At 64.6% G+C, this 55,062-nt stretch carries 56 protein-coding genes and 1 pseudogene; 36 read left to right on the top strand and 21 right to left on the bottom strand.

Features of this window, described 5'->3' with window-relative positions; all coding sequences use genetic code 11:
- Positions 1-378 precede the first annotated feature (378 nt).
- A complete protein-coding gene (flgK, locus tag AWB68_RS20635; RefSeq protein WP_087646208.1) occupies positions 379-2,316 on the top strand; it encodes a flagellar hook-associated protein FlgK in 1,938 nt (645 codons plus the stop codon).
- A gap of 11 nt (positions 2,317-2,327) precedes the next feature.
- Positions 2,328-3,560, top strand: a complete 1,233-nt coding sequence (gene flgL / locus AWB68_RS20630; protein ID WP_087646207.1) for a flagellar hook-associated protein FlgL — start codon at positions 2,328-2,330, stop codon at positions 3,558-3,560.
- Positions 3,561-4,349: 789 nt separating this feature from the next.
- On the opposite strand, the gene AWB68_RS20615 is transcribed toward flgL, so the two are convergent.
- Both AWB68_RS20615 and AWB68_RS20610 read right to left on the bottom strand, forming a co-directional pair.
- Entirely contained in the window at positions 4,350-5,387 is a 1,038-nt protein-coding gene (locus AWB68_RS20615) for an ABC transporter substrate-binding protein (protein ID WP_087646204.1), read from the bottom strand.
- A gap of 83 nt (positions 5,388-5,470) precedes the next feature.
- Positions 5,471-6,562, bottom strand: coding sequence for an ABC transporter ATP-binding protein (locus tag AWB68_RS20610; RefSeq protein WP_087646203.1), 1,092 nt, complete (start codon positions 6,560-6,562; stop codon positions 5,471-5,473).
- Positions 6,563-6,743: 181 nt separating this feature from the next.
- On the opposite strand from AWB68_RS20610, the gene pdxR reads away from it, so the two are divergent.
- Both pdxR and AWB68_RS20600 read left to right on the top strand, forming a co-directional pair.
- Entirely contained in the window at positions 6,744-8,255 is a 1,512-nt protein-coding gene (pdxR, locus tag AWB68_RS20605; RefSeq protein ID WP_087646202.1) for a MocR-like pyridoxine biosynthesis transcription factor PdxR, read from the top strand.
- Positions 8,256-8,381: 126 nt separating this feature from the next.
- Positions 8,382-8,804: an RcnB family protein gene (locus tag AWB68_RS20600; protein WP_087646201.1), complete on the top strand. Its 423-nt coding sequence runs from the start codon at positions 8,382-8,384 to the stop codon at positions 8,802-8,804.
- Positions 8,805-8,864: 60 nt separating this feature from the next.
- Here the strand turns inward: AWB68_RS20600 and AWB68_RS20595 are convergent, their stop codons facing one another.
- Positions 8,865-9,437 (bottom strand): TetR/AcrR family transcriptional regulator, encoded by a 573-nt coding sequence (locus AWB68_RS20595; protein ID WP_087646200.1) that lies wholly within the window; start codon positions 9,435-9,437, stop codon positions 8,865-8,867.
- A gap of 109 nt (positions 9,438-9,546) precedes the next feature.
- On the opposite strand from AWB68_RS20595, the gene AWB68_RS20590 reads away from it, so the two are divergent.
- A complete protein-coding gene (locus AWB68_RS20590) occupies positions 9,547-10,014 on the top strand; it encodes a nuclear transport factor 2 family protein (protein ID WP_087646199.1) in 468 nt (155 codons plus the stop codon).
- A gap of 33 nt (positions 10,015-10,047) precedes the next feature.
- Here the strand turns inward: AWB68_RS20590 and AWB68_RS20585 are convergent, their stop codons facing one another.
- Both AWB68_RS20585 and AWB68_RS20580 read right to left on the bottom strand, forming a co-directional pair.
- The gene (locus AWB68_RS20585) at positions 10,048-10,230 is read right to left on the bottom strand and encodes a CsbD family protein (RefSeq protein ID WP_087646198.1); all 183 of its coding nucleotides are present in this window, start codon (positions 10,228-10,230) and stop codon (positions 10,048-10,050) included.
- Between the two features lie 70 nt (positions 10,231-10,300).
- Entirely contained in the window at positions 10,301-11,326 is a 1,026-nt protein-coding gene (locus AWB68_RS20580) for a transporter (protein WP_087646197.1), read from the bottom strand.
- Positions 11,327-11,538: 212 nt separating this feature from the next.
- On the opposite strand from AWB68_RS20580, the gene AWB68_RS20575 reads away from it, so the two are divergent.
- The 3 genes from AWB68_RS20575 (at position 11,539) to AWB68_RS20565 (ending at position 12,967) form a co-directional block, all read left to right on the top strand.
- Positions 11,539-11,883: a hypothetical protein gene (locus AWB68_RS20575; protein WP_087646196.1), complete on the top strand. Its 345-nt coding sequence runs from the start codon at positions 11,539-11,541 to the stop codon at positions 11,881-11,883.
- Positions 11,884-11,964: 81 nt separating this feature from the next.
- Positions 11,965-12,393, top strand: coding sequence for a response regulator (locus tag AWB68_RS20570; RefSeq protein WP_087646195.1), 429 nt, complete (start codon positions 11,965-11,967; stop codon positions 12,391-12,393).
- A gap of 301 nt (positions 12,394-12,694) precedes the next feature.
- Entirely contained in the window at positions 12,695-12,967 is a 273-nt protein-coding gene (locus tag AWB68_RS20565; RefSeq protein ID WP_087646210.1) for a hypothetical protein, read from the top strand.
- A gap of 143 nt (positions 12,968-13,110) precedes the next feature.
- Here the strand turns inward: AWB68_RS20565 and AWB68_RS20560 are convergent, their stop codons facing one another.
- Positions 13,111-14,067: a chemotaxis protein gene (locus tag AWB68_RS20560; protein WP_087646194.1), complete on the bottom strand. Its 957-nt coding sequence runs from the start codon at positions 14,065-14,067 to the stop codon at positions 13,111-13,113.
- 336 nt (positions 14,068-14,403) lie between these two features.
- Between AWB68_RS20560 and AWB68_RS20555 the strand changes: the two genes are divergently transcribed.
- The 4 genes from AWB68_RS20555 (at position 14,404) to AWB68_RS20540 (ending at position 17,847) form a co-directional block, all read left to right on the top strand.
- Entirely contained in the window at positions 14,404-14,844 is a 441-nt protein-coding gene (locus AWB68_RS20555; protein ID WP_087646193.1) for a CBS domain-containing protein, read from the top strand.
- Positions 14,845-15,191: 347 nt separating this feature from the next.
- The gene (locus tag AWB68_RS20550) at positions 15,192-16,202 is read left to right on the top strand and encodes a diacylglycerol/lipid kinase family protein (protein WP_087646192.1); all 1,011 of its coding nucleotides are present in this window, start codon (positions 15,192-15,194) and stop codon (positions 16,200-16,202) included.
- Positions 16,199-17,035 (top strand): metallophosphoesterase family protein, encoded by an 837-nt coding sequence (locus AWB68_RS20545; protein WP_087646191.1) that lies wholly within the window; start codon positions 16,199-16,201, stop codon positions 17,033-17,035. Before AWB68_RS20550 ends, AWB68_RS20545 begins: the two co-directional genes overlap by 4 nt.
- On the top strand, positions 17,032-17,847 hold the full coding sequence (locus tag AWB68_RS20540) for a phosphatase PAP2 family protein (RefSeq protein ID WP_087646190.1): 816 nt from the start codon (positions 17,032-17,034) through the stop codon (positions 17,845-17,847). The genes AWB68_RS20545 and AWB68_RS20540 overlap by 4 nt, the downstream gene beginning before the upstream one ends.
- Before the next feature lie 2 nt (positions 17,848-17,849).
- Here AWB68_RS20540 and AWB68_RS20535 read toward each other — a convergent pair whose 3' ends face one another.
- A complete protein-coding gene (locus AWB68_RS20535; RefSeq protein ID WP_087646189.1) occupies positions 17,850-18,245 on the bottom strand; it encodes a PPC domain-containing DNA-binding protein in 396 nt (131 codons plus the stop codon).
- Between the two features lie 123 nt (positions 18,246-18,368).
- On the opposite strand from AWB68_RS20535, the gene AWB68_RS20530 reads away from it, so the two are divergent.
- The gene (locus AWB68_RS20530) at positions 18,369-18,758 is read left to right on the top strand and encodes an MAPEG family protein (RefSeq protein WP_087646188.1); all 390 of its coding nucleotides are present in this window, start codon (positions 18,369-18,371) and stop codon (positions 18,756-18,758) included.
- A gap of 21 nt (positions 18,759-18,779) precedes the next feature.
- Positions 18,780-19,463: an alpha/beta hydrolase gene (locus AWB68_RS20525; protein WP_087646187.1), complete on the top strand. Its 684-nt coding sequence runs from the start codon at positions 18,780-18,782 to the stop codon at positions 19,461-19,463.
- Between the two features lie 10 nt (positions 19,464-19,473).
- Here the strand turns inward: AWB68_RS20525 and AWB68_RS20520 are convergent, their stop codons facing one another.
- Complete coding sequence (locus tag AWB68_RS20520; RefSeq protein ID WP_087646186.1) at positions 19,474-20,652, bottom strand: fumarylacetoacetate hydrolase family protein; 1,179 nt, start codon at positions 20,650-20,652, stop codon at positions 19,474-19,476.
- A 72-nt stretch (positions 20,653-20,724) separates the two neighbouring features.
- Here AWB68_RS20520 and AWB68_RS49540 point away from each other — a divergent pair, with 72 nt between their 5' ends.
- Together AWB68_RS49540 and AWB68_RS20510 are read left to right on the top strand one after the other, a co-directional pair.
- On the top strand, positions 20,725-20,853 hold the full coding sequence (locus AWB68_RS49540; protein ID WP_374729588.1) for a cupin domain-containing protein: 129 nt from the start codon (positions 20,725-20,727) through the stop codon (positions 20,851-20,853).
- Positions 20,854-20,991: 138 nt separating this feature from the next.
- Positions 20,992-21,585, top strand: a complete 594-nt coding sequence (locus AWB68_RS20510; protein ID WP_087646185.1) for a short chain dehydrogenase — start codon at positions 20,992-20,994, stop codon at positions 21,583-21,585.
- A 3-nt stretch (positions 21,586-21,588) separates the two neighbouring features.
- Here the strand turns inward: AWB68_RS20510 and AWB68_RS20505 are convergent, their stop codons facing one another.
- From AWB68_RS20505 to AWB68_RS20490, 4 genes are all read right to left on the bottom strand, one after another.
- Positions 21,589-23,028, bottom strand: a complete 1,440-nt coding sequence (locus tag AWB68_RS20505; protein ID WP_087646184.1) for a serine/threonine-protein kinase — start codon at positions 23,026-23,028, stop codon at positions 21,589-21,591.
- 84 nt (positions 23,029-23,112) lie between these two features.
- Positions 23,113-23,991, bottom strand: a complete 879-nt coding sequence (locus AWB68_RS20500; RefSeq protein ID WP_087646183.1) for a Tll0287-like and HAMP domain-containing protein — start codon at positions 23,989-23,991, stop codon at positions 23,113-23,115.
- A 58-nt stretch (positions 23,992-24,049) separates the two neighbouring features.
- A complete protein-coding gene (locus tag AWB68_RS20495; RefSeq protein WP_125482982.1) occupies positions 24,050-25,051 on the bottom strand; it encodes a FecR family protein in 1,002 nt (333 codons plus the stop codon).
- Between the two features lie 76 nt (positions 25,052-25,127).
- Positions 25,128-26,666, bottom strand: coding sequence for a DHA2 family efflux MFS transporter permease subunit (locus tag AWB68_RS20490; RefSeq protein ID WP_087646181.1), 1,539 nt, complete (start codon positions 26,664-26,666; stop codon positions 25,128-25,130).
- 86 nt (positions 26,667-26,752) lie between these two features.
- Here AWB68_RS20490 and AWB68_RS20485 point away from each other — a divergent pair, with 86 nt between their 5' ends.
- Positions 26,753-27,196, top strand: a complete 444-nt coding sequence (locus tag AWB68_RS20485; protein WP_087646180.1) for a MarR family winged helix-turn-helix transcriptional regulator — start codon at positions 26,753-26,755, stop codon at positions 27,194-27,196.
- A gap of 752 nt (positions 27,197-27,948) precedes the next feature.
- Here the strand turns inward: AWB68_RS20485 and AWB68_RS20480 are convergent.
- The gene (locus tag AWB68_RS20480; RefSeq protein ID WP_087646179.1) at positions 27,949-28,719 is read right to left on the bottom strand and encodes an IclR family transcriptional regulator domain-containing protein; all 771 of its coding nucleotides are present in this window, start codon (positions 28,717-28,719) and stop codon (positions 27,949-27,951) included.
- Positions 28,720-28,863: 144 nt separating this feature from the next.
- On the opposite strand from AWB68_RS20480, the gene AWB68_RS20475 reads away from it, so the two are divergent.
- A complete protein-coding gene (locus AWB68_RS20475) occupies positions 28,864-29,751 on the top strand; it encodes a shikimate dehydrogenase family protein (protein ID WP_087646178.1) in 888 nt (295 codons plus the stop codon).
- A 268-nt stretch (positions 29,752-30,019) separates the two neighbouring features.
- Entirely contained in the window at positions 30,020-31,429 is a 1,410-nt protein-coding gene (locus AWB68_RS20470; protein WP_087646177.1) for an MFS transporter, read from the top strand.
- A gap of 102 nt (positions 31,430-31,531) precedes the next feature.
- On the opposite strand, the gene AWB68_RS20465 is transcribed toward AWB68_RS20470, so the two are convergent.
- The 3 genes from AWB68_RS20465 to AWB68_RS20455 form a co-directional block, all read right to left on the bottom strand.
- Positions 31,532-31,984, bottom strand: a complete 453-nt coding sequence (locus AWB68_RS20465; protein ID WP_087646176.1) for an ester cyclase — start codon at positions 31,982-31,984, stop codon at positions 31,532-31,534.
- A 122-nt stretch (positions 31,985-32,106) separates the two neighbouring features.
- Positions 32,107-32,340, bottom strand: a complete 234-nt coding sequence (locus tag AWB68_RS20460; RefSeq protein ID WP_087646175.1) for a hypothetical protein — start codon at positions 32,338-32,340, stop codon at positions 32,107-32,109.
- A gap of 236 nt (positions 32,341-32,576) precedes the next feature.
- Entirely contained in the window at positions 32,577-33,407 is an 831-nt protein-coding gene (locus tag AWB68_RS20455) for a shikimate dehydrogenase family protein (protein WP_087646174.1), read from the bottom strand.
- A gap of 313 nt (positions 33,408-33,720) precedes the next feature.
- Between AWB68_RS20455 and AWB68_RS20450 the strand changes: the two genes are divergently transcribed.
- From AWB68_RS20450 to AWB68_RS20430, 5 genes are all read left to right on the top strand, one after another.
- Entirely contained in the window at positions 33,721-35,478 is a 1,758-nt protein-coding gene (locus tag AWB68_RS20450) for an FAD-dependent oxidoreductase (RefSeq protein WP_087646173.1), read from the top strand.
- Between the two features lie 29 nt (positions 35,479-35,507).
- Positions 35,508-37,262: an FAD-dependent oxidoreductase gene (locus tag AWB68_RS20445; RefSeq protein ID WP_087646209.1), complete on the top strand. Its 1,755-nt coding sequence runs from the start codon at positions 35,508-35,510 to the stop codon at positions 37,260-37,262.
- Positions 37,259-37,870 (top strand): NIPSNAP family protein, encoded by a 612-nt coding sequence (locus AWB68_RS20440; RefSeq protein ID WP_087646172.1) that lies wholly within the window; start codon positions 37,259-37,261, stop codon positions 37,868-37,870. Before AWB68_RS20445 ends, AWB68_RS20440 begins: the two co-directional genes overlap by 4 nt.
- 12 nt (positions 37,871-37,882) lie before the next feature.
- Positions 37,883-38,716, top strand: coding sequence for a sugar phosphate isomerase/epimerase family protein (locus AWB68_RS20435; RefSeq protein ID WP_087646171.1), 834 nt, complete (start codon positions 37,883-37,885; stop codon positions 38,714-38,716).
- A 126-nt stretch (positions 38,717-38,842) separates the two neighbouring features.
- Positions 38,843-39,688, top strand: a complete 846-nt coding sequence (locus tag AWB68_RS20430; protein WP_087646170.1) for an IclR family transcriptional regulator — start codon at positions 38,843-38,845, stop codon at positions 39,686-39,688.
- A gap of 15 nt (positions 39,689-39,703) precedes the next feature.
- Here the strand turns inward: AWB68_RS20430 and AWB68_RS20425 are convergent, their stop codons facing one another.
- Complete coding sequence (locus AWB68_RS20425; protein WP_087646169.1) at positions 39,704-40,315, bottom strand: helix-turn-helix domain-containing protein; 612 nt, start codon at positions 40,313-40,315, stop codon at positions 39,704-39,706.
- Positions 40,316-40,546: 231 nt separating this feature from the next.
- Here AWB68_RS20425 and amaB point away from each other — a divergent pair, with 231 nt between their 5' ends.
- Positions 40,547-42,046 carry an L-piperidine-6-carboxylate dehydrogenase gene (amaB, locus tag AWB68_RS20420; protein ID WP_087646168.1) on the top strand — a complete coding sequence of 500 codons (1,500 nt, stop codon included), beginning with the start codon at positions 40,547-40,549 and terminating at the stop codon, positions 42,044-42,046.
- Between the two features lie 59 nt (positions 42,047-42,105).
- Positions 42,106-43,278: an NAD(P)/FAD-dependent oxidoreductase gene (locus tag AWB68_RS20415; protein ID WP_087646167.1), complete on the top strand. Its 1,173-nt coding sequence runs from the start codon at positions 42,106-42,108 to the stop codon at positions 43,276-43,278.
- Between the two features lie 19 nt (positions 43,279-43,297).
- Here AWB68_RS20415 and tssE read toward each other — a convergent pair whose 3' ends face one another.
- From tssE to AWB68_RS20395, 4 genes are all read right to left on the bottom strand, one after another.
- The gene (tssE, locus tag AWB68_RS20410) at positions 43,298-43,723 is read right to left on the bottom strand and encodes a type VI secretion system baseplate subunit TssE (RefSeq protein ID WP_087646166.1); all 426 of its coding nucleotides are present in this window, start codon (positions 43,721-43,723) and stop codon (positions 43,298-43,300) included.
- A complete protein-coding gene (gene tssH / locus AWB68_RS20405; RefSeq protein WP_087646165.1) occupies positions 43,720-46,371 on the bottom strand; it encodes a type VI secretion system ATPase TssH in 2,652 nt (883 codons plus the stop codon). The genes tssE and tssH overlap by 4 nt, the downstream gene beginning before the upstream one ends.
- A gap of 116 nt (positions 46,372-46,487) precedes the next feature.
- Positions 46,488-46,973: an Hcp family type VI secretion system effector gene (locus AWB68_RS20400; protein WP_087646164.1), complete on the bottom strand. Its 486-nt coding sequence runs from the start codon at positions 46,971-46,973 to the stop codon at positions 46,488-46,490.
- A 60-nt stretch (positions 46,974-47,033) separates the two neighbouring features.
- On the bottom strand, positions 47,034-48,638 hold the full coding sequence (locus AWB68_RS20395; RefSeq protein ID WP_235028424.1) for an OmpA family protein: 1,605 nt from the start codon (positions 48,636-48,638) through the stop codon (positions 47,034-47,036).
- Here AWB68_RS20395 and AWB68_RS20390 point away from each other — a divergent pair.
- From AWB68_RS20390 to AWB68_RS49535, 10 genes and pseudogenes are all read left to right on the top strand, one after another.
- A pseudogene (locus tag AWB68_RS20390) lies at positions 48,562-49,473 on the top strand (type VI secretion system baseplate subunit TssF); the annotation flags it as partial. The gene AWB68_RS20395 and the pseudogene AWB68_RS20390 overlap by 77 nt on opposite strands.
- Positions 49,470-50,612 carry a type VI secretion system baseplate subunit TssG gene (tssG, locus tag AWB68_RS20385; protein ID WP_087646162.1) on the top strand — a complete coding sequence of 381 codons (1,143 nt, stop codon included), beginning with the start codon at positions 49,470-49,472 and terminating at the stop codon, positions 50,610-50,612. The pseudogene AWB68_RS20390 and the gene tssG, both read left to right, overlap by 4 nt.
- Before the next feature lie 13 nt (positions 50,613-50,625).
- Positions 50,626-51,159: a type VI secretion system lipoprotein TssJ gene (gene tssJ, locus AWB68_RS20380; RefSeq protein ID WP_087646161.1), complete on the top strand. Its 534-nt coding sequence runs from the start codon at positions 50,626-50,628 to the stop codon at positions 51,157-51,159.
- Positions 51,160-51,385: 226 nt separating this feature from the next.
- The gene (locus tag AWB68_RS20375; RefSeq protein WP_087646160.1) at positions 51,386-51,583 is read left to right on the top strand and encodes a hypothetical protein; all 198 of its coding nucleotides are present in this window, start codon (positions 51,386-51,388) and stop codon (positions 51,581-51,583) included.
- A gap of 236 nt (positions 51,584-51,819) precedes the next feature.
- On the top strand, positions 51,820-52,242 hold the full coding sequence (locus AWB68_RS20370) for a ribbon-helix-helix domain-containing protein (protein WP_087646159.1): 423 nt from the start codon (positions 51,820-51,822) through the stop codon (positions 52,240-52,242).
- Positions 52,243-52,279: 37 nt separating this feature from the next.
- On the top strand, positions 52,280-53,407 hold the full coding sequence (locus AWB68_RS20365; RefSeq protein ID WP_087646158.1) for an extracellular catalytic domain type 1 short-chain-length polyhydroxyalkanoate depolymerase: 1,128 nt from the start codon (positions 52,280-52,282) through the stop codon (positions 53,405-53,407).
- Positions 53,408-53,563: 156 nt separating this feature from the next.
- A complete protein-coding gene (locus AWB68_RS20360; protein ID WP_087646157.1) occupies positions 53,564-53,770 on the top strand; it encodes a hypothetical protein in 207 nt (68 codons plus the stop codon).
- Positions 53,767-54,228, top strand: a complete 462-nt coding sequence (locus tag AWB68_RS20355) for a hypothetical protein (protein ID WP_087646156.1) — start codon at positions 53,767-53,769, stop codon at positions 54,226-54,228. The genes AWB68_RS20360 and AWB68_RS20355 overlap by 4 nt, the downstream gene beginning before the upstream one ends.
- A 222-nt stretch (positions 54,229-54,450) precedes the next feature.
- Positions 54,451-54,753, top strand: a complete 303-nt coding sequence (locus AWB68_RS20350) for a DUF4148 domain-containing protein (protein ID WP_087646155.1) — start codon at positions 54,451-54,453, stop codon at positions 54,751-54,753.
- Positions 54,754-54,800: 47 nt separating this feature from the next.
- On the top strand, positions 54,801-55,062 hold a 262-nt coding region (locus tag AWB68_RS49535; protein WP_143281967.1), incomplete at its 3' end, for a hypothetical protein.

Here is a 55,062-nt window from a genome sequence, read left to right as displayed (position 1 = left end):
CTGCTTTCTTTGCTTACTTTCTTTGCAGCAGCAAAGAAAGTGAGTCCCGCCCCGGACAGGGGCAGAGCAAATAAACCAAAACCAATACAAGTTCCATAGAAGCCCAAGCGCATCAAACGGTGTAAACAGCACACCACCGCCCCCAAGCGCCAGCGACCCATCCCCAACCCCGAATTAACCCCAAATTCACCCCTTTCTCCCCCGATTGCGCAAGCGCCACCATCCCGATAATGGCTGCATCGCGCCTTGCATACCCGCTCGCGAGAGCGGCCCCACCGCCAGGTCACGAAAACCTCAACTTTCCGCGCACGCGGCCGATATACCGAGCAGTTCTCGTCAAGCGGCGGCCAAGCGACGCCGCCTCACCAGGATTCACGCATGTCCAACAACATCTTCAGTATCGGCGTCAGCGGTCTTAACGCAGCCCAGTGGGGACTGACGACGACGGGACAGAACATCAGCAACGCCTCCACGCCCGGATATTCGCTCGAAAAGGTCGAGTATCAGGAAGCGTCCGGCCAGTACACGAACGCGGGCTATCTCGGCAACGGCGTGCAGAGCGTCACCGTCAGCCGTTCCTACAGCCAGTACCTGACGACGCAACTGAACAACACCCAGTCGACCAGCAGCGCGGCCAACACCTACTACACGCTGATCTCGCAGTTGAACAACCTCGTCGGCGACCCGACGAAGGGCATCGGCGCCGGCATCAGCAGCTTTTTCTCCGGCATGCAATCGGTCGCGAACGCGGCGGGCACCACGTCCGCGCGACAAGTGCTCGTCAGCAGCGCGCAGACCCTCGCCGACCAGATCACCACCGCCGGCAGCCAGTACGACCAGTTGCGCCAGAGCGTCAACACGCAACTGACGAGCGCCGTCACGCAGATCAACAGCTACACGCAACAGATCGCGGACCTGAACAAGCAGATCAACATCGCGAGCGCGCAGGGCCAGCCGCCCAACCAGCTCCTCGACCAGCGCGATCTCGCGGTGCAGAACCTCAGCTCGATGGTCGGCGTGCAGGTCATGCAGACGGACGGCAACTACAACGTGTTCATCGGCAACGGGCAACCGCTCGTGGTCGGCGGCACGCAATACGGCTTGCAGGCGGTCACGTCGGCGTCCGATCCGAGCGAACTCTCGATCGCGTTCAAGAGCGCCAACGGCGCGACCCAGACGCCCGCGCAGATCAACTACATCCCGGATTCGGCGCTGTCGGGCGGCACCGTCGGCGGCCTGCTCAATTTCCGCAGCCAGACGCTCGACCCGGCGCAGGCGCAACTCGGCGCGATCGCGACCAGCTTTGCCGCCCAACTGAACCAGCAGAACGCGCTCGGCATCGACCTGAACGGCAATCCCGGCGGCGCGCTGTTCTCCGCCGGCAGCCCGACGACCTACGCGAACGTGCGCAACACGGGCAACGCGACAGTCGGCGTCACGTTCGCCGATCCGACCCAGCCCTCGACAGGCGACTACACGCTTTCGTTCGACGGCTCGAAGTACACGCTGTCGGACCGCGCGAGCGGCAAGGCGATCGACAGCTTCGACGCCCCCGCGACGAGCGGCACGCTGGGCGGGCTCAACATCACGGTGTCGGGCGCGATGAACGCCGGCGACTCGTTCACGATCCAGCCGACCCGCGCCGCGCTCGACGGCTTCGCGCTGTCGAACACGAATCCGGCGGCGATCGCGGCGGCGTCGCCCGTCCTCACCACGGCGGCGACGGCCAACGCGGGCAGCGCGTCGATTTCGTCCGCGACGGTGACGCCGGGTTACAGCGCGAGCGCGATCAGCCTCACGTATGACGCGACGAAGGGCGGCTTCACCTCGAACGTCGATGTGACGCTCGCCGATTCCTCCGTCGTGACGGCCGGCCAGACGATTCCGTACGACGCCTCGAAGGGGCTCACCGTCACGTCGAACGGCGTCTCGGCGACCATCAGCGGCGCGCCGTCGGACAAGGACGAGTTCGACATCACGCCGAACAAGGGCGGCACGAGCGACGGCAGCAACGCGCTAGCGATGGCGAACCTGGTGTCGGCGAAGAGCATGAACAGCGGCACCGACACGCTCACGAGTTCGTACGCGAACTACGTCAACCAGATCGGCAACGACACGAACCAGATGAAGAGCGCGAGCACGTCGCAGACGGCGCTGCTCACCCAGGTGACCACGGCGCAGCAGTCGGTATCGGGCGTGAACCTGAACGAAGAAGCGGCGAACCTGATGCAGTACCAGCAGCTCTATCAGGCGAACAGCAAGGTGATCCAGACGGCGTCGACGCTTTTCCAGACGCTGCTTGGCATCTTCAACTGAGGGATAACGCGATGCGCATTTCCAGCTCCCAGTATTTCAGCATGAACGTCCAGACGATGAGCGACCAGCAGGCCACGCTCGCGTCGATGTACCAGCAGATTTCTTCCGGCACCCGGCTGCTCACGGCGTCCGACGATCCGCTCGGCGCCGCGCAGGCGGTGCAGCTCAGCATGAAGGGCGCGGCGCTCACGCAGTACGCGACGAACCAGGGTGCGGCGCTTTCGTCGCTGCAGCAGGAAGACTCGACGCTGAGCAGCGTGAACAGCGTCATGCAGAGCATCCAGACGCAGGTCGTGCGCGCGGGGGATGCGTCGCTGAACGACGCCGACCGCACCTCGATCGCCAACACGATCAAGGGCTATCGTGACCAGCTGATGAGTCTCGCGAATACCACCGATGGCAGCGGCAACTACATTTTCTCGGGCTTCAAGACCGGCGCGGTGCCCTTCACGAACAATGCCTCGGGCATTGGCGCGACGTATTCGGGCGACCTCGGGCAGCGGCAGGTGCAGTTGAGCGACAGCCGCACGGTGAACGTCGGCGACACGGGGCCGGCGATCTTCCAGAGCATTTCGCCGGCGCAGAGCGACCCGGTTGCCGCGGCCGGTTCCGGCAACCAGGGATCGGGCACGATCAGCACGGTGAGCGTGACGGACCCGTCGAACGCGGGCAACGCCAACGTTTATACGATTGCGTTCGCGGTTTCGCCATCGGACGGGAGCACGACTTATACGGTCACGCCGACCGACGACGGCTCGCCGCCGACGCCGGTCGCCTATACGGGCAAGACGGCCATTACCGTGGGCGGCGAGCAGGTGACGCTCGACGGCGCGCCGGCCGATGGCGACAGCTTCACGGTGGGGCCGGCGGCGTCGGCGGGAACCGACATCTTCACGACGCTCGACAACCTGGTGAGCGCGCTGAAGCAGCCGACCGACTCGGCGGGTCAGAAGGCGGCGTTGACGAACGCGTTGAGCACGGCGTCGACGAAGATCGGGAATACGTTCAACAACGTGCTGGCGGCGCAGGCGACGGTGGGCGGACGCGAGCAGGAAGTGACGGCGACGCAGAGCGCGATGCAGACCACGACGGCGCAGAACGCGAGCGATCTTTCGAACTTGACGAGTATCGATCTCGTTAGCTCGATCAGCCAGTATGAGCTCACGCAGAACGCGCTGCAGGGCGCGCAGATGGCGTTCTCGCAGATCCAGAAGATGTCGTTGTTCGACTACATCGGGAGTTGATGCTGCGTTTGCACTTCGCATGGGGGTGTTGTTTTACACCGTTTGATGCGCTTGGGCTTCTATGGAACTTGTTTTCTTATTGGTTTATTTGCTCTGCCCCTGTCCGGGGCGGGACTCACTTTCTTTGCTGCTGCAAAGAAAGTAAGCAAAGAAAGCAGCTTCCCACCGCCAATTCTTGCCAGTCGCCGCCAGACTGTTCCTTCGGAGTGGTCCAACCGGGGGAGTGTCGTTAGCGGGGTTTCATCGTTGTTGGCATGTAGAAGAGGTACGGGCGTTGCACCGCAATACAGAGTGGATCAGCAGTCATACATCCGGCCTCGCGCTACGCGCTCACCCGTCAGGCATAACCAACACCCATCGCTATCGCTATCGCTATCGCTATATCACCGTCCTACGTTCGTGCTTGCTGCATGCTTTAATTCACCACCGCTAGCAGACCTGTCGTCGGGCACGAAGTGCCAGGACGGATGTATGACTGCTGATCCACTCCCTATCGCGGTGCGACGTGCGCGCCTTTTCTACATGCCAACAACGATGAAACCCCGCTAACGACACTCCCCCGGTTGGACCACTCCGAAGGAACAGTCTGGCGGCGACTGGCAAGAATTGGCGGTGGGAAGCTGCTTTCTTTGCTTACTTTCTTTGCAGCAGCAAAGAAAGTGAGTCCCGCCCCGGACAGGGGCAGAGCCAATAAACCAATAAGAAAACAAGTTCCATAGAAGCCTGGGCGCATCAAACGGTGTAACCCCAACCCAACCCAACCCCAACCCCAAGCGCCAGCGATCTACATCACTTCGATGCCCACGCCGTGAAGCGCTGTTCCAGTTCGTCGCCGTGATCCGTCCAGAACGCCATGTCCTGCAGCACCGCGTTCTTCGCGTTGGCCGGCGAGTTCGGCATGTTGTCCTGGGTCTTCGCGTCGAGCGACTTGATCGCCGCCTTGTTCACCGGGCCATACGCGATGTTCTGCGCATAGACCTGCTGCGGCTTGTCCGACACAGAATACGCGATGAACTTCGTCGCCAGGTCCTTGTTCGGCGAGCCCTTCGGGATCGCCCAGTAGTCGAGGTCGTAGATGCTGCCGTTCCACACGACCTTCAGGTTCTTGCCTTCCTTCTGCGCGGCGTCGATCCGGCCGTTGTAGGCCGTCGACATCACCACGTCGCCCGCGACGAGAAACTGCGGCGGCTGCGCGCCCGCTTCCCACCACTGGATGTTCGGCTTCAGTTCGTCGAGTTTCTTGAACGCGCGGTCGGCACCGGCTTTCGTGCCGAGCACCTTGTAGACGTCCTTCGGCGCGACGCCGTCGGCCATCAGCGCGAATTCGAGGTTGTAGCGCGCGCCCTTCCTCATGCCGCGCTTGCCGGGGAATTTCTTCACGTCCCAGAAATCGGCCCAGCCGGCGGGCGCGGATTTCAGCTTGTCGGCGTTGTAGGCGAGGGCGGTGGACCACACGAAGAAGCCGACGCCGCACGTGGCCGGCGATTCCGGCACGAGGTCGGATTTCTTCGCTATCTTCGACCAGTCGAGCTTCTCGTAAAGGCCCTCGTCGCAGCCGCGGCCGAGATCGCCGGATTCGACTTCGACAACGTCCCAGTTCACATGCTTCGCTTCGACCATCGCCTTCACCTTGGCCTGCTCGCCGTTGTACTCGACGGCCGTCACCTTGGTGCCCGATTCCTTCTCGAACGGCTGGTTGAACGCCACTTTCTGCGCGTTGCCGTTCGCGCCGCCGAAATTGACGACGGTCAGCTCGGCGGCCATTGCGCCCGATGCGCACACGAGCGCAGCCGCAGCCGCGATGGAACACATTGCGAACTTCTTCATGATCTGGTTTCCTCTTCTGCTTGCTGTTATGAACTGGACTGCTGGTGGGAACCGTTCTCAGGCGGCCGTGTCAGGCGCCGCTGTCAGGCGAATACGCGCAGGTGCTCCGGCGCGAATTCGAGCGCGATGGGCGCACCCGGCGCGAAGGCATCGAGCGCTTCGGTGCCGAGCGGCACCTTGACGAAGCATTCGTCCTGGTCGCGCACGCCGCAGCGCATGCGCACGTGATCGCCGAAATAGATGAGGCTTTTCGCTTCGCCCGGGAGCGCGTTCGCGCCCGGCCGGTGCGCGCCGGCGGAGAGCTTCATGCGCTCGGGCCGGATGCACGCGATGGCTTGCGCGCCCGGCTGCGCTTTCGCGACGTTCAGCCCGGAGACACGCGTGCCGTCGGCGAGCCGGATATCGCAGAAATCGCCCTGCGTCTCTTCGATCGTGCCGCGCAGCTTGTTGCTGTCGCCGATGAAGTTCGCGACGAACTCGTTGCACGGCGCTTCGTAAAGATGATCGACGGTGTCGAGTTGCTGGACGATGCCCTTGTCGAACACCGCGACGCGGTCGGACATCGTGAGCGCCTCGCCCTGGTCGTGCGTCACGTAGACGAAGGTCACGCCGAGCTTTTCATGCAGCGATTTCAGCTCGTACTGCATGTGCTCGCGCAACTGCTTGTCGAGGGCGCCGAGCGGCTCGTCCATCAGCACCAGCTTCGGTTCGAACACGAGCGCGCGGGCCAGCGCGATGCGCTGTTGCTGGCCGCCGGAAAGCTGCGCGGGATAGCGCTTCGCGAAGCTCTCCATGCGCACCATCTTGAGCGCGTTGTGCGTGCGCTCGGCGCGTTCGGCGGCGGACATCTTGCGCACCGTCAGCGGATATTCGACGTTTTGCTGCACCGACAGGTGGGGAAAGAGCGCGTAGTTCTGGAACACCATGCCGATGTCGCGCTTGTGCGGCGGCACCTTGTTGAGCAGCTTGCCGTCGAGCCAGATCTCGCCGCCGGTCGGGAATTCGAAGCCCGCCAGCATCATGAGACAGGTGGTCTTGCCTGAACCGGACGGCCCCAGCAGCGTGAGGAATTCGCCCTGGTAGATGTCGAGATCGAGTCCCTTGACGACGAGCGTCTCGCCGTCATAGGTCTTGCGAACACCGCGAAAGCTGACGATCACCTGATCGGATTTCATCGTCCGTGTCTCCTTCGATTCCGTTATTGCCTGCGGCCGGGACGCTGGCCGCGTCGCGCCGGAAATTTTTTCCACTGAGCGGGATAACTATAGCCCGGTACGGTTCTACAATGTGGAGCCATTTCAATATTCGCAGTGGAACCACTTCAAATGGGTCCATTCACGCCGGCCAGGGAACCGCTTGGACACGATCATCCTCTCCGACTGGCTGCACGCCCGGCTCGACCGCGCACACGCCGAGCCGATGTACCGCCAGGTGCTGGACCTGATGCAACAGGCCATTCTGACCGGCCAGCTTGCGCCCGGCACCAAGCTGCCGAGTTCGCGCACGCTCGCATCCGACCTCGAGATTGCGCGCAATACCGTGCTGCATGTCTACGACCAGCTCACGGCGGAGGGCTACGTGATTTCGTCGACGGGAAGCGGCACGTATGTCGCCGACACGCGGCCGCAGGAAGCCACGCCGGCCGCCGGCGGCATCGGTCCGCGCAAGCCCTGCGCGCTCTCGCGGCGCGGCGCGCGGCTGATCGAGCAGGCCGGCGTTTCGCCGAAACAGTGGGGCGCGTTCATGCCGGGCGTGCCGGACGTCGCCGAGTTTCCCGCGCGCACCTGGAGCCGCTTGCAGGCGCGGCTCTGGAAGCGCGCCAGTCCGGAGTTGCTGACCTACGCGCCGGGCGGCGGCTATCGGCCGTTGCGGCGCGCGTTGTCGGATTATCTGCGCGTCGCGCGCTCGGTGAAATGCTCGCCGGACCAGATCATCATCACGACGGGCATCCATCAGTCGATCGACCTTGCCGTGCGCCTGCTCACCGATTTCGGCGACCGCGCGTGGGTCGAGGAACCGTGCTACTGGGGCGTGCGGAGCGTGTTGCAGTCGTCGGGACTGACACTCGTGCCGATTCCCGTCGACGGCGAAGGGCTCAATCCGCTCGAACGCGACATGCAGCAGCCGCCGCGGCTCGCGCTCGTCACGCCGTCGCATCAATATCCGCTCGGGATGGTGATGAGCCTCGCGCGCCGCCGGACGCTGCTCGAATTCGCGCGCCAGCATGACGTCTGGATCATCGAAGACGACTACGACAGCGAATTCCGCTATGGCAGCCGGCCGCTTGCGTCGCTGCAGGGACTCGATGAAGCCGGGCAGGTGATCTACGTCGGCAGTCTCGGGAAGATGCTGTTTCCGGGCTTGCGGATGGGCTACATGGTCGTGCCGGAACAACTCGTCGATACGTTTCGCATGGGCATCGCCGAGCTTTATCGCGAAGGGCAACTGATGCAGCAGGCCGTGCTGACCGAGTTCATCATGGACGGCTATCTGACCTCGCACGTGCGCCGCATGAGGACGCTCTACGGCGAGCGGCGGCAACTGCTGATCGATGCGATCACCGCGCATTTCGGCGATACGCTCGCCGTGCGGGGCGACGAAGCCGGCTTGCATCTCGTGCTCGAATTGCCCGACGGCACCGACGATTGCGCGGTCGCGGCCGCCGCGCTCGATGCCGGCGTGGTCACGCGGCCACTCGTGAACTACTACATGGATCAGGCATCGGCCCAGCCGGGGTTGATGCTCGGTTATGCGTGCGTGCCGAACGAGCAGATCGGGCCGGCGTTCAACACGCTTGCGCGCGTGATCGAAAGGTCGATGGACGTTTCGCGACATGCGAGTGTTGCCACGCGCCGTAAGACTTCGTAAGCCTCACTTACACATTCTCACGTCAATGGCCGAGGCCAGCGCGTAGAGTCTCGTCGACCGATTCGTCCCCAAGCTGATGCGGGACGAACCTTTTTATCGGCGATCTTGAACGTGCACGAGGGAACTATGAAGAAGATGCGAATCATGGCTGCGCTGGCTTGCGCAAGTTTGAGTCTTGCAACGGGCGCGGCGTTCGCGCAGCAGATGCATGGCGCGCCGGAAGGATATGGCGGCCCGGGCCATCAGCCGTACGCGAATAACGACGTCCCGCCGGGGCATCCGGGCGCGATGCCCGACCAGCATCGCGACGACCATCACGACATGGGCCGCCCGCCGATGCACGCCGACGCCGGTCCCGGCCATCCCGACTGGCACAAGGGCGATCGCCTGTCGGGCGATTATCACAACCGCCAGTATGTCGTCGACGACTGGCGCGGCTATGGCCTGCATCAGCCTCCGCATGGCTATCACTGGGTGGGCGTAGGCGCCGATTATTTGCTTGTCGCGGCGTCGTCGGGCTTGATCGCGCAGGTCGTGCTCGCTCGATAAGCAGCGCAATCTCGGCAAACTGCAGCAACGCTTCAGCACCGGCTTCGCGCCGGTGCTTTTTTATTTGCGCGGCGTGCTCATCGCCCGCACGATCCGCGCAAGCGACTTCAACGCGACAGCCGGCGATTCCTCGAACTGCGCCGCGACGATCGCGCCGTCCACCGCCATCGCGAGCGCCTGAGCGTCCGCGCGGGCGGAGCGCGACGCGGGCAGCAGCTTGCGGATCGCATCGGTCATGTCGCGCTTGTGGCGGCGCGAGACCTCGACGGCGTCCGCATGCGTGCCGCCGACTTCCACCACGGAATTGATGAACGCGCAGCCGCGATACGCATCGCTTTCGAACCACTCGGCGAGCGCGGGGATGAGCGCCGGCAAATCTGCGCCGTGACGCTGGAGCGCGTCGTTGAACCAGTTCATCCAGTTTCGATGCCGGTATTCGAGAAACGCGACGATCAGATCGTCCTTGCTCGGAAAGTACCGATAGAACGTCTTCTTCGCGACCCCCGATTCCGCGATCACGCGATCGATGCCCGTCGCGCGGATGCCGTCGCGATAAAACAGATCGTGCGCGGTGAGCAGAATGCGCTCGGATGGCGCGAGTTCGGAGAGTTCAGTGAGAGCGGTGGAGTTCATGGAATGAGATTGTAGACAGGTCTGTCTCCCTGCGCTAGAGTGCGTCGGTAGACGAACCTGTCTGCCTTCTTCCTTTTCTTTTCAGTCAGCCCTGCAAAAAGGACATGCCGTGGAAACCAAACCGCCGTTCCCGCCATTCGATCTCGAATCCGCCACGCTGAAAGTTCGCCTCGCCGAGGACGGCTGGAATACCCGTGAGCCGCAGCGCGTCGCGCTGGCCTATAGCGAGGACACGCGCTGGCGCAATCGCGCGGAGTTCGTCAACGGCCGCGCGGCCGTCGAGGCGTTTCTTCAGCGTAAATGGGTGCGGGAACTCGATTACCGTCTGATCAAGGAACTGTGGGCGTTCACCGGCTCGCGCATCGCGGTGCGTTTCGCGTACGAATGGCACGACGATTCAGGCCATTGGTATCGGAGCTATGGCAACGAAAACTGGGAATTCAACGAAGCGGGACTCATGGTGCATCGGCACGCGAGCATCAACGACTTGCCGATCAAGGAGTCCGAGCGGAAATATCACTGGCCGCTCGGACGCCGGCCGGACGATCATCCGGGCCTGAGCGACCTGGGATTGTGATTCGAACGATTGGTCGAAACTTGAACCGTGCGCTTACTTTTTCAGCTTGTGGCGCAACGTGTCGGCGGCGGCGCCGACTTTCGACTGCACTTTGCCGGTGAGCTTTTCGGCGGCGCCGTGCATTTGCGTGGCGCGATCGCCGGTGATCTTTCCGACGGCCTGCCTGATCGACCCCTTCACCTGCTTGGCCGCGCCTTCGATCCGGTTCCTGTCCATGTTTTCCTCCTGACAACTTGATTGGGAACATCAGGAAAGGTCGCATCAAGCGTGCCCGCGGGCGCCCCGATCAATAAGTGTTCCGTCGCCTGCGGAACGCCCACCATCCCGCCAGCACGGTGAAAGTCGCGACGATCAGCACCATCAGCCAGAACCCGTGATGATTTTCGGCGAAAGGAATCCCGCCGACGTTCATGCCGAAGAATCCCGCGACGATATTGATTGGCAGCGCAAGTACGGTGACGAGCGTCAGCGTGAAGAGCGTGCGGTTGCTTTGCTCGTCCATGCGCGTGGCGATTTCTTCCTGCAGCAACTTGATCCGTTCGATGAGTCCCGCCAGATCGCCGAGCACGAGCGAAAACTCTTCGGTTGCGTCGCGCAGGTCCTGGACGTCGTGCAGTTGCAGCCAGCGCGGCGGCCGGGCGAGCAGCCGGAACACCGACCCCGGCTCCGGCGCGAGCAGGCGCTGCAATCGCACGAGCACGCGGCGCATCGCGCCGAGGTCGGAGCGGTTCGGCGAGGCGCGCATCGAGAGAAAGCGGTCCTCCATGCTGTCGACTTCGACGTTCGTGCGCCGCACGATCTGCACGAGCAGGTCGGCCTGATCGCGCAGCAGATGGATGAGCAACGTGGCCGGCGAGCGGAACACTTCGCCGCGCCGCACCGATTCGCGCAGCGTGTCGACCGAGCGCAGCGGCTTGAGGCGCGCTGTCACGAGCAGTTTCTGGTGCGTGTAGACCCACAGTGTCGCGATTTCCGCGGGCGTGAGTTCGAAATTGAACATCACGTCGTTGATGACTGCGAGCAGCGCGCCCTCCTCATGCTCGATGCGCGTGGAATGCGAACCGTCGCGCAGCGTGTCGAAGAAGGCGTCGGGCAGGTCGAGCCGCGAGCGCATCCAGCGCTCGCTCGAACTGTTCGCCAGGTCGAAGTGCAGCCAGAGGAATTCCTTCGCCGTGTCCTGCCGCGCCATCCATTCGACGACGCCGTTGGAATCGATCGGCACGCCGGCTTCATCTGCGACGAAGCGAAAGCCGCAGACGAGACCGGAAAAGTCGGAGCCATAGGGCGCTGTCTGGATCGTGGCGGTTTTCATGCGAGGATTCACTGGCGAGTCGTGGTGCGGTTCGGGAAGCTTTCAGTACGATAGTTTGCCACCTGATTTGCCGCGCTTCGGACTTCATCGCTGTGCATGCCGGGGAAATCGGGCATATTGAAGCGCCAATATGACTGTCATATTTACCCGTTACGATTAGCGCGACGACCGGGCATCCTGCCGCGAGCGGTTGCCCAACACGGAGGATCACGGTGGACATTCAGGACGAAAGCGATCAACCCACGCAGACGAGCGCGGCCGGACTGATGCGGCTTGCATCGACGATCGGCGAATTGCTTCGCGAGCAAGCCATCGACAGCCGGTTCGGCGCGAAACTGTACAAACGCCTTGAAAAAGAGGCGAAACGCGTGGCCGAAAAGGGGCCGGCGCCGCTCGGAAAGGCCCAGAAAGCCGCGCTGAAGGAGTCGATCGACGCGCTCGAACACGCGCTCGTGCAACGCGATGCCGATTTGCTCGTGCAGGCCAATGCCCGCCTGCGCGAAAGCGAAGCGGCGACGGCCGCCAAGCCGCATAAGGCAAAAAAGGACGAAACCTGAACGCTTCGTCCGGAATCGGTAAGGTCGTCTCCGGGCGCGAAACCTGCTGAGTGACGTTCAGACGAATATTCCGAGCGTGACATGCATTCAGCCGTTCAGCCCTCCTGCGTCCTCTGGACCGATCGAAGTGTCGACGTCGATGTGCAACGATGGCGAATCCTCGTCGTCGACGATAACGAAGCGAGCGCCGAAGGCCTCGCCGCTGCTCTTGCCGCCGATGGCCTCGACACGCGCTACGTGTTGAGCGGCGTCGACGCGCTGCACGTAATCGACGGCTGGGTGCCGCATGTCGTCGTTCTCGATATCAGCATGCCGGAGCACGACGGTTTTGCGACCGCGCGCGTGCTCAGGCGCATCTCGCCGACGCGCGACGCCGGCATCATCGCGTTTACCGCGCTCGGCGAGGATTACGTGCGCACGAAGGGCGTGCGCGCTGGCTTCGACGGCTACTGCCAGAAGGGCAACGCACCGCATGCGCTGGTTCGTCTGATCAAGCGTCTCGTGCATTGACTTGAGCGCCATGAAAATCGCGGGCGCACGAAAAAGTTGCGCCGCGATTGTTCCGCCCCCGTAAATCCCACCTTTTGCTCGATGCCCGCCAAGCCTTGCGGGGCGGGCTTTTGCGCCCGTTTCCGCAAGACCCGCGTGCCAACTATTGTTGGTCAATCTCGAAAAGTGAATTGAAATTTATGGGGATAAAAATCCGATAGTAGGGGTATACACTCCATTCCATCGACGTAGCACACAGTTTCTAGCAAGACTGCTGCGGCGCTTCTGAAACGAACGTCAAATGCCTTTGGAGAACACCACCATGAAACGCAATCTTCTCGCTACCTTGCTGCTCGCCGCTTCCGCCACGCTGGCTGCACCGGCTTTCGCCAGCGGTTACGGCCCGGCTCCTTTCTACCGTCCGGCCGTTGGCGCACCGGCATCGCAACAAGGCCAGAGCGCGCAAACCATCGCTGCCGAACAAGCCGCGAACGGTACGGATGCCCGCGCTTACGGCGGTTCGCGTGACACGCTGGCCCAATCGGGCAGCCGTGCGCAGACGAGCGACACGAACTCGGTTTACTTCGGTCACTGATCGAAGCGGCAGGCGGCCGGTTATCCACCGGTCGCGAGTGCTTCGCAGGAACGAAACAAACCGACGCCCGGTGCTGCAGACTCAAAAGGTCCGCGAGCACCGGGCGTTGGCGCATTTGAGCTTTGGTTTGCCACCGCCTCCGATCAAGTGCCGTAAAGCGCCTCGCGCATGACCGACGCCAGTTCAGCCGCGACGAACTTCGACACATAGGCGTTCGCGCCGACCCTGCGCACATGCTGCTCGTTCGCCGACCCCGAAAGCGACGAGTGAATCACGACCGGAATCGACTGGAGTCCCGCGTCCGCCTTGATGCGGCGCGTGAGCGTGAAGCCGTCCATCTCCGGCATTTCGAGGTCGGTCAGGACGAGCGCGATCTGGTCGGCGATATCGGTGCCGTCGGCTTGCGCCTTTTTCTGCGCGCTTTGCAGCACATTCCACGCTTCCTGGCCGGTCTTCGTCATCACGAACGGCACGCCCATCGCCGTCAGGCTTTGCTCGATCAGGCTGCGTGCGACGCCCGAATCGTCGGCGGCGAGCACCCTGGCGCCCGGCTTCAGCTTCACGCGGCCGGTGCTTGCCTCGGTGATCTCGGCATCCCGCGATGGCAGCACGTCCCGCACGATCCGCTCGACGTCGAGCACCTGCGCGAGCCGCGAACCGTCCACGTTGCCGTCAAGGCGCGCGAAACTCGTCACGGTCCGGCCGCTCGAATGCGATTCCGCCGACAACACCTGGTTCCATTCCAGCCGCGCGATATCGTCGACTTCCTCGACGGCGAAGCCTTGCGTCGTGCGCGCGAATTCGGTAACGAGCAAAATCTTCGGCCCATGCTTCGGACGGCAACCGGTGACTTTCGCCAGATCGATGACCGGGATGATCTGGCCGCGAATGTCCGCGACGCCGAGAATTTCCGGTTTCGCGCCCGCGACGGCCGTGATGGCCGGCATCGCGAGAATTTCACGGACCTTGAATACATTGATGCCGTAGAGTTCCCGCTGCGCCGAATCCGGGGCTTCGCCCAGGCGGAACAGCAGCAACTCGAACATATTGTTGCCGGCGAGCCGGACCCGCTGCTCGATATCGTGCTGTGAACTGCTCACTCTTTTCCCCTGATCGTCGCCTGGAACCGCTGGTGGCGTCGTTGTTGCGTCACTTGACGTTGCCCGCTTCCAGGCGCTGATTTCTGATTAGCGGCAATCTTCTGCGAAACTGAAGGTATCTTGAGCGGGCGATGAGGGGCGCGGCTTCGTGCATAGTGGGTGGCGGCGCACATCGGGACGTGTCTCTGAACTATACTTTTTGAATAGTCGGGGTAATCAGAGCGTAATTGCCGGGCATGCCGGCTGCCACATGCCGCGACGAGCAGCGACGATCCCGGACAAGAAAGAAGGCGCGCATCGGCCGATGCGCGTCGTGCGGTCAAACGGAGGCGTTCGATGGCAACTGTCGCACAGGTTCTGAATTCGAAGCCCGAACAAACGGTCTATACGATTGCCGCGACGGCATCGGTGTTCGACGCGATCAAGTTGATGGCCGAGAAGCATATCGGCGCGGTCGTGGTCACGGAGGGCGACGAGATCGTCGGCATCATGACGGAGCGCGACTACGCCCGAAAAGTCGTGCTGATGGACCGCGCGTCGAAGCAGACGCCGGTGCGCGACATCATGACCGCGCAGGTGCGCTACGTGCGCCTCGACCAGACCACCGACGACTGCATGGCCCTCATGACCGACAAGCGCATGCGCCATTTGCCGGTGATCGACGGCGGCAAGCTGGTCGGAATGATTTCAATCGGCGACCTGGTGAAGAACATCATTTCGGAGCAGCAATTCACCATTCAGCAGCTTGAGTTTTATATTCGGGGTGAGCACACGTGAGGCCGGGTGCGCCCGGGTTCATGAACGTTGAGACAGTCGCCGATATTCATCGGCGATTTTTAACTTGACGTCCGTTGGTTCCCGAGCAGGTTGCGTTTCATTTGCCAGGCATCTGCGCGCTTCGCGGGTCGCCGAGGCACCCTGACGAAGCGGGCCGCATCGGTGCGTCAAAGCATCGGGGAATGCCTCGTTCGCCGGAGAGCGCGGGTATTGCCGGCACTGCGCGCTGCTGGAACCAAGCCAACTGTAAGCGACTCGAATACTCGCCGCGACGCATGGAATTTGCGCCGCGCCGCTCCTCGTCCCGAACGAGCGGCCACGTCGCGCGCCGAAGGAGCGCTCGCCCGATGACCCCTCTCGACACGCCCGCCGCGCCATCGACCGCATCTCCCGCCGACGCCCCGGTGCTCACCATCCCCGCCGATGCGCCATTTTTCGTCGTGATGAACGCAGGCTCCGGCCGCAGGCAGACCGACGCCACGCGCGCCGTCCTCGAGCGCGAACTCGGCGGAGCGGGCCGTCGTTTTGAACTGCGCCTCGTCGACGACCCCGCCGAACTCGCCGCCAGCGCCCGGATGGCCGTCGAGGACGCGATCGCGCAAAGCGGCGTGGTGGTGGGCGCGGGCGGCGACGGCACGCTATGCGCCGTCGCGCAGGCGACGCTCGGCAGCGGTTGCCCGTTCGCCGTGCTGCCGCGCGGCACCTTCAACTACTTCAGCCGCGACCACGGCATTCCCGCCGACCTCGACGCATCGACGCGACTCCTCCTGACCGCGCGCGCTTATCCCGTGCAGGTTGGCGTGGTGAATGGCCGGATGTTCCTCGTCAACGCGAGTCTCGGCCTGTATCCCAAGCTGCTCGAGGACCGCGAGACCTACAAGCGCCAGTTCGGCCGCAGCCGCCTGATCGCGCTGCTTTCGGCGGCGGCGACGCTGTTGCGCCGGCATCGCCATTTGCGCCTGCACATCGAGCACGAAGGACAGATGCGCGAAATCCGCACCTCGACGCTCTTCGTCGGCAACAACCGGCTGCAACTCGAACAGATCGGCATGAAGGAAAGCGCATTGCTGGAACAGGGCTTGCTCGCAGCGATCGCGCCGCGCGCCATCGGCCGGCTTGCGCAGATCGCGCTGTCGATTCTCGGCGCCGCCGGGCGCATGAGCGACGCCGACAACGTAATGAGCTTCACGTTTCGCAGCATCACGGTGACGCATCCGTCGAAGCGCCGCCGCCGCGTCAAGATCGCGACCGACGGCGAACTGGCGTGGCTCGACATGCCGCTCGAATTCCACGTCGCGCCCGAACCGCTTTTCCTGCTCAAGCCGGAGCCCGACATCGCCCTCGCCAATCGCTCATGACGCTGCTGCTGCAGATTTCCGATCCGCATTTCGGCACTGAACGGCCGCGCGTCGTCGCTGCGCTTTTGGACCTGATCGCGGCGCTGCCGCCCGATCTCGTCGTGATGTCCGGCGACCTGACGCAGCGCGCGCGCCGCGCGCAGTTTCGCGCGGCGCGCGCGTTCGTCGACCAACTCGGCGCGACGCCCGCGCTCGTCGTGCCCGGCAATCACGACATTCCGCTCTTCAACGTGTTCGCGCGGATGTTTCGTCCGTATGCGAATCATCAGCGCGTGTTCGGCGCGAATCTGGAGCCGGAATTCGAGTCGCCGGAACTGCTCGTGCTCGCGCTCAACACGACGCGCGCCTACCGGCACAAGGACGGCGAGGTCTCGATGCAGCAGGTGAGGCGGGTCGCCGAACGGCTCGAACGCGCGACGCCCGCGCAACTGCGCGTCGTGGTCACGCACCAGCCAGTCGCCGTCACGCGCGCGCAGGACGAAACCAACCTGCTGCACGGGCGCGAGCGCGCCGTGCAGCGCTGGGCGCGCGCGGGCGCGGACCTGATCGTCGGCGGCCACATCCACCTGCCGTACGTGCTGCCGCTGCATGACACCTTCGCGAACCTGCCGCGCCGGATGTGGGCCGTGCAGGCGGGCACGGCGATGTCGTCGCGGGTGCGCGGCACGATCAACAACTCGGTGAACCTGATCCGCTACGAGCCCGCGGTGCCGGGGCCACGACGGGCGGTCGTCGAACGCTGGGACTTCGCGGAAACGAGCGGCGCGTTCGGGCCGGTGACGCATCACGAACTCGTCTTCGACCAGGCGCTGCAAGCCTGCGAAACCCCATGAACGCCGTCGACAGCGGCGCCATCGCGCACTTTGCCGGCGAGCATGCGCTCGCCGGCTTCGGCTTGCTGCTGCTCGCGCTCGTCGTCGGCGTGCCGCTCGCGTGGCGGCTCGTGCTGCGTTACGGCGTGCCGCGCGAGCAGGGCGGCGGCGCCTCGCCGAAGACGCGGCTCGTGATCTACCTCGCGCTGAGTTTCGCGATCATCGCGGGCGCGGCCGCGCTGTTCGCCGCGATTGCCGACGAACTCGGCGCCGAGGAAGAACTCGGCCGGCTCGACCAGACGTTCGCCGATGCCATCGGCCAGTCGGTCGCGCCCGGCGTGCTCCGCGCGTTCGCCTGGATCACGCATCTCGGCGATCCGTGGCTGCTGGCGGTGTGGTGCATCGGCGGGGCAGCGCTCTTGCTCATCGCGAGGAGGCGGATGCTCGCGCTCGGCCTCGTGCTCGCGATCGCCGGCAACGGCGTGCTCAACACGACGCTCAAGCATATCTTCGAGCGCGTGCGCCCGGTTCACGATCAGGCGATCGCAACCGCATCCGGCTGGAGCTTTCCGAGCGGGCATACGTCGGGGTCGCTCGTCACCTACGGGATGATTGCCTACGTGCTCGTGCGGACGACGCCCGCGCGCTGGCATCTGCCCGTCGTAATCGCGGCGACGATCGTCGCGTTCACCACCGCCTGCAGTCGCGTGTTCCTGCGCGTGCATTTCGCCAGCGACGTGCTGGCGGGTTTTGCCTCGGGCACGGCTTGGCTGGTCGCGTGCATTTTGAGTGTCGAACTTGCGCGCATGGTGCGGCAAGGACGCCGCCGTTAGCGTTAGCGCGGCCTGACGACGAGTTCGGGAAAGCCCGTGAGCGGATCGGTCTCGCGCGAAAAGCGATGCTCGGCAAGCCCGGCGACCAGGATTTCGGCCGTCGTGCGCACGATGCAGCCTTTCGCGACATGCCCGCCGAACACGCGCCCGTCGCGGTCGGAAACCGACATGTGCAGATGGGCGCCGTCGACGGAAAGCGACCCGGCGAGCGTCAGGATTTCGAGGTCGCCGCGCAGTTCAGCCGGCTCGTCGATGCCCGCATAGCGCAGTTGCGCAACGCTCAGGCTGCCGATGCCCTGCAGCACGAAAGCGGCGGAAAGCGCCCGCGAACGCGCGATGTCTTCGAGCGACGCGCGCAGGTCGTCGCCGGGAACGAGGCGCAGGGGAATCGTCTGCATGAGCGCTGTCCGTGCCAAAAACGACAAGACTACACGTTGTCGCCATGCGATGGCATCATGGCCCGCACGCGGTTTGCCGTGCCCGATTGCTTCGACCGATTCACCCCGCCTCACGGAGACGCCATGAGTTTCGAATTGACGGTTCTCGCCTGGACGCTGGTGCTGGCGCTCGTGCAGGTGCTGCTGCCTGCTTTGCTGCGCAATGGCGAAACGGGCATCGGCTACAACGCCGGCCCGCGCGACGCACCCGCGCCGCCGCCGCGCAAGCTGACGGGCCGCCTGATGCGCGCACAGAGCAATCTCTTCGAGACGCTGCCCGTGTTCGCCGCCGCCATCCTGATCGCGCACGTCGTCGGACGCGAAGGCGCGCAGACGCACATGGGCGCGCTGCTCTACTTCGTGGCGCGCGTGGTCTACTTGCCGCTTTACGCGGCGGGCGTGCCGTTCCTGCGCTCGCTGGTGTGGATGGTGTCGCTCGTCGGCATCATCCTCGTGCTGGTTCCCATCATCTGAATTTCCCAAGGACAGAGCAACATGACCGACCAGCCATCGACGATCGAAATCGAGACCGCACCCAATCCCGAATTTGCGGTGATCCTGATGCACGGCCTTGGTGCCGATGCCAACGACTTCGTCTCGCTCGTGCCCGAGTTGCGCCTTCAGGATGCGCCCGCCGTGCGTTTCGTGTTCCCGAACGCGCCGGAGATCGCCGTGACGGCCAACAACGGCTACGTGATGCGCGCGTGGTACGACATTTTGTCGTTCGAGGGCATCGAGCGGCGCGTCGACGAGGCGGGCATCGAGGCGTCGTGCGGCGCCGTGCGGCGCCTGATTGCGCGGGAGAACGCGCGCGGCATTCCCACCGAAAGAATTTTTCTCGCGGGGTTTTCGCAAGGCGGGGCGATGACCTATTCGGCGGGCCTCACGCATCCGGAGAAGCTCGCGGGGTTGATCGTGCTGTCGGGCTATGTGCCGTCGAAGAGCCTCATCGAGGGGTCGCTCAGTGAGGCCAATCGTGGCACGCCGGTTTTTGCCGCTCACGGCACGTTCGATGACGTGTTGCCGCTGCGGCTTGGAGAACAAGGCCGCGACTTCGCGCTTGCGGCTGGCTGTCCGGTTGAATGGAATGCCTATCCGATGGCGCATTCGGTCTGTCTTGAAGAGATCGAAGCCTTGCGGGAATGGCTTGGGGCCCGGTGGGTTCAGGGGGCGGTTTAAACACCCCACCTCAGGCGCCGGCGACGATCCCCCGCCGCGCAAGACTCGCATACAGCGCTCGCACGCCGAACTCCCACGCCGGGATATCCACCGCCGACCCCACCGGATTCACCAGCGCCCCGATCGCCGGCGTGGCGATCGTCACCACATCTCCCGCATGATGCGTAAACCCGCCGCCCGGCGCGTCGCGATCCTTGATCGGCGAGAACATCGTGCCGAGGAACAGCATGAAGCCGTCGGGATATTGATGGTGCGCACCATGCGTCTGCCCGACGAGGTCCGCCGGGTCGCGGCTGATCTCGCGCATGTGGCTCACGCCTTCGAGCACGAAGTCGTCGGTGCCGGCAATCTCGAGGCTCACGCTCGCTTCGCGCACGGTATCGAGCGTGAAGCGCTCGTCGAACAGCCGCACGAACGGGCCGATCGCGCACGAGCCATTGTTGTCCTTCGCCTTGCCGAGCAACAGCGCGCTGCGCCCTTCGATGTCGCGCAGGTTCACATCGTTGCCCAGCGTCGCACCGACGATCTCGCCACGCGCATTGACCGCCAGCACGATCTCGGGCTCGGGATTGTTCCACGCCGATGCCGGATGCAGGCCGACACTCGCGCCAAAACCCACCGCCGACATCGGCTGCGACTTGGTGAACACTTCCGCGTCCGGCCCGATGCCAACCTCCATGTATTGCGACCACGCGCCGCGTCGTTCGAGTTCGGCCTTGAGCGCGGCGGCCGCTTCCGACCCCGGCTTGATCTGCGAAAGATCCGCGCCGATCAGCTTGTGGATCGTCGCGCGCACTTCCTCGGCCTTGCTCGCATCGCCGCTCGCCTGTTCCTCGATCACGCGCTCCAGCAGGCTCACGGCGAAGGTGACGCCGCATGCCTTGATCGCCTGCACGTCGCACGGCGCGAGCAGCTTCGACGGCAGGGCCGCGTCGCTCAGCGCGCCTTCGATCAGCGTCTCCACGCGACCCAGCGACTCGCCCGGCGCATGGCGCGCGATGTCGAGGATGTCGGCGCGATCGAACAGGTCGGCGGTGGTCGGCGCGCTCGACGTGATATCGAACACTTCGCCCCGCCGCACGACGACGACCGACGGTCCGTCGACAGGCGCCGAACGCCATACGCGGCCGACCAGAAGCGCGTCGTCGAGGTCGCGGGGCAGGCAGGCGGAAGGGGAAATCGAAGCCATGTGGGGACGTCTCCGTGAGGTGTTGGGTTCGCGCCATTGTGCCCCGGATCGGACGATCAATGAAACCGCGTCGTGCCGAGAGGCGTCGAACCCAAGCCCTGCGCCGCGAGCGAGGCGAAGCTGCTGTTGATCGAGCCGCGTGCCGTGCTCAACACGGGCGCCGAAGCGAGCGACCGGACGGCTCCTGACGTCTGGGCCTGACGGCCGCTCATCGCACGGCGCACGCGTCCGCGCCGCGCAGCCGCGCGCGGGGAGCGGTACAGTATTCTTCGCGCCCGCTCATTGCGCATTCGGCGGCAGCCGGCGGGCATTCGTCATGCAATGAAACCAGGAGGACCTATGCGTGTACTTCTCGTTGGTGCGTCGGGGTTGCTGGGCAAAGAGATCGCCGGCCTTCTCGCGGAGCATGAAGTCATCTCGGCGAGCCGCAAGGGCGCGGACATCGCCGTCGATCTGTCGGACAAGTCGTCGATCGAGGCGATGTACAGCGCAGCGGGAAAGGTCGATGCGGTTATCTGCGTCGCGGGAACGGCGAAGTTCGCTCCGCTGGAATCGCTCGCCGACGGCGATTTCGCATTCAGTCTCGCAAACAAGCTGATGGGACAGGTCAATCTCGTGCGCTGCGCGGTGGGAAAGGTCACGGAAGGCGGATCGGTGACGCTCACGAGCGGCATACTCGCGCAAACGCCGATGGTCGGCAGCGCTGCCGTCAGCGTCGTGAACGCGGGAGTCGAGGCGTTCGTCAGGTCGGCGGGGCTCGAACTGAAAGACAGGCTGCGCGTGAACGTGGTGAGCCCGGGCTGGGTCGCCGAAACGCTCCAGTCGATGGGCAAGAATCCCGCCGATGGCGTGCCCGCCGCTCAGGTCGCGAGAGCGTACAAGCGTGCGCTGGACGGAGGCATGACGGGCGAGGCGATTTCGGCTGCGAACTGACAGTTACCTTGACGACTCCAGGTCTCGCCTGAAGCGTTCGCGCTGCGCGGAATCGGCGATGCTGGCTTCCAGCCGCTCGTGGAATTCTTCGAGGTTCGCGGCGCGCTTCGCTTCGCGACCGGCGATGACTTTCGCGATCGGGCCGAGATAGGCGGCGAGTTTCAGCGTGGCCGCGTCGATGCTCGTCTGGTCGATCAGGCCTGCGGCTGAGCCGCCCGGGATCGTGCTCGCAGGCGCTCCAAGCGACGCGCCAACGACGCCTGCTGAAGTGGTCGACCCGGGCATCGAAGTGCCCGTCGAGCCGGATTCGAGCAACGCGAAGGTCCGCTCGAACTCGCGGCGGGCCGACTCGTTGGGAAGGCGCGGCAGCAATTGCCCGGCGAGCGTTTGAAGGTCGCCAGCCTGCGCGGCGGCGCGCCGCACGAGCAAGCTCGCGAGCGGGCCGATGTGCTCGGCGAGTTGCCGCTCGATGCGTTCGAGCAGTCCCGGGGGCCACGTTTGCGCCTCCCTCTCGTGACCCGGCTCGCCCCCTTGCCATGCAGGCGCAGCGAATGGCGAGGCGCCCGCCACGATGGTGCGGTCGTCGTCATCGTCGGTCGCGCTCGACGCGCGTATCGCGAGCGCTCGCAGAACCGTCAGCCATTGCGCGGCCGTTGCAAACCGTTCCTCCGGACGCTTGGCGAGCGCCCTGAACACCATCGCGTCGACCTCCGGCGACAGCGAGCGATTGATCTCCGACGGCGCCGTGGGCGTCGCGTTCATGATCTGCTGCATGACGACGGCCTGCGAGCCGGTGAACGGCTGCCGCCCGGTGAGCATCCGGTACAACACGACGCCCGCGGAAAACAGGTCCGAGCGCGCATCGACGGCATCGCCCGCGAATTGCTCGGGCGACATGAAACTCGGCGTGCCGACGATCGAGCCGAACGACGTCGCCGAGGCCCCGATGCGCGCGACGCCGAAATCCGCGACCTTGAGCAGCCCGCGCGCGGTGACAAGCAGGTTCGCCGGCTTGATGTCGCGGTGGACCACACCGGCTTCATGCGCATACGCGAGCGCGGCGAGCAATTGCGAGAGCCAGTCGAAGGCGGTCGCGAGTGGCGGCGTGTGGCCCGCAGGCAGCAGCGCGTCGAGGCCGCTTCCCGCCACGTATTCCATCACGATGTAGGCGGTGCCTTTGTCCTCGCCGAAATCGTGGACCGTCACGATGTTCGGATGCGCAAGCCGTCCGGCGGCGCGAGCCTCGTTGCGAAAGCGCTGGAGCACTTCACCGCCGCTTTCGCCCGCTTCGCTCGCGAGCAGTTCGCGGCGCACCATCTTGAGCGCGACGGGCCGTTCGATGTGCGGATCGAAGGCGAGATAGACGACGCCCATCGCGCCCGTGCCAAGCACGCGATCGATGCGGTATTTGCCGATCTGCGATGGCATCGCTTCGTGCGTCATCTGAATTCCCTGCTGCGGGCGGGGTCGCGGTGCGCGTCAGCGCCCGAATTTGTCTTCAGGCACAGGCGCCCTGCGCCTGCCGCTTCATGCGCCCAGCATCTTGATCGCTTCGACGAGACTCGTTTTCATCCGATTGAACGATACCGCAAGCGACGCGATCTCGTCGCCGCCGCGCACCGGAAATTGCGCGGTATCGAGCTTGCCGAGGCTCGCTTCGTCCGCGGCGCGCGAGAGCGCGCGCAACCGTCGCGTGACGAGAAAATGCACCATCAGGTTCAACGCGACCAGCACGCAGGCAAACACGGCCGCGAACGACGCCATGAACGTGCGCCACACGCTGCGCGCCTGTTCGAGCGGCAACGACATCGGCACCGACACGACCTGCGCGCCAATCGTCTCGTGCAGCGGCCAGTCGAAGCCGTTCGCGGGGCCATACTTGTCGAGCATGGTGCGCGGCGCCGCGGCGGGCGTGCTGTGGCACTCCAGGCAGGCGGCCGAATCGATGCGCGTCGGGCGCGCGATGTAGAGGCTGCGGCCCGCCGGCGTCTCGCGCTCGCCGATCACTTGCGACAGTTCGGGATGGTCGTGCAGGCGGCGGATCACGTCGTTTTCCCAGTCGGTGGCGCGGTCACGCGGATTGGTCGGATTGAGCATCGCGTGCTTGTAATAGAAGCCGGGAAATTTCTTCTGTATCGCGAGCAGGCTCTCGATCGCCGAATAGGCCGGAATCGATTGCGGGACGAACGCGTACTTGATCTGCGTCGCGAGCAGCGGCGTCACCTGTTCGGAGGTGTAGTTGTGCACGGCGGTCGCGGCCTCGATCATCAGGCTCGCGTCGCGCACGGTGGTCTGCACGGCGTTCGCCTGCAGCACCCGGTCGGCGACGATACCCGTGGCGGCGAAACCCGCCGCGAAGACGGCGAGAAACGCCAGGTTGAATTTCACGCTCAGCGACAGGTTCATGACAGCTCCACTAGGCGGCGGTCCAGGCCGTTCATGCTCCGTGGTGGCGGTGCGCCCGTCAATGGGCGTTCTCGCGATCGTCGGGCGTCGGCTTGTCGCGGTAGTGTATGCCGGCATCGGGCGCGGCGTGATGCGTGGGCGCCGGCGGGGTGACGGGCCTGGTTTGCGGCGGCGTGGCCGGCTTCGGCGGCGGCGGATGCAGGACCGGGCGCCATTCGGGCAGCACGTCCAGATGGGCATCGACTCCGGCCCGAAATTCCGCGGACTTCAGGCGCGGGCGAAAGCGCTTGATGAACGTGCCGCGCGCGCTTATGTCGCTCGCGAGCCAGTCCGACACGTCCGTGTAATCGACGGCACGCAATGCTGTCGGCAAGTCGTGCCGGTTCGCGAGGTGCCCGGAGACCGCGACAAGCGCGTCGCGAAATCCCACCGGCATCCCCGCGATGAATTCCGGCGACACGCGCGACTGCATGCGCAGCGGGGCGCCGGCCGCGCGTTCGGCGTACTGGCCTGCGTGGAGCGTCGCTCGCGGTGGCTGGCCCGCGACGGGCGGGGAAAGGGTCAGCGTGTCATCGCCGGCTTCGGCGAACATCGCGACGTGTTGCGGCGCGGCCATTGCAACGATCGACCACGGCGTGCCGTTCGCGGGCTCGACGGTCAGTCCCGGCATCGCGATGGAAACGGCCGTCGCCGTGCCGGCGGCGCGGCTGACCTTCAGCCAGCCGCTCAACACCGAGATCCGCGACGGCATCGCGGCAGCGCCGCGTGTCGTCGTAGGAGCGCCGAGCAGCACGCGCGTTTGCGGCCCGAGCGCGACGAGCGTGCCGGCGCTGTCTTCCAGTTGCGCGGACTTGCCGGCATCGGTTTCGATGATGTCGTCGCCGGCGAGCCGCGTGCCCTCGTTCGCCCGATAGAGCGACGCACCGCGAATCACCGTCACCGCGCCATCGGCGAAGGCCAGCACGACTTCCGCGTGTGCGTGAGCGAGCGGCACGGCGAACGTGAGGAGCGCCAGGGCGCTGCTCGCGCCCATGCGCCGGATGACTGATTTAAAGGCCATGTAAGTGACCAGTATTCGATTGTGGGTCGCGAGTCCCGGCAGGCGTGCCGATTACCGGTACAGCATACGCCACGCGTCAATCCATCGCCGCGTGGGCGAGCGACTCATCCTGCGTCTGGCGGGCCGGGCGAATCAGCAGCACGAGCGGGATGACGAGCAGCGTCGCGACGAACATCAGCTTGAAGTCGTTCAGATACGCGATCATCGCGGCCTGCTGCGTGATCGACTGGTTGAGCATCGCCATGTCGTAGGTCGAGCCGCTTGCGAGCATCGGCTGCATCGCCGGATTGAAGACGTTCACGTTGGCCGCGAGGTCCGCGTGCGCCACCTGCGTGTTGCGCGTCATCAGCGTCTGCACGATGGAGATGCCCATACTGCTGCCGATATTGCGCATCAGGCTGTAGGTGGCCGTGCCGTCCGCGCGCAACTCGGGTGTGAGCGTCGAGAACGTCAGCGCTGAGAGCGGCACGAACACGAGCCCGAGGCCGAAGCCCTGGATCACGCCGGGCCACACGATGTCGGAGGCGGAAAGCACGATCGTGTAATGCATCATCTGCCAGAGCGCGAACGCGGACACCAGGAAGCCCACCAGCAGCATGAGGCGCGCGTCGAAGCGCTTCAGCAGGCGCCCCGCGCACATCATCGCGATCATCGTGCCCGCGCCGCTTGGCGCGGTGACGAGCCCGGTCGTCGCGACGGGGTAGTTCATCAGGTTCTGCAACATCGGCGGCAGGAGCGCGCGCGTCGCATACATCACGGCGCCGATCACGAAAATGAAGCACACGCCGGTGGCGAAGTTGCGGTCCTTCAGCAACTCGTAGCGAAAGAACGACTTCGCGCCCGCGGTTGCGGTATGCGCGAGGAAGAACGCGAAGCTGAGCGCGGCGAGCAGCGCCTCGATGCGGATTTCGAGCGAGCCGAACCAGTCGAGCTGTTCGCCGCGATCGAGCATCGCCTGGAACGCGCCGATCGCGAGACTCAGCGTGGCGAAGCCGAACGCGTCGAACTTCACGCCGTGCTTCGGCTCCTTCGCGGGCAGGAAGGTCAACACGCCGAAGAGCGCGAACGCGCCGATCGGCACGTTGATGAAGAACACCCAGCGCCAGTTGTAGCTGTCGGTGAGCCAGCCGCCGAGCGTTGGCCCGAGAATCGGGCCGACCATCACGCCCATGCCCCAGACCGCCATCGCCTGGCCTTGCTTTTCGCGCGGATTGATGTCGAGCAGGATCGATTGCGACAGCGGCACGAGCGACGCCCCGAAGACGCCCTGCAAGAGCCGCGACCCGACGATCTGGGTCAACGTCTCGGACAACCCGCAGAACGCCGATGCGACCGTGAAGCCCGCAATCGATATCACGAGCAGGCGCTTCACGCTCAGGCGCTCGGAGAGCCAGCCGGTGAGCGGCGTGGCGATGGCGGCCGCGACGATGTAGGACGTCAGCACCCAGGTGATCTCGTCCTGCGACGCCGACAACGTGCCTTGCATATGCGGCAGCGCGACGTTGGCGATGGTGCTGTCGAGCGTCTGGATCAGCGTCGCGAGCATGATCGAGAGCGTGAGCATGGGCCGGTTGAGCGGCGCCGCCGTGCTCGCCGGAATGGAATCGGAAGCCATCTGAAAGGAGTCGTGTAAAAATAATAAGCATGCTTATTATAGGCCGCGTATGTGCGCACGCCACACGGACTTCATATAATCCAAAGATGCAAACACAACTCGACAAGCGCTTCGGCTTTCTCGTCTCCGATGTCGGCCGTCTGTGCGGCAAGCGGTTCGACGATCTCGCGAAATCGTCGCTCGATCTCACGCGCGCGCAATGTCGCGCGCTCGCGTACCTGTCGCATTACGGCGAGATGAACCAGGCGCGGCTTGCCGATCTGATGGAGGTCGCGCCGATCTCGGCGGGGCGGTTGCTCGACCGCATGGAGGAGGGCGGCTGGATCGAACGGCTGCCGAATCCCGATGACCGCCGCGAGCGGCAGGTGCGCATGACGGCGAAGGCGCAAAAGGCGCTGAATGCGGCGCGGCGCGTTGGGGACGAGATCGCCGAAGAGGCGCTGAGCGGGTTCAGCGAACAAGAACACGAGCAGTTGATCGCGATGCTGGGGCGCGTGCGCGCGAACCTGAGCCGCATCGTGGATAGGTGATCGCTGGCGCTTGGGGTGGGGTGGTTTACGCCGTTTGATGTTTCTGCGCTTCTATGGAACTTGCTTTGTTTTTGGTTTATTAGCTCTGCCCCTGTCCGGGGCGGGACTTACTTTCTTTGCTGCTGCAAAGAAAGTAAGCAAAGAAAGCAGCTTGCCACCGCCAATCCTTGCCATGCGCCGCTAGCCCGCTCCCTCGGAGTGGTCCAACCGGGGGAGTGTCGTTAGCGGAGTTTCATCGTTGTTGGCATGTAGACAAGGCGCGCACGTCGCACCGCGATAGGGAGTGGATCAGCAGTCATACATCCGTCCTGGCACTGCGTGCCCGACGACAGGTCTGCTAGGGGTGGTGAATTGAAGCATGCAGCAAGCACGAACTAGGATGGTGATATAGCGATGGGTGTTGGTATTTGCCTGACGGGTGAGCGCGAAGCGCGAGGCCGGATGTATGACTGCTGGTCCACTCTGTATTGCGGTGCGATGCCCGTACCTCTTCTACATGCCAACAACGGGGAAACCTCGCTAAGGACACTCCCCCGGTTGGACCACTCCGAGGGAACGGGCTAGCGGCGCATGGCAAGGATTAGCGTTGGAAAGCTGCTTTCTTTGCTTACTTTCTTTGCAGCAGCAAAGAAAGTGAGTCCCGCCCCGGACAGGGGCAGAGCAAATAAACCAAAAACAAAACAAGTTCCATAGGAGCACAAGCGCATCAAACGGTGTAAACGACGCAACCCCACCCCAAGCGCCAGCGATCCTTAAACCACATTCAGCATAGCAAGCGCCGTCTCCTGCAAGGGATGCAACACGCGGGCAAGCGCCGCCTCCGTAGACTCCTTGCCAATCACCATGTTCGTACTGAGCGCCGCGACGACCTGACCGTGGCGGTCCTTCATCGGCACGGCGATGCCCCGCACGCCGATCTGCAACTGTTGCTCGATCACGGCGAAGCCATCCGCGCGCGCCTGACGGATCTTCTCGTGCAGCTTCGGCTTGTTGGTCAGCGTGTGCGGCGTGAACGGCTTCAACTCGGTGGCTTCGAGCCATTGCCGCACGGCGTCGTCGTCGGGCTTGTGCGCGAGCAGCACGACACCCGGCGACGTCAGCGGCGCCGGCACGCGCGCGCCAAGCACGAAGCCCGTCGTCATCACGCGCGACGTCCCGTTGCGTGCGATGAACACCAGTTCCCACTCGTCGAGCACGCTCACATAAACCGACTCGTTGAGCGTCGCACTCAGTTGCTGCAGATACGGCTGCACCGTGCGCGGCAGGCGCGCGGAGTCGAAATACGACCAGCCGACGCGCAACACGCGCGGCGTCAGGCCGAACAGCTTGCCGTCGGTCTGGACGTAGCCGAGATATTCAAGCGTCAGCAAGTAGCGCCGCGCGGCGGTACGCGTCATGCCGGTGCGCGCGGCAGCCTGCGTCGGCGTCATGCGGGCGTGCTGGTCGTCGAATGCTTCAAGAATCGCCAGTCCCTTCTCCAGGCCGGCGATCCAGTCGCGCTTGTCCAGCGGTGGCTTGCTCATCGGCAATAACCCTCATTACGTGCGATTAACGAATCCGTGTGCGCGATTATCGCTCGCATTGGCTTGATTCGCATTGTGCCGGCGAACGCGCGGCTCCTATGCTTCGCTCCATCCTGACAAGCCCTGACCGGACACGACATCATCATGCAAATCACCGGCACGACCCGAGTTTTCTTCTGTATCGCCGACCCGATCGACCAGGTGCGCGCGCCTGAAGTCTTCAACGCGATCTTCTCGCGACACGGCATCGACGCCGTGATGGTGCCGCTCTGCGTGCCCGCGGCCCGGCTCGAAGCGACGTTGCGCGCGCTCTTCGAATCGCCGACGGTCGGCGGCGTGTCGCTGTCGATTCCGCACAAGGCAGCCGCCGCCGGGATCGCCGATCGTCCGACGGCGGCGGCGCGCGCGGCGAATGCGGTCAACGCCGTGCGGCGCAACGCGGCGGGCGAACTCGAAGGCGATTTGTTCGACGGGCTGGGCTTCACCGGCTTGCTCGATCGCGCGGGCATCGGCTATGCAGGGCGCCGTGTGCTCGTGCTCGGCGCGGGCGGCGCGGCGTCGGCGGTGACGACGGCGCTGGCGGCCGCCGGCGTCGCGGAAATCGCGCTGTTCGATCCCGACCGCCCGAAGGCGCAGCAACTCGCGGCGCTGCTCGTGCGGGATTTCGGCATCGTCGCGAATGCTGTGGCGTCGAACGATCCGGCCGGCTACGACCTGATCGTCAACGCGTCGCCGCTCGGGCTGAAACCAACCGATCCCGTGCCGGTGGACGTTGCGTCGATCGCGGAGCACGCCGCCGTCTGCGACATCCTGATGAAAAACCAGCCGACGCCGCTCGTACGCGCGGCACGCTCGCGCGGACTGGTCGCGGAGCCGGGCTTCGACATGCTGATCCTGCAGACGCCGTTCTATCTCGACTTCTTCGGCTACCCGGAGTTGGCGGCGTCGGTGCGCGCGGACGATTCGTACCTGCGCGAACTGCTTTTCCCGGCTGAGTTGCTGCCGCCGGAAATCGCAGCAAATCCCTCGTGATTCAACGATATGCGTTGGTTAGTGCTAACCCCGAAAGCGTTCGTTAATCGGACATAGGCGTGCGATAATCGCACAAAATCTTACAAAAAGCATTGCCGAAGCGGACGCCGTCTCATATTCTCCATTCACCCAAACGCGACCCCCTTCTGAAGCACGGGAAGCGTAGCCGGACAAGGGATGACAGCAAGTCGACTGCCCGTCGTGCCGCGGATTGCGCAAGTTTAGAAACCAAAGACTCAACTCGATTCAACCCATTCTGGAGACAAATATGGCAGGTTCACTGGACCACGAGCCGCACGGCGAGCACCAGGCAAAGAAGGCCACCGCGAGTGGCTGGATCGGCTCGGCGCTGGAGTATTACGACTTCTTCATTTACGCGCAGGCCGCTGCGCTGATCTTCCCGCAACTCTTCTTCCCGTCGGGCAACCCGAAGGTGGCAATCGTCGCGTCGCTGGCGACGTATGGCGTTGGCTATGTGGCGCGTCCGATTGGCGCGTTCGTCCTCGGGCACTGGGGCGACACCCACGGTCGTAAAACCGTGCTGCTGATCTGCATGTTCCTGATGGGTGCATCGACGATGGCCGTCGGCCTCCTGCCGACCTATCACCAGGTCGGCATGCTCGCTCCGGCGCTGCTCGTCGTGCTGCGTCTGGTCCAGGGCTTCGCGGTGGCGGGTGAAATCTCCGGCGCGAGTTCGATGATTCTGGAGCACGCGCCGTTCGGACGTCGCGGCTACTACGCAAGCTTCACGCTGCAAGGGGTGCAGGCCGGCCAGATTCTCGCCGCGGCGATCTTCCTGCCGCTCGCTTACTTCATGCCGGAAGACTCGTTCAACGCCTGGGGCTGGCGCATTCCGTTCCTGCTCTCGGCAGGCGTGCTGATCGCCGGTTACATCATCCGTCGCGAAGTGAAGGAAACGCCTGCTTTTGCCGAGGAAACCGGCGAAGCCGCCGTGCCGAAGTCGCCGATCAAGGAAGCGTTCAAGCACAGCTCGCCGGACATGTTCCGCGTGGTCTGCATGGCGCTGATGAACGTGATCCCGGTCGTCGCGACGATCTTCGGTGCAGCCTACGCAGTGCAGGCTTCGTACGGCATCGGCTTTCACAAGAGCGTGTTCCTGTGGATTCCGGTCGCGGGCAATATCCTCGCCGTGCTGGTGATTCCGTATATCGGCGATCTGTCGGACCGCATCGGCCGCAGGATACCGGTGATCGTCGGCGCGGTCGGATCTGGGCTGCTCTCGTTCGGCTATCTGTATGCGATCAGCATCCACAACGTGCCGCTCGCGATCGTGATGTCGCTCTTGATGTGGGGCGTGGTGTATCAGGGTTATAACGCGATCTTCCCGAGCTTCTACCCGGAACTGTTCCCGACCCGCTCACGCGTCTCGGCAATGGCGATTGCGCAGAACGTCGGTACGCTCATCACCGCACTGCTGCCGGCACTGTTCGCGATGGTGGCGCCGCCGGGATCGACCAACATTCCGGTCACGGTCGGCTCGATCACGCTGGCTGTGACGATCATCGCGGCAATCGCGGCATGGAGCGCACGGGAAACCTATCGCATCCACCTGAACGATCTCGGCGAGCCGAACGCGGTTCCCATCGACATCCAGGAATACGAGCGCCTGCGCGCCGAGACGGTGGCCGGGGAGAAACTGGCGAAGGCCTCGGCCTGATCGCGGCAGTCGATATTTTCTGGTTCAAACAAAACCCCTGGCTCGCCAGGGGTTTTGTCTTTGGATGGCGTGCAACCGATGCCGCTTACCGGAATGACGCGCTTACGTCTCTTGCGGCGGCGGAAACGTGCCGATCTGCCGGTACAGTGCGAGCCGGTCTTCGAGATGCCACGTTTTAGCAACCCGGTCGCCGCGCAACTCATGGAACGAATGCACGGCGAACGCGACGGGTTTCGATGTCGGTGCAATGCCGGCGATCGGTCCGGTGTGCGTGGCGGTCACTCTTGCGCGCACGGCGACGCGGTTGTCGTGAACGATCACGTCGAGCAAGTCGATCTTCAGCCCGGGAAGGCCCACGGAGAGATTGGAGAAGAGCGGGATCATGTCGTCGACGAGCATCACGCTGTCTTCCGAGCCCGCGATGTATTGCCAGTCCGGGGTCACCGCCGCGCGCAACAAGGCGATGTCGCATTGCTCGAAGGCCTGATACACGCGCGCCACGGTGCGTTTTGCAGCGTCATCCGCGGCGGGCGTGGCTGGGATCTCGTCACTCATTGTGGCTCCTCGTCGGTGGGACTGTCGGAGCCTTGATTATCGTCCACGCGTCGCGATGCGTCTTGGAAGGGGTTTGTGAACCGTTCGCCCCGACGTCGTGGCAGTTGGCATTTGCGGTCCGGCTATCGGCCTGCGGCCTGCTGGTTCGGCAACGGCCGCCCGTCGACCAGCGCCTTGCCGTACTCGATTGCGAAGGAAACCGCTATCGCAGCCGATTGAAACTTGCCAAGCGGCCCCATCGCGCGCCGGATGCCGTTCGGCTTTTCCACCAGCAGCAGCACGTTGAAGGCCTCAGGCGTTCGGGAGACGATCGGCGTCAGTCCCCAGCCCTTGTATTCGATCGGAGTTCCGTCCATCGTGTGTCTCCTTGCCGTGCGGCGTCATCGGGAGTCACAAATCTAGTCTTTCGCACGAGCGTTCGAAACCCCGCTTTGGGAGGTAGTGCGACGAATGTAGGAGGGATTGGCCGGAGCCAGCGGGCGATGAATACGGACCCGCGCTCTTCGGATGCAGGCCTTTGCATCAGACATGAGGCGTCGTCAGACGACGAGGCCGCGCAGCACGTACATCTGCACGTCTGAAGCGTCCGGCTTCAGGCTTCGAGAAGAAACTGCACCATGCGATCGCAGACGCGTCCGAACATCTGCGTGCCGGTGACCGTCTTGCAACCGCGCGCGCGGGCCGCTTCGATCAGCGGCGTGAGCGGCGGCTTGGTCACCACATCGCCGACGAAGGTCGTGGCCGCGAGCCGGGAAATGTCGACCGGCAGCGGATCGTCGGCGCGCATGCCCATCGGCGACGCGTTCACGACGACCTCATACGATTCCGCGCCGGCATCGCAGTCGGCGATCGTCACTTCGCCGAGCTTCAGCGCATTGAGCCGCGCGACCAGCGCTTGGGTGCGCCCGGCGTCGTTGTCGCGCACCGCGAGCGATGCAACGCCCGCATTCACGAGCGCGTGACCGATAGCCGACCCGGCACCGCCCGCGCCGACGAGCAGCGCGCGTTTCGCCTTCAGATCGCAGCCCGCGTCGCCGAGCGCCGCGACAAAACCCGTGCCGTCGAACATGCCGCCGTGCCAGGTGCCATCGGCCTGCCGGCGCAGCGTGTTCACCGCGCCGAGAAAAGCGGCTTCATCCGAGAGCGAAGCGCAGTATTGCGTCGCGCTGAACTTGTGCGGCACGGTGATGATCACGCCGTCGACGTTTTGCATCTGCGTGGCGGCCGTGAAGAACGCGGGCAGGTCGGACGGGGCGACGTGCGCGGGGACGACGACCGCGTCGCGTCCTGCCGCGCGCAGCGCGGCCGTCACACCCGCCGGCGAGCGCACCTGCGCAATCGGATCGCCGACGATGAAATACACACGCGTCGCGCCGCCGAGACCTGCGTCGAGTGACGCGGAAAACGAGTTGCCCTGAGTCATTGTCTTGCCTCCAAGTCGTGATAGCCCCGCTTCGAACTTTAATCTAGAGTTGAATTGTATTCAATAATTTAATCTGGAACTACATTCCAGTGTTTGAGCTTTTTCGCGGCAGCGTTCAGTTCCCGCCTGAGCAGGCGTCGCATGGTCCACGCGCCACCCGTCCGTCACCAGCACCTTCATCGTCGTCCTCTGTCGTCTCTAAAAAGCCTTTTCAAAGCTACGTTTCTGGAATAGTATTCCAACATCAAAGAATATTCCACATCGAAGCTGGATCGTATCGCGAGCCGGGCATCAACGAGACAAGGAGCTTGAAATGGTGGAGACACTCAGCGCCCTGACCCCGAACGAAACGTTCGATGTCGTGGTGGTCGGCGCGGGCGGGGCGGGCATGTCGGCGGCGCTGTTCGCGGCCATCGATGGCGCGCGGGTGCTGCTCGTCGAGAGCACGGAATATGTCGGCGGAACCACGGCGTATTCGGCGGGCACGACCTGGATTCCGGGCTCGCTGCACGCGGGCGACGTCAATCGCGACGATACGGTCGAGAACGCCGAAGCGTTCCTGCAACGCGCGGTCGGCGAGCGCAGCAGCCGGGCGATGCGCCGGGCGTTTCTTGCGGCGGGCCCGAAGGCGGTCGCGCATATCGAGGCGAACTCGGAGGTGAAATACCGCGCGCGCCCGTTTCATCCCGACTACCTGTCCGAAGTCGAAGGCTCGACGTTGCGTGGCCGCGCGCTGGAATCGCTGCCCTTCGACGGCCGCAAGCTCGGCAAGAACTTCGCGTTGATTCGCCCGCCGATTCCGGAATTCACCGTCGTGGGCGGAATGATGGTCGATCGCGACGACGTCGGGCACCTGCTCAACATGACCCGTTCGCTCGCATCGTTCGGACACGCAGTGAAGCTGCTTGCACGCCACGCATGCGACCGCATCAGTTGGCCGCGCGGCACGCGCCTCGTGATGGGCAATGCGCTCATCGGACGGCTGCTGCATTCGCTCTTTGCGCGCGATGTGACGGTGCTCGTCAGCACGAAGCTCGAACAGTTGCATGAGAGCGCGAACGGCATCGATGCGATCACGCTCAGCCAGAACGGCGAGCGTCGCCGTATCGCGGTGAAGGGCGGCGTGATTCTCGCGAGCGGCGGTTTCAACCGACATCGCGAGCGGCGCGGCGCAATGTTGCCCGGCGTCGATCCGAGCTGGTGTCCCGGCGCCCCCGGCCACGCGGGCAGCACGCAGGACCTGGCACTTGGCGCCGGCGCGCGTTATGGCGAAGGCGCGCTTTCAAATGCGTTCTGGGCGCCCGTCTCCGTGCGCAAGCGCAGCGATGGCACGACCGCAGTATTTCCCCACTTCCTGATGGATCGCGGCAAGCCGGGCATGGTCGTCGTGAACCAGGAAGGCCGGCGCTTCCTTAACGAGAACACCTCGTATCACCTGTTCGGCATCGCGATGCAGGAGGCGAATCGCAAGACGCCATCGGTGCCCGCGTATCTCGTCACCGATGCAGAAGGCTTGCGCAAATACGGACTCGGCATGGTGCGCCCGGGCGGCAAGGGCCTCGCGCCCTTCATCGCCGATGGGTATCTGACCGAAGGCCGCACGCTCGACGAACTTGCCGCGAAGCTCGGCATCGACGCAGCCGGCCTCGCCGACAGCGTCGCGCGCATCAATCGCTATGCCGAGACCGGCGTCGATCCCGACTTCAAGCGCGGCACGACCGACTATCAGCGCGCCAACGGCGACGCAACATCGACCGGCCCGAATCCCTGCATCGGCCCGATCGGGCGCGCGCCGTTCTACGCGGTGCGTCTCTATCCGGGCGACATCGGCGCGGCGACCGGCCTCGTCGCGGACGAGAACGCACGCATACTCGCTCGCGACGATCAACCGATCGGCGGACTCTACGCTTGCGGCAACGACATGCAATCGGTGATGGGCGGCGTGTATCCCGGCCCGGGCATCACGCTGGGTCCCGGACTCGCATTCGCGTATCTCGCGGGACGTCATGCGGCGGCGCGTGCTTCATCGGCGGTCCGAGCGCATGCTGCGAAGACCGCCACGACCGCTTAATGACCCTCATCGAACGAAGCAGACTCACCATGAAACTCGAACCGATTCTCGAATGTGACGTGCTGGTGCTGGGCTCCGGCGCGGGTGGATTGTCCACGGCGGTGACCGCCGCGACGCGCGGCCTCTCCGTCATGGTCGCCGAAAAGGAAGACGTGTTCGGCGGCACGACCGCGTGGTCCGGCGGCTGGATGTGGATCCCGCGCAATCCGCTCGCGACGCGCGCGGGCATCGTCGAGGATATCGATGCGCCGCGCACTTATCTGCAAAACGAACTCGGCGCACAGTTCGATGCCGGCAAAGTCGATGCGCTGCTCGAACATGGCCCGAAGATGGTCGAGTTCTTCGAGCGCAACACGTCGATGCGTTTCATCGACGGCAACCGAATTCCCGATTTTCACACGACGAACGGCGCGGCGAAAGGCGGCCGTTCGATCTGTGCGATGCCGTTCGATGGCCGTGAACTCGGGGACCTGATCGACAAGCTGCGTCCGCCGCTTGCCGAGGTCACGATCAAGGGCATGGCGATCGGCTCGGGGCAGGACCTCGCGCACTTCTTCAACGCGACGCGTTCGCTGCGCTCCGCATGGCACGTCACGCGGCGGCTCGTCGCGTTCGCGGGGCACAAGCTGCGCTACGGACGCTCGATGCATCTCGTGAACGGCAACGCGCTCGTGGCGCGCTTGCTGAAGTCGGCGGCGGATCGTGGCGTCGACCTGCGCACGCGGGCGAAGGCCGTCGAGATCCTGCGCGACGGCGACCGGGTGCGAGGCGCGCGGGTCGAGATCGAAGGCGTGATGCATGAAGTGCGCGCGGCGCGCGGTGTCGTGCTCGCGTGCGGCGGCTATCCGCACGACCTGGCGCGGCGCGCGCAGACGTTTGCCTACACGCCGTCGGGACGCGAGCACTGGTCGGCGGCGCCGCGTGCGAATACCGGCGACGGCATCCGCATGGGCGAGGCGATCGGCGCGCATTTCAACGATGCACTTGAAACGCCCGCCGCATGGGCGCCGGTTTCGCTCGTGCCAAAGGGCAAGAACAAGCCGGAAGCCGCGTTCCCGCACCTGATCGAACGGGCGAAGCCGGGCGTGATCGCGGTGACGCGCGGCGGCAAGCGCTTCGTCAACGAGGCATCGTCGTATCACGACTTCATGAGTGCGCTGATCGGCACCACCCAGCCAGGCGATGAAGTGTGCGCGTGGCTCGTCTGCGATCATCGTTTTCAGCGGCGCTACGGGCTTGGATTTTCGAAGCCGTTTCCGTTTCCGATTGGACCTTATCGACGCTCTGGCTATCTGAAGCAGGCCAACACGCTGCAGGAACTCGCGACGCAATGCGGCATCGATCCGCAAGGACTCGTCGAGACCGTCGCGGCGTACAACGGTTATGCGAAGGACGGCTTCGATCCGCAATTTCATAAAGGCTCGACGCCCTATAACCGCGTGCAGGGCGACCCGCGGCACATGCCGAATCCGTGCCTCGCGCCGATCGTCGATGGGCCTTTCCATGCGGTCAAGCTGCTGCCCGGCAGTCTCGGCACTTTCGCGGGCCTCTCGACCGACGAGCGCTCGCGCGTTCTCGACCAGACGCGGGCCCCGATTCGCGGCCTCTACGCGGTCGGCAACGACGCGGCCAGCATGATGGGCGGCTGCTATCCGAGCGGCGGCATCACGCTCGGTCCCGCGATGACCTTCGGCTATCTCGCCGGCATCGCGCTCGCTGAACCGGCCGGTTCGGAAGCGGTCGCCGATCTCTCTACATTCAAACGTGCAAGGACAATGCAATGACCCTCTATGACGTAGTGACACTCACGGTAAAGATCGGCACGAATGCGCAGGTCTTCGAAAATATCAAGGCGAACAGCGACCAGCCGGGCGCAAAGCTCCTCGGTTGCTGGTACTCGGATATCGGCGCGCTCGGCAAGGTGATGGTGCTGCGCGGCTTCGAATCCGAAACAGCGCTCATCGCCGAGCGCCGCCGCCTCTTGCTCGAAGGCAATCCGTTCAACTGCGGCGAGTTCATCACCGATGTGAAGGTCGAAAGCTATTCGCTGTTTCCGTTCCTGCCGCCGATCGAGCCGGCGGAGCATGGCGGCATCTATGAGATGCGCGTCTACGGCACGAAGCTCGCGAGCCTTCAGCACACCATCGATGCATGGGAAACCGCCGTGCCCGAGCGCATCCGGCGCTCGCCGCTGGTCGGTGCGATGTATGCGCTCGACGGCACCGTGCCCCGCTTTCTCAACATCTGGCCGTACAAGAGCGTCGACGAACGTTCGCGCATTCGCGCTGAGGCCGTGAAGGATGGCGTCTGGCCGCCGAAGGGTGGACCGGCCCATCTGACGACGATGGAATCGACCATCTACGTGCCCGCGCCGTTCTCACCGTTGCGCTAGGAAGGGGAAGACATGTCAAGGCAAAACCAACGCGCGTTGTCGCTGTCCGCATTGACGGTGCTCGAACTCACGCCGCCGCAGATGGTCGAGTGCGCGGCCGAGGCCGGCTACGATTTCGTCGGCCTGCGGCTCCTGCCCGCGACCGATCATGAAGTACGTCACGAGATCGTCGGCGATACGCCGCTGAAACGCGAAACGCTGGCGCGATTGAAGGACACCGGCGTGCGCGTGCTCGATGCAGAAATCCTGCGCCTCAAGCCCGATACCGACATCGCCGCCTATCAGCCGATGCTCGAAACGGCGGCTGAACTGGGCGCACGCTATGTGCTCGTCGCGGGCAACGACCCCGACGAAGCGCGCACCGCCGAACGCCTCGCACAACTGTGTGAACTTGCCGCGCCGCTCGGACTCACGCCGTCGCTCGAACCGATGCCCTGGACCGACGCGAAGGACATCACGCAGGCCGCGCGCATCGTGAAGGCTTCGGGGGCGATGAACACGGGTCTCATCATCGATCCGATCCACTTCGACCGCGCGGGCTCATTGACCGATGAACTGCGTGCGTTGCCGCGCGAATACTTCGGCTACGTGCAGTTTTGCGATGCGCCCGCCGAGCGGCCGAGCGATCTTCAGACGCTGCTCTATCAAGCGCGCTGCGAGCGGATGATTCCGGGCGAGGGCGGCCTCGACCTCGCGGGCATCCTGCGCGCGCTGCCCGACGGCTTGCCCATCAGCATCGAAGCACCGATGGAAGGCTGGGCCAGGACGGCAAACGCGGTTCAACGCGCGCGCAGGCTGCGCGAAGCGACACTCGCGGTGCTCGACAAGACCTACGCGCTCAACTGATTCAAGTCCCCTGTCGGCGTGACGCCCGGATACCGGAAAAAAGTCCCACCGCGCCGCATTCGTCTATTGAGTTCCGACCTGGAATCGTGTTCTCATTGGGAATCGAACATTCCGAGAGAGCGATCAATGGCAGGGAATCTGGAGCGGGCGCTGGGGATCATCGAATTGCTGGCGAAGAACGGCGGGCGCATGCAGCTCGCCACGATCGCGGACACGCTCGGCATTCCGCGCAGCGGCACGCACCGGCTGCTGTCGATGCTGATCGACGAAGGCTACGTCCGTCAGGACGAGGAGCACGGCGAGTACATGCTGGCGCTGAAGCTCGTCTCGCTGGCGCTGGTGTATCTGTCGACGGGCGGCGTGCTCGACGTGTCGCAGCCGGTGCTGGACCGGCTTGCGGCGGCGTCGGGGGAACTGGCGCGGCTCGGGGTCGTCGAGGATGATCACATCACGTTCGTCGGCAAGGCGCAGGGCGCGAAGTCGGGTCTGCGCTATGACCCGGACATGGGCAGCCAGCCGCCGCTTCATTGCACGGCGAGCGGGCAGGCCTGGCTTTCTTCGCTTTCCGATGAAGAGGCGCTTGAACTCGTGTCGAAGCAGGGCGGGCTTGGTAAGGCGGGGCAGGGCGGGCCCAAGGCGCCCAAGACCATTCAGCAGTTTCTGCAGGATCTGCAGGGGGCCCGCAAGCGCGGCTACGGCATCGCGAGCGAAACGTATGAGGCCGGCATGACGTCGATGGCCGCGCCGATTCATCATCCGGTGACGGGGGTGGTGGTGGGCATTGTGAGTCTCGCCGGGCCGACGAGCCGATTGCCGGAAGCGCGGTTGAAGGAGCTTGCGCCGGCATTGCTCGAAGCGGCGACGGACATGGGCGCGGCCACGCTGAGTTCGCCTTATTTCAAGCGCACGCCGGCGGTGGTCGAGGTGCCGGCGGCGCCGGTGGCGAAGAAGCTGCGCCAGCGGGGAAAGTGAGCGCGAGCAAGCACCTTACGCCGCCGACGGCACGTCGCCGCCCGTCGCCATCCAGAGGACTTCCGCGTCTTCCTCGCTAGTCGATACGGCCGCGTGGCCGGTGCGGCTGTCGAAATAAATGCTGTCGCCTGCGTTCAAATGCGTCGGCGTGTAAAGCTCCGAATACAGGCACACGCTGCCGCTGATCACATACAGAAACTCTTCGCCCTCGTGACGGCCCCAGTCGTCGAAGGCATCGAGCGTGTGCGCCGAAATGCGGATGCGAAACGGCAGCATCGCCTTGTGCGCGAGATCGGTCGCGAGCAATTCCATCTGATAGCCGCGATACGCATGGCGCCGGCCCTGGTCCTTGCGCGTCAACGACCGGCGGCCGCTCGCGCCCGGCGCAGCGGTCGAACCGAACAACGCGCCGAGGTCGATCTCCAGCGCGCGAACGATCTTTTGCAGCACGTCGAACGTCGGCGACATCAGCCCGTTCTCTATCTTCGACAGCGCCGAACGCGAAACGCCGCACAGGCGGCTCGCAGTCTCGAGCGTCATGTCGTGCGCGACGCGAGCCGCTTTCACCCTGCGTCCCAGATCGGACACCGGCGGTTCGGCGGATGCGTTGAGGGTTTTGCTGGCCATTGTTTCCAGGTATCGCTGGCTTAGTGGAATTCCTGTTTCCGATAGTAACATTCGTTCGGGATTTGCCGATCGTTCTTCGCAGCGTCGCGCAAACGCGCCACGAGTGAAAGGTAAGACCCTAAAAATACGGGTTTTCACCTAACACGCATACTTGAATGCAGACGTGGGGCACTGTCGTGTATAGTTGCCCAATCCACTCAAGTTTCGTATCGGAAATACAAGGAGCGCACTATGGACGCCAATTCGATTCTCGCCGAACTCGGCATCGCGAAGCTCGCCGACGGCGGCGACCTCGACGTGACCTCTCCGATCACCGGCGAACGCATCGGCCGCGTGAAGACGCACACTGAAGCCGAAGTCGATGCGGCGCTCGCGCAGGCCCGCGCGGCCTTCGCGCAATGGCGCGATGTGCCGGCGCCGCGACGCGGCGAACTCGTGCGGCTCCTTGGCAATCGCCTGCGTGAGAAAAAGGCGGCGCTCGGCCGCCTCGTTTCGCTCGAAGCAGGCAAGATCCTGCAGGAAGGACTCGGCGAAGTGCAGGAGATGATCGATATCTGCGACTTCGCCGTCGGCCTGTCGCGCCAGCTTTATGGCCTGACGATCGCCTCGGAACGGCCGGGTCACCGGATGGCGGAAACGTGGCATCCGCTCGGCGTGTGCACGGTGATTTCGGCGTTCAATTTCCCGGTCGCGGTGTGGTCGTGGAATGCGGCGCTCGCGCTCGTCTGCGGTAACGCGGTCGTCTGGAAGCCGTCGGAAAAGACGCCGCTCACGGCGCTCGCCGTCGAGCGCATCATGCAGGACGCGCTCGCGGAATTCGGCTCGGCACCCGCCGGCCTCACGTCGGTCATCATCGGCGGGCGCGAAGCCGGTGCGCAACTCGTCGCCGATTCCCGCTCGGACATCGTCAGCGCGACGGGTAGCACGGCAATGGGCCGCGCGGTCGGCGTGGAAGTCGCGCGCCGCTTCGGACGCTCGATCCTCGAACTGGGCGGCAACAACGCGGGCATCGTGTCGAAAAGCGCCGATCCCGAACTCGCGCGGCGCGCCATCCTGTTCTCGGCGGTCGGCACGGCGGGGCAGCGCTGCACATCGCTCAGGCGGCTCTTCATCCATGAGAGCGTCTACGACGAAACCGTTGCGCGCCTGAAAGAACTCTACGCAAAAGTGCCGATCGGAAACCCGCTCGAAAAAGGCGTGCTGATGGGGCCGCTGATCGACGCCCAGGCGTTTGCACGCATGCAGCAAGCGCTCCAACAAGCGAAGGAAGAAGGCGGCACGGTGTTCGGCGGCGAGCGCGTCGAGGTCAAGGGCTGCGAGCAGGGTTTCTATGTGCGCCCGGCGCTCGTCGAGATGCCCGCGCAAACGCAGGTCGTGCTCACCGAAACGTTCGCGCCGATCCTCTATGTGCTGCGCTATGGCGACTTCGATGAAGCCATTGCCGCGAACAACGCCGCATCGCATGGATTGTCGTCCTGCGCGTTCACGACGGACCTGCGCGAAGCCGAGCGCTTCCTGTCGGCGGCGGGCAGCGACTGCGGCATCGCGAACGTGAACATCGGTCCGAGCGGCGCGGAGATCGGCGGCGCGTTCGGCGGCGAAAAGGAAACCGGCGGCGGCCGCGAATCGGGCTCGGATGCGTGGAAGGGCTACATGCGCCGCGCGACCAACACGGTCAATTATTCGTCGGAATTGCCGCTCGCGCAGGGCATCGACTTCTCGATCGGCTGACGACGACGACGACGGCGGCGCGCCAGCAAGCATTCTGCACGGGACAGGAGACTGACAGCGTGACTTCGAAGGTGGTGATCGTCGGCGGCGGCGTGATCGGCAGTGCGGTGGCTTACTTCCTGCGCGCGTCCGATCCGAGCGTGCAGGTCACGGTGATCGAACGCGATCCGACTTATGCGCGCTCGTCGTCGGCGCTGTCGGCGGCGTCGATCCGGCAGCAGTTTTCCACGCCGCTTTCGGTGCAGATGTCGCTCTATGGGATCGCGTTCTTGCGCTCGATTGGCGAGCGCCTCGAAGTCGATGGCGTTCAGCCGTCGATCGACCTGCATGAAGGCGGCTATCTCTTTCTCGCGACGGCGGCGGGCGTCGCGACTTTGCGCGAGAACCACGCGCTACAGACAAGGCTCGGCGCCGACATCAGCCTGCTCGACAGCCAGCGCCTGCGGGAGCGTTTCGCGTGGATGAACACCGACGACCTCGCGGCGGGCGCGTTCGGCGAAAGCGGCGAGGGCTGGTTCGACGGCTACGGACTCGTGCAGGCGTTTCGCAAGAAGGCGCAAGCGCTTGGGGCGCGCTATGTCGCGGCCGATGTCGTCGGACTGGAGCGCGACGGACGCACGGTGACGCATGCGGTTACGTCGAACGGTGAGAGCCACGCATGCGACATGCTGGTGAACGCGGCGGGTGCGTGGTCACGCACAATTGCGCAGATGCTCGGCATCGACATCCCCGTCCATGCGCGGCGACGCAGCATCTTCAACGTGTCGTCGCCGGCGCGGCTCTCGGCGTGTCCGCTCGTGATCGACCCGAGCGGCGTCTACTTTCGTCCCGAAGGGCGGACCTATATTTGCGGCACTTCGCCGTCAGCGGACAACGATCCCGACGACCTCCCGCTCGATGAAGTCGACCATGCGCTCTTCGACGACGTCATCTGGCCGACGCTCGCCCATCGCGTTCCGGCGTTCGAAGCGTTGCGCGTGGAGAACTGCTGGTCCGGCTACTACGAGTACAACGTGCTCGATCAGAACGCGATCATCGGTTGCCACCCGGACATCGAGAATTGCATCTTCGCGAACGGCTTCAGCGGGCACGGTCTCCAGCAAGGACCGGCGACGGGGCGCGGCGTCAGCGAACTGATTCTGCATGGCCGCTATACGACGCTCGATCTCTCGTCGCTCGGCTGGCAGCGCGTGCTCGACAATCAGCCGATCGTCGAAAAGAACGTGGTTTGATGCCGCATCGGGCGAACCGTCAGTCGGTATTCGAGCGGCGCCGCCATTCAAGCCGCGTGCGCCCGGGCGGCTCGTAGTGCGTGCCAAAGCGCACGAGGCCGCGTTTGCGCAGATGACACGTCATCTCGTAGCTCACCACCATGCCGCTTTCAGTCGGCAGCACTTCCAGGTCGATCGAACGGATGCGCGGCTCGTAGACAAGCAGCGTGGCTTCCATCTGCGCCTTGAGTTGATGAGCCGACGCCGGCAGGTTGCGGTAGATCGTGCTCAGGTCGGGCAGACCGTAGTCCGGCAGATGCTTGAGCGTGCCCGCGCGAGTGTTCAGGATGCGCCTCAGGTTGTCCAGCACGCTCAGGATTTCGAGCGTGTCGTTGTCGTGGGCGTCGAGCGGCTCGCCGTCGATGTGGCCGAGCAGCATGTCGTAGAGAGACGGCCCGCTCGTCATGCCGGATTGCCTGCGTGGTCGAACTCGACCGCGATGCCGTCTTCGTCGGAGTATGAGAGGCGCACTGCCGCGCTTGCCTGCTGACTTGCAGCACGCGCGAGCAGTTCGCGTGCGAGCACGGGCAGGATCTGCTGATCGAGCAGGCTGTGGATGTTGCGCGCGCCCGAATCGGGCAACTGGCAGGCGCGCACGAGTTCGCCGATCAACGCGTCGTCGCAGACGAGCGGCACGTTGAAGCGCCGCTCGATGCGTTGAGCCACCTTGTCGAGTTTCATCCGCACGATCGACGCCAGCGTATCCGACGACAGCGGCCGGTACACGATGGTCTGGAAGCGCGCGAGGAGCGCCGGTTGAAAGTGCTCGACGAGCAGCGGGCGGATCGCTTCCATCAGCGTGCCGGTGGTGACATCCTTCGAAACTTCCATCGCGCCGGTGATCTCGTCGCTGCCGAGGTTGGACGTCATCACGATCACCGTATTGCGGAAATCGATCGCGCGGCCTTCGCCGTCGCGCATGAAGCCGCGATCGAATACCTGATAGAACAGGTTGAGCACATCGCGATGCGCCTTCTCCACTTCGTCGAGCAGGATCACCGAGTAGGGCCGCTGACGCACGGCCTCGGTCAACACGCCACCCTGCCCATAACCGACATAACCCGGCGGCGATCCCTTCAGTTGCGAGACCGTATGCGCTTCCCGGTACTCGGACAGATTGATCGAGACGAGCGCGCGTTCGCCGCCGAACATCAGGTCGGCGAGCGCGCGGGCGGTTTCAGTCTTGCCGACACCGGACGGTCCCACGAGCAGGAACACGCCGAGCGGCGCTTCCTCCGACTTGAGCCCGGCTTTCGCGGCGCGCAAGCTTTTGCCGAGCGCGGTAAGCGCATCGTCCTGACCGACCACGACACGCGCGAGCCGTGTCTCCAGATCGAGGAGTGTCGCGAGTTCGTCGGACAAGAGGCTGCCGGCTGGCACGCCCGTCCAGTCGGCGATCACACGCGCGATGGCCGCTTCGTCGACTTCCGCGTGGACCAGCGCATCCGCGCCGTGTTCCGCGATGGCCGCGTGGGCCTGCGCGATCGATTGCCGGAGATCGCGCCTTGTGGATTCGTCGGTGGCCGCGAGCCATGCTTCGCGTTGCGCGATCAGGGTGTCGGTCGCGGCCTTCTGCTCGGCGAATGCGCAATCGAGCCGTTCACGTTCGATCGCGAGCGCGGCAAGCCGAGCGTCGATGGCGTCGAGCCGTCCGCTCACCTCGGCCGATGCCGCGCCCTGATCCTGCACGAGCGCCAAGCGTTCGACTTCGAGCGCCGCCTGTTCGGCCGCGCAGGTTGAGATCGCGATCGGCGTGGCTTCGCGGCTCATCCTGACGCGTGCCGCCGCGGTGTCGAGCAGGTCGACGGCCTTGTCGGGCAACTGGCGTCCGGTCAGATAGCGGCGCGACAGCCGCACGGCCGCGCCGACCGCCGCGTCAGTGATATGCACGCCGTGGTGCCGCGCGTAGCGTTCCTTTAGTCCCCGCAGCATCAGGCAGGCGCGCACGTCGTCGGGCTCGTCGACCTTGACCATCTGGAAACGCCGCTCGAGCGCGGCATCGCGCTCGAAGTATTGTTTGTATTCCGACCACGTCGTGGCCGCGATGGTCCGCAATTCGCCGCGTGCGAGCGCGGGCTTGAGCAGGTTCGCGGCGTCCGCGCCGCCTGCGGTATTGCCCGCGCCGATCAGCGTGTGCGCCTCGTCGATGAAAAGCAGGATCGGCGTCGCGGACTCCTGGACCGCTTCGATCACGTTCTTCAGGCGCTGCTCGAATTCGCCCTTGACGCCCGCGCCCGCTTGCAGCAGTCCGAGGTCGAGGGTGAGGACGCTGACGTCGCGGATCACGGCGGGCACGTCGCCTTCGGCAATCCTGAGCGCCAACCCTTCGACCAGCGCCGTCTTGCCCACGCCTGGCTCGCCGACGAGGATCGGATTGTTCTTGCGGCGCCGCGCGAGGATATCGACCATCTGCCGGATCTCGACGTCGCGTCCGAACACGGGGTCGATCTTGCCGTCGCGGGCCTTTTGCGTGATGTCGATGGTGAAGCGGCGCAGCGCTTCGGATTCGCCGCGCAGCGTGACGTTCGGCTCAGGAACATCACGTTCGTGCGTCACGCTTCCTTCGCTGACCACAGCCGGCGCTTCAACCGATATCCGGTCGAGTTCCGCGCGCAACCGGTCGACCTGCGTCGCGGAGACGGACAGCAGCGGCCACGCATCGGGCGCGCGCAAGAGATGCGGTGCATCGGCGAGGGCGGCGAGCAAATGAGCGGAGCGGATCGACGCTGGACCGCCTTCCAGCGAAGCCCGCATCCACGCCGCTTCGAGCCATGTCCCCAGCCGCTGGGACAATCCGGGCTTGCCGCGCATCTCGTGCGGCAAGCGGTCGATGGCGGCGAGCAGGCCATTCCAGATGCCGTCGACGTCGAGTTCATAGCGGCGCACGATCGCGACCAGATCGCCGTCGCCGAGCTCCAGCAGCTTGATGAGCCAGTGTTCGACCTCGATGTCGCGGTGGGCGCGCGTTTCGCAAAGGCTCGCCGCGTCGGCGAGCGCGCGGGCGCAATGATCGTTGAGACGGCGCAGGAACGGGGAGAGGTCGCGTGGGGTCATGGCGAGAGCGAAGAGAGGCGGGTAAAAAGCGTCAGTCCGCGTGGCGGACTGACGAAAAGCGCTGGCACCGGACCGACGTTGATTCGGCGCGTTGATGCCAGCGCGGGGGCACGCTTTCAGGAGCGTTCGTTCCAGCTGTCGGCGTGGATGATGTTGCCGTCCTTGTACGACCAGGTGATTTTCTCGTAGCGCAGTTCGATGTCTTCGAGGTGGTTGTGCTTCTCGAATGCCGGGTTCTTGATGTCGAGCATCTTCGGCTTGACCGCGACGACCTTCACGTTGTCGAGCTTCGTGTTGAAGTACTCTTTTTCCTTGCCCGCGTCGTCGATCTTGTACCACTTGATCTCGATCGACTTGAGCGTCTGGCCGCTCGTCACCGCTTTGTAGAGATACGGCGTCGAGGCGTCGGTTTCCTTCGTGAAGGTGATCGGCGCGTGCACGCGGGTGCCGGTCAGCTTGCCGGTGTTGTTGTCGGTCGGAATGCTTACGCCGTGATTGAACTCGACGATTTCGACACTGCCTTCGCGGCCATTGACCGTGACCGAGCCCTTGATGTCGGCGCCGCCATCGTCCTTGATCCACATGTATGCCGGAATAGCCATTTCTATTTCTCCTTGGTGGGTTGCAGCAAAAATCCCGAAGCCCTCTGCCACGGGATGAATTCAGGCGCCAGGACGCTCCGGAACCAGCGTGATCTCGACCCGCCGGTTGCGCGCGCGCCCTTCGGGCGTGCGGTTGTCGGCGATCGGGCGGGAGTCGCCGTAGCCCTGGATCGCGAACGCCGACGCGGGTGTCGCGGCCGCTTCCATCAGCCAGTCGCGCACGGCGCTCGCGCGGGCGATCGAGAGGCGCTGATTGCTTTCGCGGTCGCCGAGGTTGTCGGTGTGGCCGGCTACGAGAATCCGCTTGCCCGGCTGAGCCTTGATCATCTCCAGCGCGCCGACGAGTGCGCGCGTCGAACCGGGCTTGAGTTGCGCGCGCCCGCTGTCGAAGAGCGACATGCTGTCGAGCGTGATGATGGTCGGCGGCGAGGGCGGCGGCTCGTATGACGCGATTGCCCGGTCGAGCACCGGTAGCAGCGCCGCGCCGCGATACATGCCAAAGCAGAGGCGCAGTGGAACGCCGGTGCGCTCGTAGCGGTCGAGGCGGTCGCGGTCGGCGGTCAGCGCGGCGAGTGCGGCGCGACGCGCGCTGTCGTGCTCGGCGGGCGTGCCAGTGAAGCGCGCGAGGTTGGCCGCGACCTGGTTCATCAGCACCTGATTGTTCTTGGCCGCGCCCCAGCACGCGAGCGCGAGCGCACAGGCGAGCATCGCGATGGCGTGAGCGAAAGCGCGCAGGCGCGGCGGGACCCACGCTCGCCTGGGGCACGCATCGATCAGCGGCTCGGGCAAGGGCCAAGGCATGGACGATGCGGCAAGCGGCGCTGGGTCGAGGCATGTGCGCGAACGCAGATGCGCTTGCCACGGAGCCTCGACACGGTTGCTCGCGGGGCCACAGTCGATCCATGCCGCGCCGTGCAGCGGCCACGGCGATGCAGGCTGGCGCGGGTCCCGCAGCACGCCATTGACGACTTCCCAGGTCCAGCCGATGAGCGACGCGAGGCCCGCTGCGCGCGCTTCAGGCCGCGCGCGACCGGTCGCTCGCGCTTCTGCTTCGGCCGCTTGCATGACACCTTCGAACTGCCGCACATCGCGCAACGGCGCCGTCGCGGACAGGCCGAACCAATGCGGACTGTCATCTTGCGTGAGCCGCTGATAGACGGCCACATAGCCGGGCACGTGCGTGGCAAGCAGGCGCGCTGTGTCGCCGAGTGCCTGACGGTGCGCGCGCAGCGTTTGCGTGAGGGTGTCGTCGGTGTGGGTGTCGGGCGTGAGCGTGAGCACCACGCCGTCCGGAGAACGATCGCCGCGCCACGCCTTGACCGCGAGCGCGAGGCCCGGCAAGTCGCGTGGCTTGTTCACGCGCAGCCAGATCGCGCCCGCGCCGACGTGGACGGCTCGCCCGTTCGCAAAGACCTGTTCGAGCGCATCGCCGACGACCAGCACGAGCGGCATCCGCGTGCGCAGCGCGCCCGGCAAGTTGCCCAGCGCCGTGGACCTGCCAAGCGCCGATAACGTCGCGGCATTCTGTTCAAATGCGCGCCGCAGACGCAGCGTGTGCCACGCGATCAGCGCCGCACCGGCCGCGCACGCCGCACACGTCACGCTCCACGCGACGCCGCGGCTCAACGGCAACACCGCAAGCACGACGCCCGCCGCGAGCAGCACGGCGAGCGCGACAAGCGTGCGGAACGGATATCGCGTGAAGCCGATGCACCATCACGGCAGCTTCGTCGAGACCTATTCGGTCGAAGCGGTGGATTCATTCGATCACGAAACTGCCGAGCGCTTCGAGTACGTGCCGTTTTCGACGTTCCGTCATCGCGGCGGCATGCTGCGGCATGAAGCGCCGGAACGGTACTTCCATACGCGCGTGAGGCAGGGCGTCAAGGGGCTCTTCGATACGTGGATCATCCTCGGCGGCCACGCATGGGAATCGATGCAGGATTTGCCCGAGGAAACGCTGTCGCTGCGGGTGACGGGCACCAACGGCATGTTGCCGCGCAAGGGCCTGCGTGAGGCGAGCATCGACCAGTTGGTGGAAAGCGCGCCGAACGTGGCGCAGGTTCGCAATCTCACGTCGCCGACCTTGCCGGTTTATCCGCCCGTCGACGATCGCTTTCAGTGGCGCGTGCTGTCGCATCTTGCGCCGAACTTCCTGTCGCTGATGGACGCGGAAGTGTTGCGCGGCGCGCTCGCGCTGTACGACTGGACGAGCGACGAGATGAACCGCCGGCGGCTCGCCGGGATTCAGCATGTCGTGCAGAAACTGCTGCGGCGCGTGGTCGGCGGGGGCATCGAGCGCGGTGTGTTGATCGAAGTGACACTCGACAGCCACGCCTTTGCGGGCGAAGGCGATGTCTGTTTGTTCGGCGAGTTGCTGCATCGGTTCTTTGCGCTGTACGCGGAGATCAATTTGTTTACGCAACTAACTGTCATTAGCCTCCCCGCCGGTAAACGGATCGAATGGCCAGCGAGTCATGCAGGAAGGTCGTCGCTATGAAGGTGCCCAACATGCCTCATGGCTTGTCCAGTCTGCCGCCGCTTGCGCGCGTCGTGCTCGCGCGCGCGTCGCGGATAAATTTCTTCCAGTTGTGCCAGTTGCTCGAACACCTGACGCCCGAATCCAGGCGCGATCGCACCGTTCCAGGCACACGCGACACCCCCGCCGGCGACCCGGTGCGATTCCGCCCGCATCCAAAGGTGGGGTTTCCGGGCACCGAAGTCGCGGCTGTCGAATTCGATGGCGAACACCCGGATCGGCCGCCGTCGGTGCGCACCACGTTTCTCGGCCTGTACGGCGTCAACGCGGCGATGCCGCCGCACCTGATCGACGACATCGTCTTGAGACGCGAGGGGCACGAGGCCGTGATGGCCTTCCTCGACATCTTCAATCACCGGATCGCGACGCTCTTCTTTCGTGCGTGGCGCAAATACCGGTATCCGGTGGGGTTCGAGCGCGGCGGCATCGACGCCATGTCGCGCAACCTGTTATGTCTCGCGGGCTTCGGTCTCGGTGACAAGGCGACGAGCGCGGGGTTGCCGTCGTCGCGTGTGCTGGGACTGCTGGGCTTGCTTGCGCAACGCACGCGCACGGCGGAAGGGCTGACAGGCGTCGTCGCGCTCGCGGTGCCCGGTGCGGGCGTGAAGGTCGACGAGCGCTTCGCGGTGTGGGTTCGCCTCGACGAGCGGCCGACCCTGCGCTCGGGCGGTTCGTCCAGACAGACCGCCGCCGCAGCAGAAGGACTCGGCCGGGGCCACGTGCTGGGACGGCGCGTCATCGATCGCGGCAGTGCGGTGCGGATCACGCTTGCGCCGGCAACCGCCGCGCAGGCGCATGCGCTGCTCCCGGACGAGCCGCTGCATCGCGAGTTGATGAGCCTGCTGCGCCTGTATCTGGGCAACAAAGCGGATGTCGTGCTGCGCATGGAAATATCGGCGGCCGTCGCGCCGGCGCTGAGGCTCGGAAGCCCGCGCGTCCCGGCGGCGAGCGAAGCGGACAGTCCTCCAGCCGGACGTCTCGCCTGGACGACGCTGTTGAAACCCGTCGGCGATCGCGTTATCACGATCCCGCTTGGCCGCTACGATGCGATTCCCGCGAAGGTAGCCGCGCGGCGCACCTCGTGTGCGGCCGCCGCATGAACCAGGAGATTGCATGCGAACCGTTGTCCTCCTCACTGCCGTGGCCGCGAGCCTGATCCTAGACGCATGCGGTGCCTGGCAGTCCGCATCCGATGCGACCTCGACCGCTTACCACGCGGTGTTCTACAAGCAGGTCAAGACGCTGAATCTCGATCTCACCGCGCGCGCGTCGCTCAATCCGGACGAGGCGGATCGCCCGGTGTCGGTGGCGGTGCGCGTCTATCAGTTGAAGGACCGCCGATCCTTCGACGCCGCCTCCTACGACGACCTCCTGAACCGCGACCGCGCCGTGCTGGCCGCCGATTTGCAGGATAGCGCCGGTGTCGTCGTCAATCCGGGCAGCGCGGCGAGCGTGTCGCAGCCGATGCGCGCGGACACCGGATATGTGGCGGTCGTCGCGTTCTTTCGCGACGTGAAGGACGATCGCGACTGGCGTCGCGTGATTTCGAAGCAGTCGATGTCGGCGAGCGAGCCGCTCAGGTTCGAACTGGTCGATCGCGAACTGGTTGCGCTCACCGATGCGCCGCGCCAGCGTCCGGCACGATGACGTGCGCGACCTGCGCTGATCGCACGACGAGCACTTTTTTTGCTTGACTACTTGGCACGGCGGTGTCGGTTCCTGGCAACAATCCTCGTATTTATTGTCGCGAAAGCCCGACCTGCAGACGTTTGCCGGCCGTCCATCGATGAAATCCACTAGGGCGTTTGCAGTTTTGTGCGCGCACTCTTGATGTGAAGGCCAACCCTCCATCAACTTCCACAAGGAGTGACAAATGGACACCAACACGCATGCGACTTTCGCGACGTGGCTGGACGATGCCGAAACAATCGGCGATGAACAAGCCCCAATCTCGCATCATTCGAGTCAGGTCTGCGCGGAACCGGAATATGTCACCGAAGTCTGCGGACGTTTCGCCGGCGAAGGTGCCGAAGAAGGCCAGACGTCCCGCGTCGTGCGCGGCTACAACTAACCGCCCGCCAGTTGTTCTAAATCCCTCCGCTCCATAGCGGACTGCTCGCTGCGTGTAGTCGGCGGCCTCTCAGGCTTGCCGGCGCGGCGTGCCCCCTCCCGTCTGCATCACTCTCCCTTGCTTTTTCGCACGTGTCGTCGCGCCATTCGAGCGCGTAGCGACCCCCTTTTCTCGCGTTGACAATCGTCCTTTACCAGCCTATAACCATCCCATTGGATGTTAAATGGATGGTCGATATGGCAAAACAGGTTGTCGAAGCGCTCCGCCCGAAAGGCGGGGAGAGCGAAAAAATCACGATCAATCTCGGTCCCGTCGATCTCGGACAGATCGATTTGCTCGTGGAAGAGGGCTTTTATTCGAACCGGACGGACCTGATCCGCACGGCGATCCGCAACCAGCTCGCGCTTCATGCGCAGGTCGTCAACGAAACGGTCACGCGTCGTGAACTCGTACTTGGCCTGCAGCATTTTTCGAAGCGGGATCTCGAAGCGGCGCTCGCCGCGAACGAACGCCTGAACATCCACGTGCTGGGACTCGCCAGCATCGCGTCCGACGTATCCACGGAACTCGCATTGGCGACGATCGAATCGATCGTCGTGCTCGGAGCGTTTCACGCTTCGCCCGCGGTCAAGGCCGCGCTCGCCGATCGAATCGGCTAGCGCCGGGCCGCACAACCCGACTCAAGGAAACAAGAAAATGAAACTGAACGAAGGCTTCATGAATTCGATGCACAAGGTGATGGCGCTGTTGCGCAACGGCAATCCCACCGAGGCTACCGAAGCAATCCAGCGCGCACTGCGCGGCGAGGAAATCGCCGACGTGGCGAGCGAAGCGCATGCGGACGTCCAGGTCCAGGAGCGGCCCGCGACTGCCACCGAAACTTCAACCGCCACCGCCAGGGCGAAGGCGTTCACGCGTGCGCCGGCTCCGTCGGACCTCGAAGTCGAGGATCGCGGACACTTCACGACGCATTCGTATGCGAACGCCGCCGGATTGCGCCAGTATCGGCTCTATGTGCCGGCGGGTTATCGCAGCGAGCCGCTGCCGCTCGTCGTGATGCTGCACGGCTGTACCCAGGACGCCGACGATTTCGCTGCCGGCACGCAAATGAACGCGCTCGCGGAGAAGCACAACTGCATCGTCGCGTATCCGATCCAGCCGCAGCACGCCAATCCGTCGAAGTGCTGGAACTGGTTCAAGCCCGGCGACCAGGAGCATGACAAGGGCGAGCCTTCGCTGATCGCGGGGATCACGCGCGAGGTCATGGCAAGCCATCGGGTGGACCCGGATCGCGTGTATATCGCGGGACTGTCGGCGGGCGGCGCGATGGCGGCGATCATGGTCCGCGCGTATCCCGAGCTGTACGCGGCAGCAGGCGTGCATTCCGGCCTCGCCCACGGATGCGCGCACGACCTGCCGTCGGCGCTCGCGGCCATGCGCGGCGGCAAGCGCAAGGGAGCGAAGGCGCGTCGCGGCGGCCTGGACGGCGCGCTCGTCGAGGCGCCGAAGCGCCCGCTGATCGTCTTTCACGGCGACGCGGACAAGACCGTGCATCCCTCGAACGCGATGGACCTCGTGCGCGGCTTCGGTCTGGAAGCGTCGAGTCAGAACCACGCGCCCGCTGCGGCGCCGGGTCATCGCATGTGCAACGTCAAGCGGCTCAAGTCGGAGCATGGCGTCGATGCCGAGTTGTGGACCATCCACGGCGCACCGCATGCGTGGGCCGGCGGCAGCCCGCGCGGGACTTACACCGACGCGTCCGGTCCCAACGCCAGCGCCGAAATGATGCGTTTCTTCCTCGCTCATCCGCGCCGGATCCACTGAGATCGACGGACGGTCCGGCCGTCACCGGCCAGTTTTCGACCCGCTCGCCGGCGTCCAGCCTCTGTCCATCGCGTGCGGCGAGCGCGTGTCGCGTCGTCGCGACACGCGTTTTCCCGTATACCGCGCAGTGCCGCCACACGCGCTCCCGCGCCACTCATGCACGGCCGCTCGACCGTCAGCGATGCGAACCGATACATCGTCGAGATCGAGCATTGCCGGATGGAGTTCGCTTTTTTGATCGCCTACGCTGGGTTGAACACGGGGCAAACGCATATGAAAAGCATGACTTTATCCGGCGCGCCGCAGGGCAGGATCTGCGCATTGGCCGCTATTCCGGCATTCAAACCGGATGCGTCGCGATGAACCCGTTCTCCCCCGACGACGATCCGCCCGTCAGCGGCATCGGTCCGTTCTGGCGCAAGCGCGACCTGGTCGATCTTCCCGGCGATGCGCGGCGCCTTGGGCGTTGGGTCGCTGCGTCGGCGTGTTTTGTCGTCGCGTGGTCGTTGGTCGAATTGCCCTGGGAAATCGACATCACCGGCAGCGCAAGCGGCGGCCTAACGACGAGCGGCGAGGAAATCGCCGCAGTGCTCGCATCGAAGACGCTGCTCTTCGCGATCGTCGGCTTGGCGCTGCAACGGCGGCGGGCCGCGAAGTATGCGCTGCTGTTCGTGTGCCTGATGAGCGTGCTCGCGATGGCGCCGGAAATCCCCCTCGAATACGCGCATTCACCGTGGCTCGCGACACTCTCGGGCGTCGAATGCCTTGGCAAGTTGTCGACGTTCGTGTTTCTCGCACTCGACTTGCGCGTGAAGCGTTGATCGAGCGATTGAACCGCTGAAGCGCAAAGCGCGCTATCTTCACGTACCGGCGCACCGTGCTTCGTTCGAGCGCTTGTGCCGGACACAACTCACCAAGCCGAATCGACGGACGCGGCGCCCGGGTCGCCCGTGCACGAAACGCGGGCATGGAGTACCAAGGGCGAAGTGCGTCGGGGCAAATCGGCGAATCGAAAATAACGCGGTCACTCTGGAGAATCCGTCATGATCCACATTCGCGCCATTTCAGCAGCCGTTGCCGCATCGATCGGGATTGGCCTTGCATGGGCGCCCGTCGCGATGGCGCAAACCGCCGCGCCCGATGCTGCCGCTTCCGTGTCGAAGGAAACTCACAAGGCGCAACGCAAGGCCGCGCGTGCGAAAAAGAACGCCGAGTTGAAGGAGCTCGAGAAGAACGGTTATCAGCCCGGTGGCGATCAGCAGAACTATCCGCAGAACATTCAGGACGCGCAGCGCAAGGTGGACGCGGAGAAGGCCGCGAAGGGAGCACCTGCGTCAGCGCCTTGAGATAGTCGCTGGGGGGTGGGTTGGGTTGGGTTGGGGCACACCGTTTGATGTTTTTGCGCTCCTATGGAACTTGTATTGTTTTTGGTTTATTAGCTCTGCCCCTGTCCGGGGCGGGACTCACTTTCTTTGCTGCTGCAAAGAAAGTAAGCAAAGAAAGCAGCTTTCCACCGCCAATGCTTGCCAGTCGCCGCCAGACCGTTATGTCGGAGTGGTCCAACCGGGGGAGTGTCGTTAGCGGGGTTTCATCGTTGTTGGCATGTAGAAAAGGCGCGCACGTCGCACCGCTGCGCGGAGTGGAACAGCAGTCAT

This window comes from Caballeronia choica (assembly GCF_001544535.1).
Taxonomy (GTDB): Bacteria; Pseudomonadota; Gammaproteobacteria; order Burkholderiales; family Burkholderiaceae; genus Caballeronia; species Caballeronia choica.
The sequence above is the reverse complement of the archived record's forward strand: the minus strand, read 5'-3'. Positions and strand labels throughout refer to the sequence as shown.

Coding starts and splice junctions, on each gene's coding strand:
- AWB68_RS20550 (WP_087646192.1), top strand. CDS start 15,192: ATGACCCCTCTCGACACGCCCGCCGCGCCATCGACCGCATCTCCCGCC.
- AWB68_RS20615 (WP_087646204.1), bottom strand. CDS start 5,387: ATGAAGAAGTTCGCAATGTGTTCCATCGCGGCTGCGGCTGCGCTCGTG.
- AWB68_RS20475 (WP_087646178.1), top strand. CDS start 28,864: ATGCAAATCACCGGCACGACCCGAGTTTTCTTCTGTATCGCCGACCCG.
- AWB68_RS20435 (WP_087646171.1), top strand. CDS start 37,883: ATGTCAAGGCAAAACCAACGCGCGTTGTCGCTGTCCGCATTGACGGTG.
- AWB68_RS20375 (WP_087646160.1), top strand. CDS start 51,386: ATGGACACCAACACGCATGCGACTTTCGCGACGTGGCTGGACGATGCC.
- AWB68_RS20610 (WP_087646203.1), bottom strand. CDS start 6,562: ATGAAATCCGATCAGGTGATCGTCAGCTTTCGCGGTGTTCGCAAGACC.
- tssE (WP_087646166.1), bottom strand. CDS start 43,723: ATGACGAGCGGGCCGTCTCTCTACGACATGCTGCTCGGCCACATCGAC.
- AWB68_RS20520 (WP_087646186.1), bottom strand. CDS start 20,652: ATGGCTTCGATTTCCCCTTCCGCCTGCCTGCCCCGCGACCTCGACGAC.
- AWB68_RS20495 (WP_125482982.1), bottom strand. CDS start 25,051: ATGGCCTTTAAATCAGTCATCCGGCGCATGGGCGCGAGCAGCGCCCTG.
- AWB68_RS20445 (WP_087646209.1), top strand. CDS start 35,508: ATGAAACTCGAACCGATTCTCGAATGTGACGTGCTGGTGCTGGGCTCC.
- AWB68_RS20485 (WP_087646180.1), top strand. CDS start 26,753: ATGCAAACACAACTCGACAAGCGCTTCGGCTTTCTCGTCTCCGATGTC.
- AWB68_RS20595 (WP_087646200.1), bottom strand. CDS start 9,437: ATGAACTCCACCGCTCTCACTGAACTCTCCGAACTCGCGCCATCCGAG.
- AWB68_RS20565 (WP_087646210.1), top strand. CDS start 12,695: ATGAAACGCAATCTTCTCGCTACCTTGCTGCTCGCCGCTTCCGCCACG.
- AWB68_RS20365 (WP_087646158.1), top strand. CDS start 52,280: ATGAAACTGAACGAAGGCTTCATGAATTCGATGCACAAGGTGATGGCG.
- amaB (WP_087646168.1), top strand. CDS start 40,547: ATGGACGCCAATTCGATTCTCGCCGAACTCGGCATCGCGAAGCTCGCC.
- AWB68_RS20400 (WP_087646164.1), bottom strand. CDS start 46,973: ATGGCTATTCCGGCATACATGTGGATCAAGGACGATGGCGGCGCCGAC.
- AWB68_RS20350 (WP_087646155.1), top strand. CDS start 54,451: ATGATCCACATTCGCGCCATTTCAGCAGCCGTTGCCGCATCGATCGGG.
- AWB68_RS20535 (WP_087646189.1), bottom strand. CDS start 18,245: ATGCAGACGATTCCCCTGCGCCTCGTTCCCGGCGACGACCTGCGCGCG.
- AWB68_RS20465 (WP_087646176.1), bottom strand. CDS start 31,984: ATGAGTGACGAGATCCCAGCCACGCCCGCCGCGGATGACGCTGCAAAA.
- AWB68_RS20460 (WP_087646175.1), bottom strand. CDS start 32,340: ATGGACGGAACTCCGATCGAATACAAGGGCTGGGGACTGACGCCGATC.
- AWB68_RS20505 (WP_087646184.1), bottom strand. CDS start 23,028: ATGACGCACGAAGCGATGCCATCGCAGATCGGCAAATACCGCATCGAT.
- AWB68_RS20490 (WP_087646181.1), bottom strand. CDS start 26,666: ATGGCTTCCGATTCCATTCCGGCGAGCACGGCGGCGCCGCTCAACCGG.
- flgL (WP_087646207.1), top strand. CDS start 2,328: ATGCGCATTTCCAGCTCCCAGTATTTCAGCATGAACGTCCAGACGATG.
- AWB68_RS20370 (WP_087646159.1), top strand. CDS start 51,820: ATGGCAAAACAGGTTGTCGAAGCGCTCCGCCCGAAAGGCGGGGAGAGC.
- AWB68_RS20555 (WP_087646193.1), top strand. CDS start 14,404: ATGGCAACTGTCGCACAGGTTCTGAATTCGAAGCCCGAACAAACGGTC.
- AWB68_RS20570 (WP_087646195.1), top strand. CDS start 11,965: ATGCATTCAGCCGTTCAGCCCTCCTGCGTCCTCTGGACCGATCGAAGT.
- AWB68_RS20430 (WP_087646170.1), top strand. CDS start 38,843: ATGGCAGGGAATCTGGAGCGGGCGCTGGGGATCATCGAATTGCTGGCG.
- AWB68_RS20525 (WP_087646187.1), top strand. CDS start 18,780: ATGACCGACCAGCCATCGACGATCGAAATCGAGACCGCACCCAATCCC.
- AWB68_RS20455 (WP_087646174.1), bottom strand. CDS start 33,407: ATGACTCAGGGCAACTCGTTTTCCGCGTCACTCGACGCAGGTCTCGGC.
- AWB68_RS20355 (WP_087646156.1), top strand. CDS start 53,767: ATGAACCCGTTCTCCCCCGACGACGATCCGCCCGTCAGCGGCATCGGT.
- AWB68_RS20545 (WP_087646191.1), top strand. CDS start 16,199: ATGACGCTGCTGCTGCAGATTTCCGATCCGCATTTCGGCACTGAACGG.
- AWB68_RS20500 (WP_087646183.1), bottom strand. CDS start 23,991: ATGAACCTGTCGCTGAGCGTGAAATTCAACCTGGCGTTTCTCGCCGTC.
- tssG (WP_087646162.1), top strand. CDS start 49,470: ATGAAGGTGCCCAACATGCCTCATGGCTTGTCCAGTCTGCCGCCGCTT.
- AWB68_RS20470 (WP_087646177.1), top strand. CDS start 30,020: ATGGCAGGTTCACTGGACCACGAGCCGCACGGCGAGCACCAGGCAAAG.
- AWB68_RS20480 (WP_087646179.1), bottom strand. CDS start 28,719: ATGAGCAAGCCACCGCTGGACAAGCGCGACTGGATCGCCGGCCTGGAG.
- AWB68_RS20600 (WP_087646201.1), top strand. CDS start 8,382: ATGAAGAAGATGCGAATCATGGCTGCGCTGGCTTGCGCAAGTTTGAGT.
- flgK (WP_087646208.1), top strand. CDS start 379: ATGTCCAACAACATCTTCAGTATCGGCGTCAGCGGTCTTAACGCAGCC.
- AWB68_RS20440 (WP_087646172.1), top strand. CDS start 37,259: ATGACCCTCTATGACGTAGTGACACTCACGGTAAAGATCGGCACGAAT.
- AWB68_RS20510 (WP_087646185.1), top strand. CDS start 20,992: ATGCGTGTACTTCTCGTTGGTGCGTCGGGGTTGCTGGGCAAAGAGATC.
- AWB68_RS20585 (WP_087646198.1), bottom strand. CDS start 10,230: ATGGACAGGAACCGGATCGAAGGCGCGGCCAAGCAGGTGAAGGGGTCG.
- tssH (WP_087646165.1), bottom strand. CDS start 46,371: ATGACCCCACGCGACCTCTCCCCGTTCCTGCGCCGTCTCAACGATCAT.
- AWB68_RS20425 (WP_087646169.1), bottom strand. CDS start 40,315: ATGGCCAGCAAAACCCTCAACGCATCCGCCGAACCGCCGGTGTCCGAT.
- AWB68_RS20580 (WP_087646197.1), bottom strand. CDS start 11,326: ATGAAAACCGCCACGATCCAGACAGCGCCCTATGGCTCCGACTTTTCC.
- AWB68_RS20360 (WP_087646157.1), top strand. CDS start 53,564: ATGCACGGCCGCTCGACCGTCAGCGATGCGAACCGATACATCGTCGAG.
- tssJ (WP_087646161.1), top strand. CDS start 50,626: ATGCGAACCGTTGTCCTCCTCACTGCCGTGGCCGCGAGCCTGATCCTA.
- AWB68_RS20530 (WP_087646188.1), top strand. CDS start 18,369: ATGAGTTTCGAATTGACGGTTCTCGCCTGGACGCTGGTGCTGGCGCTC.
- AWB68_RS20540 (WP_087646190.1), top strand. CDS start 17,032: ATGAACGCCGTCGACAGCGGCGCCATCGCGCACTTTGCCGGCGAGCAT.
- AWB68_RS20450 (WP_087646173.1), top strand. CDS start 33,721: ATGGTGGAGACACTCAGCGCCCTGACCCCGAACGAAACGTTCGATGTC.